The sequence below is a fragment of the Novosphingobium meiothermophilum genome, from assembly GCF_003171715.1.
Lineage (GTDB): Bacteria > Pseudomonadota > Alphaproteobacteria > Sphingomonadales > Sphingomonadaceae > Novosphingobium > Novosphingobium meiothermophilum.
Genome location: NZ_QGHL01000020.1, coordinates 111,983 through 168,562, shown reverse-complemented (window position 1 = coordinate 168,562; position 56,580 = coordinate 111,983). Strand labels below are relative to the sequence as shown.

At 63.5% G+C, this 56,580-nt stretch carries 51 protein-coding genes and 2 tRNA genes (2 of these 53 only partly in view); 27 read left to right on the top strand and 26 right to left on the bottom strand.

The genetic code is table 11. From position 1 onward, the window contains the following. A protein-coding gene (locus DKM43_RS15570) for an MFS transporter (protein WP_109799412.1) crosses the window boundary here: on the bottom strand, positions 1-1,275 show its 5' portion. 33 nt of this gene lie to the left of the window's left edge; only the first 1,275 of its 1,308 coding nucleotides appear in the window; its start codon is at positions 1,273-1,275; the stop codon falls past the left edge of the window. Between the two features lie 139 nt (positions 1,276-1,414). Here DKM43_RS15570 and pgsA point away from each other — a divergent pair, with 139 nt between their 5' ends. Then, positions 1,415-2,008, top strand: a complete 594-nt coding sequence (pgsA, locus tag DKM43_RS15565; protein ID WP_109799411.1) for a CDP-diacylglycerol--glycerol-3-phosphate 3-phosphatidyltransferase — start codon at positions 1,415-1,417, stop codon at positions 2,006-2,008. A gap of 60 nt (positions 2,009-2,068) precedes the next feature. On the opposite strand, the gene DKM43_RS15560 is transcribed toward pgsA, so the two are convergent. Together DKM43_RS15560 and rnd are read right to left on the bottom strand one after the other, a co-directional pair. Beyond that, positions 2,069-2,965, bottom strand: coding sequence for a hydrogen peroxide-inducible genes activator (locus DKM43_RS15560; RefSeq protein ID WP_109799410.1), 897 nt, complete (start codon positions 2,963-2,965; stop codon positions 2,069-2,071). Between the two features lie 4 nt (positions 2,966-2,969). Next, positions 2,970-4,187, bottom strand: a complete 1,218-nt coding sequence (gene rnd, locus DKM43_RS15555; protein WP_109799409.1) for a ribonuclease D — start codon at positions 4,185-4,187, stop codon at positions 2,970-2,972. A 174-nt stretch (positions 4,188-4,361) separates the two neighbouring features. On the opposite strand from rnd, the gene aspS reads away from it, so the two are divergent. The 8 genes from aspS to DKM43_RS16795 all read left to right on the top strand — a co-directional run bounded on the left by aspS (position 4,362) and on the right by DKM43_RS16795 (position 16,530). Beyond that, positions 4,362-6,155 carry an aspartate--tRNA ligase gene (gene aspS / locus DKM43_RS15550; RefSeq protein ID WP_109799408.1) on the top strand — a complete coding sequence of 598 codons (1,794 nt, stop codon included), beginning with the start codon at positions 4,362-4,364 and terminating at the stop codon, positions 6,153-6,155. Between the two features lie 117 nt (positions 6,156-6,272). Then, on the top strand, positions 6,273-6,509 hold the full coding sequence (locus DKM43_RS15545; RefSeq protein ID WP_011444997.1) for an acyl carrier protein: 237 nt from the start codon (positions 6,273-6,275) through the stop codon (positions 6,507-6,509). A gap of 129 nt (positions 6,510-6,638) precedes the next feature. Beyond that, positions 6,639-7,901 (top strand): beta-ketoacyl-ACP synthase II, encoded by a 1,263-nt coding sequence (gene fabF / locus DKM43_RS15540; RefSeq protein WP_109799407.1) that lies wholly within the window; start codon positions 6,639-6,641, stop codon positions 7,899-7,901. A gap of 10 nt (positions 7,902-7,911) precedes the next feature. Further along, positions 7,912-8,889, top strand: coding sequence for an endolytic transglycosylase MltG (gene mltG / locus DKM43_RS15535; RefSeq protein ID WP_109799406.1), 978 nt, complete (start codon positions 7,912-7,914; stop codon positions 8,887-8,889). Positions 8,890-9,211: 322 nt separating this feature from the next. Continuing rightward, positions 9,212-9,688, top strand: a complete 477-nt coding sequence (locus DKM43_RS15530; RefSeq protein WP_236632625.1) for a 2'-5' RNA ligase family protein — start codon at positions 9,212-9,214, stop codon at positions 9,686-9,688. A gap of 31 nt (positions 9,689-9,719) precedes the next feature. After that, positions 9,720-11,039: an adenosylmethionine--8-amino-7-oxononanoate transaminase gene (locus DKM43_RS15525; protein WP_109799404.1), complete on the top strand. Its 1,320-nt coding sequence runs from the start codon at positions 9,720-9,722 to the stop codon at positions 11,037-11,039. Positions 11,040-11,110: 71 nt separating this feature from the next. Further along, positions 11,111-11,186: transfer RNA gene (locus DKM43_RS15520), tRNA-Thr, on the top strand. 961 nt (positions 11,187-12,147) lie between these two features. Next, positions 12,148-16,530: an autotransporter domain-containing protein gene (locus DKM43_RS16795; protein ID WP_407938512.1), complete on the top strand. Its 4,383-nt coding sequence runs from the start codon at positions 12,148-12,150 to the stop codon at positions 16,528-16,530. Between the two features lie 195 nt (positions 16,531-16,725). On the opposite strand, the gene purC is transcribed toward DKM43_RS16795, so the two are convergent. After that, positions 16,726-17,511 (bottom strand): phosphoribosylaminoimidazolesuccinocarboxamide synthase, encoded by a 786-nt coding sequence (gene purC, locus DKM43_RS15510; protein ID WP_109799403.1) that lies wholly within the window; start codon positions 17,509-17,511, stop codon positions 16,726-16,728. A 233-nt stretch (positions 17,512-17,744) separates the two neighbouring features. On the opposite strand from purC, the gene DKM43_RS15505 reads away from it, so the two are divergent. From DKM43_RS15505 to DKM43_RS15485, 5 genes are all read left to right on the top strand, one after another. Continuing rightward, positions 17,745-18,167: a ketosteroid isomerase-related protein gene (locus tag DKM43_RS15505; RefSeq protein WP_109799402.1), complete on the top strand. Its 423-nt coding sequence runs from the start codon at positions 17,745-17,747 to the stop codon at positions 18,165-18,167. Positions 18,168-18,186: 19 nt separating this feature from the next. Continuing rightward, entirely contained in the window at positions 18,187-18,774 is a 588-nt protein-coding gene (locus tag DKM43_RS15500; RefSeq protein WP_109799401.1) for a GNAT family N-acetyltransferase, read from the top strand. Further along, positions 18,768-19,664: a carbon-nitrogen hydrolase family protein gene (locus DKM43_RS15495; protein ID WP_109799400.1), complete on the top strand. Its 897-nt coding sequence runs from the start codon at positions 18,768-18,770 to the stop codon at positions 19,662-19,664. Before DKM43_RS15500 ends, DKM43_RS15495 begins: the two co-directional genes overlap by 7 nt. A 45-nt stretch (positions 19,665-19,709) precedes the next feature. Then, a complete protein-coding gene (locus DKM43_RS15490; RefSeq protein WP_201739891.1) occupies positions 19,710-21,911 on the top strand; it encodes a dehydrogenase E1 component subunit alpha/beta in 2,202 nt (733 codons plus the stop codon). Positions 21,912-22,011: 100 nt separating this feature from the next. Next, a complete protein-coding gene (locus DKM43_RS15485) occupies positions 22,012-22,476 on the top strand; it encodes a low molecular weight protein-tyrosine-phosphatase (protein WP_109799399.1) in 465 nt (154 codons plus the stop codon). A 42-nt stretch (positions 22,477-22,518) separates the two neighbouring features. Here the strand turns inward: DKM43_RS15485 and DKM43_RS15480 are convergent, their stop codons facing one another. The 6 genes from DKM43_RS15480 to infA form a co-directional block, all read right to left on the bottom strand. Further along, positions 22,519-23,508 carry an NAD(P)H-binding protein gene (locus DKM43_RS15480; RefSeq protein WP_109799398.1) on the bottom strand — a complete coding sequence of 330 codons (990 nt, stop codon included), beginning with the start codon at positions 23,506-23,508 and terminating at the stop codon, positions 22,519-22,521. A 99-nt stretch (positions 23,509-23,607) separates the two neighbouring features. After that, positions 23,608-23,683 (bottom strand) — tRNA-Phe (locus DKM43_RS15475). A 111-nt stretch (positions 23,684-23,794) separates the two neighbouring features. Further along, positions 23,795-23,965: a DNA gyrase inhibitor YacG gene (yacG, locus tag DKM43_RS15470; protein WP_109799397.1), complete on the bottom strand. Its 171-nt coding sequence runs from the start codon at positions 23,963-23,965 to the stop codon at positions 23,795-23,797. Continuing rightward, on the bottom strand, positions 23,962-24,954 hold the full coding sequence (locus DKM43_RS15465; RefSeq protein ID WP_109799396.1) for a ribonuclease E/G: 993 nt from the start codon (positions 24,952-24,954) through the stop codon (positions 23,962-23,964). The genes yacG and DKM43_RS15465 overlap by 4 nt, the downstream gene beginning before the upstream one ends. Positions 24,955-24,970: 16 nt before the next feature. Continuing rightward, a complete protein-coding gene (locus DKM43_RS15460) occupies positions 24,971-25,609 on the bottom strand; it encodes a Maf family protein (protein WP_109799395.1) in 639 nt (212 codons plus the stop codon). Then, entirely contained in the window at positions 25,609-25,854 is a 246-nt protein-coding gene (gene infA, locus DKM43_RS15455) for a translation initiation factor IF-1 (protein WP_039338683.1), read from the bottom strand. The genes DKM43_RS15460 and infA overlap by 1 nt, the downstream gene beginning before the upstream one ends. A gap of 305 nt (positions 25,855-26,159) precedes the next feature. On the opposite strand from infA, the gene DKM43_RS15450 reads away from it, so the two are divergent. Next, positions 26,160-28,721, top strand: coding sequence for a TonB-dependent receptor domain-containing protein (locus tag DKM43_RS15450; protein WP_236632624.1), 2,562 nt, complete (start codon positions 26,160-26,162; stop codon positions 28,719-28,721). A gap of 33 nt (positions 28,722-28,754) precedes the next feature. On the opposite strand, the gene DKM43_RS15445 is transcribed toward DKM43_RS15450, so the two are convergent. Then, positions 28,755-29,114, bottom strand: a complete 360-nt coding sequence (locus tag DKM43_RS15445; protein WP_109799552.1) for a PilZ domain-containing protein — start codon at positions 29,112-29,114, stop codon at positions 28,755-28,757. A 226-nt stretch (positions 29,115-29,340) separates the two neighbouring features. Here DKM43_RS15445 and uvrC point away from each other — a divergent pair, with 226 nt between their 5' ends. Further along, positions 29,341-31,278, top strand: a complete 1,938-nt coding sequence (uvrC, locus tag DKM43_RS15440; protein WP_109799551.1) for an excinuclease ABC subunit UvrC — start codon at positions 29,341-29,343, stop codon at positions 31,276-31,278. A 32-nt stretch (positions 31,279-31,310) separates the two neighbouring features. Continuing rightward, a complete protein-coding gene (locus DKM43_RS15435) occupies positions 31,311-32,369 on the top strand; it encodes a PLP-dependent cysteine synthase family protein (RefSeq protein ID WP_109799394.1) in 1,059 nt (352 codons plus the stop codon). 13 nt (positions 32,370-32,382) lie between these two features. On the opposite strand, the gene DKM43_RS15430 is transcribed toward DKM43_RS15435, so the two are convergent. The 5 genes from DKM43_RS15430 to thiL all read right to left on the bottom strand — a co-directional run bounded on the left by DKM43_RS15430 (position 32,383) and on the right by thiL (position 38,690). Then, a complete protein-coding gene (locus tag DKM43_RS15430) occupies positions 32,383-33,285 on the bottom strand; it encodes an acyl-CoA thioesterase (protein WP_109799393.1) in 903 nt (300 codons plus the stop codon). Between the two features lie 58 nt (positions 33,286-33,343). Continuing rightward, a complete protein-coding gene (locus tag DKM43_RS15425) occupies positions 33,344-34,225 on the bottom strand; it encodes a cupin domain-containing protein (protein ID WP_201739890.1) in 882 nt (293 codons plus the stop codon). Continuing rightward, positions 34,222-35,403, bottom strand: coding sequence for a GNAT family N-acetyltransferase (locus DKM43_RS15420; protein ID WP_236632623.1), 1,182 nt, complete (start codon positions 35,401-35,403; stop codon positions 34,222-34,224). Before DKM43_RS15420 ends, DKM43_RS15425 begins: the two co-directional genes overlap by 4 nt. A 165-nt stretch (positions 35,404-35,568) precedes the next feature. After that, positions 35,569-37,692 (bottom strand): sodium-translocating pyrophosphatase, encoded by a 2,124-nt coding sequence (locus DKM43_RS15415; protein WP_109799548.1) that lies wholly within the window; start codon positions 37,690-37,692, stop codon positions 35,569-35,571. Positions 37,693-37,814: 122 nt separating this feature from the next. After that, entirely contained in the window at positions 37,815-38,690 is an 876-nt protein-coding gene (thiL, locus tag DKM43_RS15410) for a thiamine-phosphate kinase (RefSeq protein ID WP_109799392.1), read from the bottom strand. 123 nt (positions 38,691-38,813) lie between these two features. On the opposite strand from thiL, the gene DKM43_RS15405 reads away from it, so the two are divergent. The 6 genes from DKM43_RS15405 (at position 38,814) to DKM43_RS15380 (ending at position 44,005) form a co-directional block, all read left to right on the top strand. Next, positions 38,814-39,986, top strand: coding sequence for an acetyl-CoA C-acetyltransferase (locus DKM43_RS15405; RefSeq protein WP_109799391.1), 1,173 nt, complete (start codon positions 38,814-38,816; stop codon positions 39,984-39,986). A 30-nt stretch (positions 39,987-40,016) separates the two neighbouring features. Further along, positions 40,017-40,802 carry an SDR family NAD(P)-dependent oxidoreductase gene (locus tag DKM43_RS15400; protein WP_109799390.1) on the top strand — a complete coding sequence of 262 codons (786 nt, stop codon included), beginning with the start codon at positions 40,017-40,019 and terminating at the stop codon, positions 40,800-40,802. Positions 40,803-40,866: 64 nt separating this feature from the next. Continuing rightward, positions 40,867-41,739: a crotonase/enoyl-CoA hydratase family protein gene (locus DKM43_RS15395; protein ID WP_109799389.1), complete on the top strand. Its 873-nt coding sequence runs from the start codon at positions 40,867-40,869 to the stop codon at positions 41,737-41,739. Next, complete coding sequence (locus tag DKM43_RS15390) at positions 41,736-42,374, top strand: TetR family transcriptional regulator (RefSeq protein ID WP_109799388.1); 639 nt, start codon at positions 41,736-41,738, stop codon at positions 42,372-42,374. The genes DKM43_RS15395 and DKM43_RS15390 overlap by 4 nt, the downstream gene beginning before the upstream one ends. Before the next feature lie 168 nt (positions 42,375-42,542). Next, positions 42,543-43,001 (top strand): MarR family winged helix-turn-helix transcriptional regulator, encoded by a 459-nt coding sequence (locus DKM43_RS15385; protein ID WP_109799387.1) that lies wholly within the window; start codon positions 42,543-42,545, stop codon positions 42,999-43,001. Next, positions 42,998-44,005 (top strand): fumarylacetoacetate hydrolase family protein, encoded by a 1,008-nt coding sequence (locus DKM43_RS15380; RefSeq protein ID WP_109799386.1) that lies wholly within the window; start codon positions 42,998-43,000, stop codon positions 44,003-44,005. The genes DKM43_RS15385 and DKM43_RS15380 overlap by 4 nt, the downstream gene beginning before the upstream one ends. Before the next feature lie 87 nt (positions 44,006-44,092). Here the strand turns inward: DKM43_RS15380 and DKM43_RS15375 are convergent, their stop codons facing one another. From DKM43_RS15375 to DKM43_RS15345, 7 genes are all read right to left on the bottom strand, one after another. Then, positions 44,093-45,112 (bottom strand): type II secretion system F family protein, encoded by a 1,020-nt coding sequence (locus tag DKM43_RS15375; protein ID WP_109799385.1) that lies wholly within the window; start codon positions 45,110-45,112, stop codon positions 44,093-44,095. Between the two features lie 15 nt (positions 45,113-45,127). Next, on the bottom strand, positions 45,128-46,102 hold the full coding sequence (locus DKM43_RS15370) for a type II secretion system F family protein (RefSeq protein ID WP_109799384.1): 975 nt from the start codon (positions 46,100-46,102) through the stop codon (positions 45,128-45,130). 50 nt (positions 46,103-46,152) lie between these two features. Further along, positions 46,153-47,424: an AAA family ATPase gene (locus DKM43_RS15365; protein WP_109799383.1), complete on the bottom strand. Its 1,272-nt coding sequence runs from the start codon at positions 47,422-47,424 to the stop codon at positions 46,153-46,155. 3 nt (positions 47,425-47,427) lie between these two features. Continuing rightward, entirely contained in the window at positions 47,428-48,108 is a 681-nt protein-coding gene (locus DKM43_RS15360) for a CpaD family pilus assembly protein (protein WP_109799382.1), read from the bottom strand. Positions 48,109-48,122: 14 nt separating this feature from the next. Next, entirely contained in the window at positions 48,123-49,760 is a 1,638-nt protein-coding gene (locus DKM43_RS15355; protein ID WP_109799381.1) for a type II and III secretion system protein family protein, read from the bottom strand. A gap of 2 nt (positions 49,761-49,762) precedes the next feature. Beyond that, entirely contained in the window at positions 49,763-50,788 is a 1,026-nt protein-coding gene (gene cpaB, locus DKM43_RS15350; protein WP_109799380.1) for a Flp pilus assembly protein CpaB, read from the bottom strand. 99 nt (positions 50,789-50,887) lie between these two features. Continuing rightward, complete coding sequence (locus DKM43_RS15345; protein WP_236632622.1) at positions 50,888-51,376, bottom strand: A24 family peptidase; 489 nt, start codon at positions 51,374-51,376, stop codon at positions 50,888-50,890. Positions 51,377-51,458: 82 nt separating this feature from the next. Here DKM43_RS15345 and DKM43_RS15340 point away from each other — a divergent pair, with 82 nt between their 5' ends. The 3 genes from DKM43_RS15340 (at position 51,459) to DKM43_RS15330 (ending at position 53,839) form a co-directional block, all read left to right on the top strand. Continuing rightward, the gene (locus tag DKM43_RS15340; protein WP_109799378.1) at positions 51,459-52,460 is read left to right on the top strand and encodes an alpha/beta hydrolase; all 1,002 of its coding nucleotides are present in this window, start codon (positions 51,459-51,461) and stop codon (positions 52,458-52,460) included. Further along, complete coding sequence (locus tag DKM43_RS15335) at positions 52,457-53,575, top strand: NAD(P)/FAD-dependent oxidoreductase (RefSeq protein WP_109799377.1); 1,119 nt, start codon at positions 52,457-52,459, stop codon at positions 53,573-53,575. The genes DKM43_RS15340 and DKM43_RS15335 overlap by 4 nt, the downstream gene beginning before the upstream one ends. Before the next feature lie 81 nt (positions 53,576-53,656). Beyond that, positions 53,657-53,839 carry a YegP family protein gene (locus DKM43_RS15330; RefSeq protein WP_109799376.1) on the top strand — a complete coding sequence of 61 codons (183 nt, stop codon included), beginning with the start codon at positions 53,657-53,659 and terminating at the stop codon, positions 53,837-53,839. Positions 53,840-53,941: 102 nt separating this feature from the next. Here DKM43_RS15330 and rnhA read toward each other — a convergent pair whose 3' ends face one another. From rnhA to ispH, 3 genes are read right to left on the bottom strand one after another with little or no spacing between them, the layout of a single operon-like run. Beyond that, positions 53,942-54,403 carry a ribonuclease HI gene (rnhA, locus tag DKM43_RS15325; protein ID WP_109799375.1) on the bottom strand — a complete coding sequence of 154 codons (462 nt, stop codon included), beginning with the start codon at positions 54,401-54,403 and terminating at the stop codon, positions 53,942-53,944. Continuing rightward, complete coding sequence (gene thrB / locus DKM43_RS15320) at positions 54,400-55,386, bottom strand: homoserine kinase (RefSeq protein WP_109799374.1); 987 nt, start codon at positions 55,384-55,386, stop codon at positions 54,400-54,402. Before thrB ends, rnhA begins: the two co-directional genes overlap by 4 nt. A 12-nt stretch (positions 55,387-55,398) precedes the next feature. Beyond that, complete coding sequence (gene ispH / locus DKM43_RS15315; protein ID WP_109799373.1) at positions 55,399-56,382, bottom strand: 4-hydroxy-3-methylbut-2-enyl diphosphate reductase; 984 nt, start codon at positions 56,380-56,382, stop codon at positions 55,399-55,401. Positions 56,383-56,502: 120 nt separating this feature from the next. Here ispH and DKM43_RS15310 point away from each other — a divergent pair, with 120 nt between their 5' ends. Next, on the top strand, positions 56,503-56,580 hold the 5' portion of the coding sequence (locus DKM43_RS15310; protein ID WP_109799372.1) for a hypothetical protein. It continues 612 nt past the right edge of the window; only the first 78 of its 690 coding nucleotides appear in the window; it begins with the start codon at positions 56,503-56,505; the stop codon falls past the right edge of the window.

Sequence of the window (56,580 nt, the reverse complement as noted above, 5' to 3'; positions counted from 1 at the left end):
CAGCCAGCCCAGCCAGGCTGAAACGACGCACATGGCCGCTCCCAGCAGAAGCTGTTCGGCCAGAGCTACCCCAAGCCCGCTGAGACTGGCAGCGATCAGCGCGCCCATGACCATCGCGCCGGAGTTCACGATGTTGTTTGCCGCGATGGTCCGTGCGGTTTCAGACTTATCGACCACCGTGGTCAGAAACGCATAGAGCGGCACCACGAACATGCCGCCCGCCACCGCAATGCCGAGCAGCGTGAGCAGCAGGGGGATGGCCAGTGGCTGCGCGATGAAGGTGGCCACGTTCATCAGCGCGCGGCCATCCATGTCTGGCCAGGCGCGGCATACCAGATAGAACGCGACGACGAACAGCCCCATGACGATCACGGAAGCGGGCGAGTAGCGCGCCGAAACCGTGCCTTTCAGCAGTGCGTTGATCGACATCGAGCCGATCGCGATGCCGACCGAGAACATGACGAGGAAAAGGCTGGCCACTTCCTTGCTGGCGTGGAGCACGTTCTTGGCCAGGGGTGGAAACTGGATGAACAGAACGGTTCCCACGGTCCAGAAGAAGCTGATGGCCACGATGGCCATGAAGACCTGCCGATGGCGCATCGTATTGCGAATCAGCGCCAGCGAGGAGGTCAGCACGTTGTAGTCGATCTTCTGGCGCTCGATCAGTGGCGGTGCAGGGGGCACCTGTCGGCCAGCGATGTATCCGGCCACGGCAGTCATAACGACAGCCACTGCCGCCAGTTCGACCGGGATCCAGCCTGCAAGAATCGTCCCGGCGAGAATCGCGATATAGGTTCCGGCCTCGACCAGACCGGTGCCAGCCAGCACTTCGTGCTCGTGCAGGTGCTGCGGCAGGATGGCGTATTTGATGGGGCCGAAAAAGGTGGAGTGCACGCCCATTGCCAGAAGGGCCGCCAGCATCAGCGGGATGGCGATGGCCTGCACTTCCAGCCCCATCCATGCCATCAGCAGACCTCCGCCGCCAACTAGCATGATGCCGATTTCGCACGCCTTGACAATGCGGATGATCCGGGCCTTGTCGCGCATGTCGGCAAGCTGGCCTGCCAACGCGGAAAGCAGGAAGAAGGGCAGAATGAACAGGGCCGAGGCGATGGCCGAGAAGCGCGCCTCCTCGGCTTCGGAGCTGTAAACGCTGTAAACCGCGAAGAGCACCATCGCGTTCTTGTAGAGATTGTCGTTGAAGGCCCCCATTAGCTGGGTGACGAACAGCGGCAGGAAGCGGCGCGTGCGCACCAGATGCGTCGATGTTGTCATGTATCCTTGGCCAGCATCGTCTTGTCGGGAGCACCCTTAGCCCGGTGCCGGGCTTGGGCAAGAGGTTTCGGCGGGCATGGCACTATGGCGCCAATGTTGCGATTCCGTTTGCCGCATTTGCGCGCTATGCCTTGGGCCGATGCTGACCCTGCCCAATCTGCTCACGCTTTCCCGCATCCTTGCTGTGCCCCTGCTGGCTGCTCTCCTGTGGTGGCCGCAATGGCGTATGGGTTATGGGCTGGCCTTCGCGGTCTATTGCCTGATGGGCATCACAGATTATTTCGACGGTTATCTGGCCCGCGCACAGGGGACTGTCAGCAAGCTCGGCATCTTTCTCGATCCCATTGCCGACAAGATCATGGTTGTGGCCGTTATCCTTGTTCTTACGGCGCAAGGCGTGCTCCACGGCCCTTATGTGGGCGACATGCACGTGATTGCAGGTCTCATCATCATGCTTCGGGAGATCGCCGTTTCCGGACTGCGCGAGTTTCTTGGCGGCATCCGGGTTTCCGTGCCGGTCAGCCGCCTCGCCAAATGGAAGACCACCTTCCAGATGATCGCGCTGGGTGCCCTGATTCTCGGCAAGGCTCTGCCTGGCTGGCTCATGCCGGTGGCGGGGATCGAGGTGAACGTGCCCCATACCGTTGGCCTGACAACGCTATGGGCAGCGGCCGCGCTGACGGTCATCACCGGTTGGGATTACCTGAGGGTCGGCCTGAAGCATATGGACTGACCGCGGGCAGGCTGACCGATCATCGCGCTTTGTCGTCCGTCTTCGGCAATTGAACCGCTATCAGCCCGCGCGCAGTTCTTCCGCCAGCATCCTGAACTCTGCCGAACGGGGGCTGTTGCGGCGCCAGACCAGCGCAATATCGCGCCAGGCATGGTCTGCCTTGAGCGGGCGGGCCACGATCTGGGTATCGTGCAGAATGCCCGCATCGATCGCCATCTTGGGCAGCATCGTCAGCCCCAGTCCATTGTCGACCATCTGGACAAGCGTATGCAGCGAGGTGCCTATCATCGTGGCGCTTGCCCGCAGTTCAGGGCGGTTGCAGGCAGCAAGCGCGTGCTCTTTCAGGCAGTGGCCATCTTCCAGCAGAAGCAGGCGGTTCTCGTCGATCAGGTTTGCGGTGATCGTGGCGGGAGGATCGCGCGGATCGTCCTTGGGAAACGCCACGAACAGATCGTCCTGGAACAGCACCTCTGTCTCCACGTCGCCGGTGGCGAAGGGCAGGGCGAGCAGGACGCAGTCCGCGCGCCCGTGGTGGAGCGATTCGATGGCTGCGGCGCTTGGCTCCTCGCGCAGGAAAAGCTTGAGCTGCGGCCGCTCCTTGCGCAGGCGCGGCAGAATGCGCGGCAGCAGGAACGGCGCGATCGTGGGGATCACGCTCATGCGCAGTTCGCCCGCCAGTGGCGCGCCATGGCTCTGCACCAGTTCGGACAGTTCCTCTGCCTCGCGCAGCAGGCGGTGGGCTTTGGCAACAACCTGATTGCCCAGCGGCGTGAAGCGCACGACGCGCCGCGTGCGTTCCACCAGCGTGACGCCCAGCAGCGATTCCAGTTCGCGCAGACCCGCCGAAAGCGTGGATTGCGAGACGTAGCAGGCATCGGCCGCGCGGCCGAAGTGCCCATGTTCATGCAGCGCGACTAGATACTGCAACTGCTTGAGCGTGGGCAGATAGGTGGTCATGGGTTCACTCGTCGACGTGCACGACGACGGCGGGGGCACTTTCGCTGCCGCCGATATCGTCGATATGGGCCATCTTGAGTTTGCCGTTCACGACCGCGAAGGCAAGCTTGCCTTCCACCAGTTCGAGCGCATCACGGCCGAACTGCTCGAAGCGCCAGCCTTCGAGGATGGGCAGGTTCTTGCGCTGCCCCGCGGCCAGCAGTTCCAGATCATCCGAGCGCGCCAGAAGGCGCGCGGCGATGTCGATCTCGCGGCTACGTATCTTGAGCAGCAGCTTGAGCAGATCGGCCACCAGCGCGCCTTCCTTGCCAAGAGGCGCGCCGCGCGGTGTCTTGGGCGGCATTTCCGCCTCTGAAAGAGGCGTGGCATCGGCCAGCGTCTGCATGAGGCGGCGGCCTATGTCGTTGTCCTTCCATCCGGCGGAAAGGCCGCGCACCTTGGCAAGATCGGCCTGATCGCGCGGAGGGTGGCTCGCGATGTCGGCCAGTGTTTCGTCGCGCATGATGCGCCCGCGCGGGATGTTCTTGTCCATAGCTTCGCGTTCGCGCCAGGCGGCCAGCGCTTTCAGCCGACCGAGCACAGCGGGATTGCGGCTTGGGGCGCGGATTTTCTGCCACACCGTGTCCATGTCGGTGCGGTAGTTTTCCGGATCGGCGAGCTTTTCCATCTCGATGTCGAGCCATTCGCCACGCCCGGTCTTGATGAGGCGCTTGAGCAGCTTGGGAAAGATCTTCGCGAGGTGAGTGACATCGCCGATGGCATATTCGATCTGGCGTTCGGTGAGCGGGCGGCGTGACCAGTCGGTAAAGCGCGCGCCTTTGTCGATCGTCAGGCCAAGCCAGCTTTCGACGAGGTTGGAATAACCGATCTGTTCCGACTGGCTGATGGCCATCATGGCAATCTGCGTGTCGAAGATCGGGTGCGGCGTCTTGCCGGTGAGGTTGTAGATGATCTCCACGTCCTGCCCGCCAGCATGAAAGACCTTGAGCACGTCCTCGTTGTCGACGAGCAGGTCGAGCAGGGGCGACATGTCGAGACCGGGAGCCAGCGGATCGATCGCGGCGGCCTCCTTGTCGTCTGCGATCTGCACCAGGCACAGTTCGGGCCAGTAGGTGTTCTCGCGCATGAACTCGGTATCGACCGTTATGAAATCGGCCTTGGCCAGACGTTCGCACAGGTCAGCCAGAGCATCGGTCGTGGTGATGAGGGGATGTATCTTCATCGGTCTTTTCTGTATGGCGCGCTGTGGAAAGCGGCCCGGTGGTGCCCCCTGCCGGAGGCTTCGGCTTGACCGCTTCCCTCCAGCGTGGGGGCGCGGCTTGACAAATGCGCGGCCATCGCCTGTTAGCCGCGCATTCCCCCCTGCCCGATTGCAGACCGATTGGAAAGAGTTTCGATGCACCTTTACCGTTCCCATACCTGCGGCGCCCTTTCGCGCGGTGATGTCGGGCAGGCCGTCCGCCTTTCAGGCTGGGTGCACCGCAAGCGCGACCATGGCGGCGTGCTGTTCGTTGACCTGCGCGATCACTACGGCATGACCCAGATCGTGGCTGATGCCGACAGCCCGGCCCTGCCGATCCTGGAATCGCTGCGCGTGGAATCGGTCGTGACCATCGATGGCGAGGTGAAGGCCCGCTCCGAAGGGACCGTGAACCCCAATCTGGCAACCGGCGAGATCGAGGTTTTTGCCCGCGCCGCCACCGTGCTTTCGGCAGCAGAAGAACTGCCGATGCCGGTTGCAGGCGAGCAGGACTATCCGGAAGACATCCGCCTGCGCTACCGGTTCCTCGATCTGCGGCGCGAGACGCTGCACGCCAACATCGTCACGCGCACCAAGGTCATTTCGGACATGCGCCGACGCATGGAAGCGGCTGGCTTTACCGAATATTCCACCCCGATCCTGACGGCCTCCTCGCCCGAAGGCGCGCGCGACTTCCTCGTTCCCAGTCGCATCCATCCGGGCAAGTTCTATGCGTTGCCGCAGGCGCCCCAGCAATACAAGCAGCTGCTGATGGTGGCGGGCTTTGATCGCTACTTCCAGATCGCCCCGTGCTTCCGCGACGAAGACCCGCGTGCCGACCGTCTGCCGGGCGAGTTCTACCAGCTTGACCTCGAAATGAGCTTCGTCACGCAGGAAGAGGTCTGGGAGACGATGGAGCCGGTCATCGGCGGTGTGTTCGAAGCCTTTGCCGCCAGAGATGGCAAGACCCGCAAGGTCACGCCTATCGGCAGCTTTCCGCGCATTCCCTATGCCGAGGCCATGCTCAAGTATGGCTCGGACAAGCCGGACCTGCGTAACCCGATCATCATTTCGGATGTCTCGGAAGAGTTTGCCCAGTCCGGTTTCGGCCTGTTCGAGAAGATCGTAGGCACGGGCGGCGTCGTGCGCCTGATCCCGGCGCCGGGCACAGCCGACAAGAGCCGCAAGTTCTTCGACGACATGAACGACTGGGCGCGTTCGGAAGGTCATGCCGGGCTTGGCTATGTCACGCGCAAGGGGGGCGAGTTCGGCGGCCCCATTGCCAAGAACCATGGCGCAGACCGGATGGCCGCGCTGTTCGACCGGCTCGGCCTTGGCCCTGATGACGGCTGCTTCTTTGCCGCGGGCAAGGAAGAGCAGGCGGCGAAGCTGGCGGGCGCTGCGCGCACCCGCGTGGCCGACCAGCTCGGTCTGATCGATCAGGACCGCTTCGAGCTTTGCTGGATCGTCGATTTCCCGTTCTATGAATGGGATGAGGAGAACAAGAAGGTCGAGTTCAGCCACAACCCGTTCTCGATGCCGCAAGGCGGGATCGAGGCGCTGAACAATCAGGATCCGCTGACGATCAAGGCGTTCCAGTACGACCTTGTGTGCAACGGCTACGAGATCGCGAGCGGATCAATCCGCAACCAGTCGCCTGAAACCATGGTCAGGGCGTTTGAGATCGTCGGTCTTTCGAAGGCTGACGTGGAAGAACGCTTCGGCGGTCTTTACCGTGCCTTCCAGTATGGCGCGCCGCCGCACGGGGGCATGGCGGCGGGCGTGGACCGCATCGTCATGCTGATCTGCGGGGCCCAGAACCTGCGCGAGGTGACGCTGTTCCCGATGAACCAGCGCGCCGAGGATCTGCTGATGGGGGCGCCATCTCCGGCATCTCTCAAGCAGCTGCGCGAATTGAACATCCGCGTGGTGGAGCAGGCAAAGGGCTGAGCGGCGGCCGGGCGGCGATTGGGATGAAGCATACCGCACCCCTTGCCAGCCCGCTTTCCGTTCATTAGGGCGAAAGCCGAACAGATAACCAACCGCTTTCCTTCGAAGGGGCATTTCATGAGCGATACCGCCGACCGCGTTAAGAAGATCGTTGTCGAGCACCTCGGCGTCGAGGCTGACAAGGTCACCGAAGAGGCCAGCTTCATTGACGATCTGGGCGCTGACTCGCTCGATATCGTCGAGCTGGTCATGGCGTTCGAAGAAGAGTTCGGCGTCGAGATTCCCGACGATGCGGCCGAGAAGATCTCGACCGTCTCGGACGCGATCAAGTACATCGACGAAAACAAGGGCTGATCGCCCATATCCCCGCTGCCCTGAGCTTGTCGAAGGGCTGCTGCCCGTCGCGGGCGGCAGGGGAGGACTTCGGCAGGCTCAGCCCTCGATCAGGGGCTGGGCCTGTTTGCATATTTCCCGGAGATTTCAATGCGTCGTGTCGTTGTTACCGGACTTGGCCTTGTCACCCCGCTCGGTGCGGACGTGGAAACCGTTTGGAAGAACCTGCTGGCGGGCAAGAGCGGCGCAGGCCCGATCACGCGCTTCGACGTTACCGACCAGAAGTGCAAGATCGCCTGCGAGGTGAAGCCCGCTGACCACGAATACGGATTTGATCCGGGCAAGCGCGTGGATCACAAGATCCAACGCCAGGTCGATCCTTTTATCATCTATGGTATCGATGCTGCCGGGCAGGCTCTGGAAGATGCCGGGCTTGCCGATATGGACGACGATCTCAAGCTGCGGACCGGTTGTTCGATCGGTTCGGGGATCGGCGGTCTGCCGGGGATAGAGAGCGAATCGATTGTCCTGCACGAGAAGGGGCCGGGCCGCGTCAGCCCGCACTTCGTGCACGGGCGGCTCATCAACCTGATCTCCGGGCAGGTTTCGATCAAGTATGGCCTGATGGGACCGAACCATGCGGTCGTGACGGCTTGTTCCACCGGTGCGCACTCGATTGGCGATGCGGCGCGCATGATCAAGGACGGCGATGCCGACGTGATGCTGGCGGGCGGTGCGGAAAGCACGATCAACCCGCTGGGCGTTGCCGGCTTTGCACAGGCCCGTGCGCTCAATTGCAGCTACAACGACCGCCCCACCGAGGCGAGCCGCCCCTATGACAGGGATCGCGATGGTTTTGTCATGGGGGAAGGCGCGGGCGTTGTCGTGCTAGAGGAATATGAACACGCCAAGGCGCGCGGCGCGAAAATCTATGCCGAAGTGGTCGGCTATGGCCTTTCGGGCGACGCCTATCACGTCACCGCACCGCACCCCGAAGGCAAGGGCGCGGAACTGGCCATGCGCATGGCCTTGCGCAAGGCCGGACTGGCTGCGGGCGATATCGATTACGTGAATGCGCATGGAACTTCGACCATGGCAGACACCATCGAACTGGCGGCAGTGAAGCGGGTTCTGGGCGATGATCTTGGTGGCGCCTCGATGAGCAGCACCAAGTCCGCCATCGGCCATCTTCTGGGAGGGGCCGGGGCAGTGGAAACCATCTTCTGCATCCTCGCCATCCGCGATCAGATTGTCCCGCCAACACTCAACCTGCACAATCCCGATGAAGGCACCGAAGGCGTCGATCTGGTGCCGCTCACGGCCAAGCCCCGCCGGGTGCGGGCGGCGCTGAACAATTCCTTCGGGTTCGGCGGAACCAATGCCAGCGTGATCGTCAAGGCCCTCGAAGACTGAGGGCACCCCGATGGTTCGCCGCCGCTCCTTCCGCGCGCCGCTGATCGCAGCGGCAGCGCTGGTTTTCGGTGTGCTCTGCTGGTTTGTTGCAGGGTGGTATCTTTCAGGCCCGCTCGACGAGCAGATCGAGTTCGACGTAGGCAAAGGCGAAGGCCTTGCCGCACTGGCTGATGATCTTGAGGCACAAGGCGCGATTACCTCGGCAGGCATGTTCCGGCTTCGTGCGCGGCTGCTGGGCGGCAGCGGCGAGGTCAAGGCAGGCTCCTTCCTCATCCCCAAACGCGCGAGCGAGGCGACGATCCTTGAGATTCTCAAGGGCGACAAGGTTATCCGGCGTCTTCTGACCATTCCGGAAGGGATGCCTTCGATCATGGTTGCCGAACGGCTGTTGGCCAATGCCGATCTTGTCGGCCCCGTGGACGTGCCGGAAGAAGGCAGTGTCCTGCCCGACAGCTATGATTGGCAGAAAGGCGAGACCCGCGCCGCGGTGCTGAAGCGGATGCAGGCAGCCATGGACCGGACGCTCGCCGAACTGTGGGCAAAGCGGTCTTCCAGAACGGTCGCCAAGACGCCGCAGGAAGCCATCATCCTTGCCTCGATCGTCGAAAAGGAAACAGGCAAGCCGGAAGAACGGCGGATGGTGGCCGGGCTTTATTCAAACCGGGTGCGCAAGGGCATGCTGTTGCAGGCCGATCCCACGATCATCTACCCGATCACCAAAGGAAAACCGCTTGGTCGGCGCATTCGCCAGTCCGAAATTCAGGCGGTGAACGGCTACAACACTTATACGATGGTAGGATTGCCGAAGGGGCCGATCACCAATCCGGGCCGGGATTCCATCGCTGCCGTGCTTGATCCCGCCGAAACGGATGCTCTTTTCATGGTGGCCGACGGCACCGGAGGGCATGTCTTTGCCAGCACGCTGCAGGAACATAATGCCAATGTTGCCAAGTGGTTCGCCTTGCGCAAGGCGCGCGGTGAGCTGTGATTTCGGTGCACTGCACAAACTGTCCGAAACGGTAAGAACTTTCTTTCAATTTAGGCATAATTACGTAAGTTAGACGGAGGAAGGCACTGGGGTGGGTTTGTCTCACCCCTGATTTCCTGGGAACATTGCGGCTGTGCCGGGTTGGCTGGAAATGCAGGTCTGCTGCGTTGCTGGCTGAGCAAGGCTTTGCCGAGTGTTCCCACCCTTCCTTCGCTCAAAGTCTGCGCTGGTCGCACGCTTTGCTCGGCCTGTTGAAGGTTGACGGTCAGCGATGGATGCAGCCCTATACCCACTTATCGTAACGGCAGAGTTGCCCGGTGACATGCAGCGCTGGGCAGATGCCTTGCGTGTCGCGCACTATCCGCCTGAGCGGAACCGGGTGCAGGCCCACGTCACGCTGTTTCACGCCTTGAGACCGACGATGCGCGATGAAGTGTGCGCCATGCTTGCCGGGATGGGAGGCTCTTATGCGCCAGTCGCCGCCTATCTGGATGGCATCATGGACCTTGGCACCGGAACTGCGCTTGCCATCACCAGTCCCGGCATGATGGCGCTGCGCGCCCGGATGGCAGAACACCTTCACGGGATGCTGACCGCACAGGACATGGCCGAACCGCGCCTGCACATCACTGTGCAGAACAAGGTCTCTCGCAATGCAGCGCGTGCCTTGCAGAAGTATCTGTCTGGCTGGCTGGAACCGCGCCGCTTCGTCTTCACCGGTCTGGCGGTTCATCGCTATCGGGGCAGTTCGTGGGAGAATGCAGGCCAGTGGTCCTTTCGCGGATGCGAGAAGGCTTGATTGCCGGCAGAAGGAAGGTCAGGGCATTGCCATGAGCGAACTTCCCGAATGGTTCAGCGCAGGGCGCGGACATGTCTGGCTGCCCTATACCCAGATGAAGACAGCGCGTGCGCCGCTGCCAGTGGTGTCCGCGCAAGGCGCACGGCTGCGTCTGGCCGACGGGCGCGAGCTTGTCGATGGGATCTCAAGCTGGTGGGCCTGCGTGCATGGCTATCGTCACCCGCACATTGAACAGGCGGTGCAGCGCCAGCTTGAAACGCTGCCGCATGTGATGCTCGGCGGGCTTGCCCACGAACAGGCCTACGTGCTCGCCCGGCGCCTGGCAGACCTTCTTCCGGGTGATCTTGACCACGTGTTCTTCAGTGATTCGGGATCGGTCGCGGTGGAAGTGGCGATGAAAATGGCCGCGCAGTTCTGGCTCAACCGGGGGCAACGCCGGGTCAAGTTCCTGTGCTTTCGCGGCGGCTATCACGGGGACACGTTTGCCACGATGAGTGTCTGCGATCCGGATGAGGGGATGCACAGCCTGTTCAGCGGCGCGCTGCTGGAACAGGTTGTGGTCGATCTGCCGCGCGATGCCGAAGGCGAAGCCCGGCTGGGCGAAATGCTTGAACGGTGCGGGCGTGATCTTGCCGGGATCGTGGTCGAGCCGCTTGTGCAGGGGGCTGGCGGGATGGTGTTCCACGATGCTTTCACCCTGCAAGCCCTGCGCAGACTGGCCGATGCGCATGACCTGCTGCTGATTTTCGATGAGATATTCGTCGGGCTGGGGCGGCTGGGCGATGCGATGTTCGCCTGCGAGATCGCCGGGGTGCAGCCAGACATCGTCACGCTGTCCAAGGCGCTTACCGGGGGCACGCTGCCCCTTGCTGCAACCATTGCCAGCGCGCGCATCCACCAAGGATTTCTGTCGGATGATCCCCTGCACGCGTTGATGCACGGGCCAACATACATGGGCAATGCCCTGGGGTGTGCGGCGGCCAATGCCTCGCTTGATCTGTTCGAGCGCGAGCCACGGCTTGCACAGGCGCGGCATATCGGTGAGCGACTGGGACAGCTTCTGGCCCCAGCCAGAGAGATGGCAGGCGTGAAGGACGTGCGCGTGCGCGGTGCGATCGGCGTAATCCAGCTTGATCGAACCGCTCCCGCCGACCAGCTTTCGGCCGCCTGCATCAATCGGGGCGTTTGGCTGCGCCCCTTCAGGGATATTCTCTACACCACGCCCCCCCTGAGCATCTGCGACGCCGATCTTGAGCTTGTGGCAGGGGCCATGGTGCAAGCCGTGCGCGAATGGAGCGAGGGGATGGCGGCCGGATACGGTGCTGGGACAGTGGGCCCAGAACCAGCGTGAACAGATCAGGACGAAAAACCCTTGCGTAGCCCCCCTGCGCTGGCTAAACGCCGCCCCTGCCCACAGGGCGTGCCGCTTTAGCTCAGTCGGTAGAGCACATCATTCGTAATGATGGGGTCACGTGTTCGAGTCACGTAAGCGGCACCACCTTCTTTAAGGTGCTTTCCCAAGGAAAATCATCGGCTTCCTGCCAAAGGACGTGACTTCGGGAGGGCTGATTTTGCCCACTGATATGGCCAAGCCTGTTCCTGATCCAGATAACGGCATTGGCGGCGAACGCTCCGTGTTTGCCTCGCGCAATGTCCGGTGACGCATGGCGTATCACGAGCACATTGATTCCCAGTTTGCCGGATGGGCATTTTGGCCAACGTAAAATGCACGGGATCAGTTTGTGACAGAGAATGTGACGAGGCGCACGTAGTCATGCCCCGGTCAAGGAATTGCGCCGTGTCATTTGCCGCTGTGCGATTCGAGATTGTGCGAGCTCTGCCGGTGCACGCTTAACCTTTGGCAATCTTTTGATCGGGTCGCGCAATACAAGGATTTCACGGGAGCAACGATCCGATCTCGCCATTCTGGATGGCGGGTGGCCGACTGCGCTATCTTCATTATCTTAATATATTGAAATTATTAAATATAATTATCCGAGTTCAACCCCGGTCAGAAATGCGGGCAGCCGCAGACTTTTTTGATCAAATTTGATTGCTGTCAAACCGGACCGAGAATATGTTAGTAAAAACAAACCAACACAAACGGTCGCCTGGATGGGAGGGTTGACGTTGGCGATTTCTCGCAAGCGCAGCGGAGCAAGCTGCTTTGCCTATCGAAAGTTCCTGAGCTGCGCTGTCTCGGAGAGGCGCGCGTAAGATGGCTCGCACCGGTCGGCCAATGTCATCCAAGGCATCGGACACCGTGCACAGCCCGATATTTGGCGAGCCGGTCCATCCCGGCAACTGTTCTGTCGGACTGAGGTCCGACGCCCCGTTCAATCGCAGAGGAATGGCAGGTCAGCGTGAGCCGCAAGGTTTCGCGGTCGCTTCGGCACGTCCGGCTGGGCCGGGCGCATGGTGAGTTTGGTGGCTTTGAAGGTTGTAACAGGAGGAAAGCGATGAGAAAAAGGCAATACCGCAAGCAGATCGTGATGGGGGCTTCGCTTACTGCTCTGTGTGTCGCGATGCCGGCAGTGGCGCAGATGACCACTGTGACGGTTCCCGGTCTCAGCCTCCCGGCTTCTGCCACCATCCCCGGCGAAGCGCCGCTGGCAACTGGCGTGACCAGCACCGGATCGCCTGCCGCGAGCGCCACCGTAGCTGACGTTCCTACGGGAACGATCGAGCAGCTGGTGCAAGGTGAAGAAGGTGGTGCGACAACAGGTAGCGCCTCGTTGCTCAATAATGGCAGCACGACCATCCGTGCGAGTGCAACGGCAACCAACGCCGACGCGCAAGCCATCGCGAATGCCTCGCTGACGGACGGCATCAACCAGAACATCGCGGGGCCTTACACTGCGGTTTCGGGCACTTATTCCAACTCTGGCGCAGTGTCGACTCAAGCTGTTGCCAGCGCAGTCGGCGCCACCGGGCCGGGTGAGGGCAATGCACTTGGTGCGCGGGCCACGTCCTCTGCGATCGGCGGGGTGCATCAGGAAGCGGTGATTGAAGGCAACAAGACGGGAACCACGACCGTCAGCCACACCAACAGCGGAACCTTCGTTTTCACGTCTGGCGCTTCGGCCCGCGCCACCGATTCAGCCAGTGCAACTGCCGAGTTGGAAGAGGCCGTGTTCATTCGTGCGCAGGGTAATGGGAGCGGCAATGTCACTGCCAATTCCAGCCTGACCAACAGTGGCACGATCACCGCTTCATCTTCTGCCAACAGCACATCGACCGCGCTGGATGCAGAAGCCACTGCAAGTGCAGGTGGAGGCGAGCACGGTCTGTTCCACATCCGCAGCGCCGTTAATGGCACAGGTGTGGACGTTGGCAACGCTTCGCTGACCAACAATGCGGGTGCAAGCATTTCTGTCGGATCGAGCGCCTCTTCTCTGGCTCTTGGCAATGCCAGCGCCACCGCGCTGGGCGGCGATGGTTTCTCCACCGCCGAGGACAGCAAGGGGTCGGTGTTCCTGATCCAGGCGCAGGCGAGCGGCGCCGACGCGGGCACGGCCAATGCCACCCTTTCCAACGCCGGCACGATCAGCGCCTCCTTCACATCGCGGGCGACGTCGACCGGTGCGGAAGGCAGCGCCGGCGCGAGCACGATCTCGAACGGGACCATTCGTCAGATCGTGGAAGCAGGTGGCCCCGAATCGTTCGTAGGCCGGGTGGGCACTGCGACGATCTCAAATGCAGCTACTGGCACGATCACCGTTTCGACGGCGGCCACCAGCACTGCGGTGGGCGCCAGCAGTGCTTCGTCGCAACTGGGCGCAGCGGTTCTGCAGAACGGCGAGATCATTGGCGTTTCGAATGTGGCCTTCAGCAATGCAGGCACATTCACTGCCGGTTCCACGGCTTCTGCCACCGGCGGCTCGGCCAGTGCCGCAGCCGCAGCCGAGGGCGTCCGTCAGACGGGCGTTTCCATCGGCGGCTTCAACGCCAGTTTTGCCAATGGCGGCAGCTTCACCACGTCGGCAACGTCAACTGCTTCAGGCGGAACGGGCGCTTCTTCTTCGGCCAATGCCTTGGGGTATCAGGTAGTTAGCGAGCCTCTGGCGCTCAACGTAACCAACGGTGGCACATTTACCGTCAACGCCACTGCGGGAAGCAGCGGCTCTGCCAGCGCCGCGGCAAAGGGTATGGCGCTGTTTGCCAATATCGATCCGACCACCTTGCCGGCAGAGGAAGAAGGCGGCGGTGGCCATGGCGGCGGCGGCGGTGGCCATGGCGGCGGCGGTGGTGGCCATGGCGGCGGCGAAGAGCCGACGCTGTTCGAGGCAACAGCAGAAGAGCCGGATGACCCTTGGGCGACATGGACCAATCGCATCAGCGGCACCGTGGCGAACAGCGGAACGCTGGCAGTGACCGCAACGGCAACCGGCGCGCCTCCTGCCGAAGGTCCGAATGCCGAAGCCAATGCAGTTGGCGTGCACTTTGAATCGGCCGTGAACACGACCACGTTCACCAATACCGGAACGATCCGCGCCACAGCGGTGACGAACGGCGGCACTTCGCGCGCAACCGGCATTCTCGTGACCGATTTCGCAATCTCGCCGATCGTGCCCGGTGCAAATGATCGCATGACCATCGTGAACAACGGCGGCACGATCATTGCCCGGCAGAGCGTGAATGGCGGAACCACCTTCCGGCGCGGCACGGCCATCGATACTTCGGCGGCCCCCAATCCCGTGGACATCCGCTTCCAGGGTGCAAGTTCGGTCTATGGCAACATCAAGCTTGCCGCTGCCGACACGATCACGATTGCCAGCGGCACGACGACGCTGGACGGCATCGTCAATCCGTTTGTCGAGGAAGAGGTCATCAGCAGCGGCATCGGCACTCTGGCGGCCGGGCCGGTCGGGCCGCTCGTCGGCACCATGACGGTTGCCAATGGCGCAACGCTGTTGCTGGTCAACCAGCCCAACAACAACCCGAACTACGAAGGACCGGCAGCGGTCAACGTGAACACCTTCACCATGGCTTCCGGCAGCACGCTGTCGATGCAACTGGTGACGAGCAACAGCGCCACGGCAGCACAGGCAGCATATCCCTATATCAACGCCAATACTGCGAACCTCGCCGGAACGCTGGTTGTTGGCCTGTCGCCGCCCAACGGGCTCTACGCCAACAGCTACGTGTTCAACGACATCATCGATGCCGCCACCCGCAACGGCACGTTCTCCAGCGTGGTGACGAGCACGGGTTCGGCGCTGCTGACGCCGGTTGTCACCTATGATGCGCTGAACAATGTGGACCTGCGGGTCAACCGGGTGGCCTTCGATGCCGTGCCCGGCCTGACCTTCAACCAGGCCGCAACCGGCGGCGGGATCGAGGCTGTTTACAGCCCGAACCAGACTGGCCCGTTCGGAACGCTTCTGGCCAACCTGTTCCTGCAAACCCCGGCAACCTATGCGGGGGCACTGACGCAGCTTTCGGGCGATCAGTATGCCGGATACATGCACGGCCTGCGCAACAATGCGCTGCAGGTGTCCACCCTGGTGTCCGATCAGCTTGACTGCGCGATCAGCCGCGAAGGGGTCGATGGTTGCCGGAACCGGGAAGGCGGTTTCCGTCTCTGGGCGCTGGGTGGCTACAACGATGCGAGGATCGATACCGACGTGAACGCGCCGGGCTTCGAAGGCGACGGCACCTTTGCTCTGATGGGGCTGGACTACACGACCGGCGGCTTCACCATCGGTGCGTTCGGGGGCTACCGCAAATATTCGGCGGACTTCGACCGCAATCAGGGCCGGATTTCGGCCGACGGCTATCAGATCGGTGCGTTGGCCGGATTTGACAATGGCAACTTCTATCTGCGCGCAAACGGCAGCTATTCCGATCTCGGCGGCAACAGCCGTCGGTCGGTTGCGGTGCTGTCCACCGCCGGCCTGATCACTGGCAAGTCCGACTTCGCCGTCACCTCGTTCTATGGCGAGGCCGGTGTGCGGGTGCCGCTGGGCCAGACTTGGCTGACCCCGTTTGCCGCGGCCGAACACACCAGCGTGAAGCTGAAGGGCTTTACCGAAACGGGTGTGCCGGGGGCCAATCTCCAGTTCGCCGATCAGACCGAAAGCAATACCGCGCTGATGGCGGGTCTGAAGTGGGCCGGAAACTTCGGGGGCATCATTCCCGAAGCGAAGGTGGCCTATCGCAACGACAGTGGCGACGGGTTCTTCACCACGACCCAGCGGTTTGCCGATGGTCCGGCGGGCGGTCTGTTCACCACGCGCTCGCCCGTTACCAAGCGCGACTCGGTAATGGCCGGGTTCAGCCTGGCCGGGGCCTTCTCCGACCGGGTAACCGGGCGGATCGGGTATCAGGGCCGCTTTGCCAGCGATCTGAAGGACAATGCGTTCTTCGGCAGTCTGGTGGTCCGGTTTGGCGGCTCGGCAGCGGTGCCTCCGCCGCCTCCGCCTCCGCCGCCTCCGCCGCCGGCTGAAACGCCTCCGCCGCCCCCGCCGCCGCCTGCTCCGGCACCGGTTTGCAACAAGGGTCCGTATATCGTGTTCTTCGATTGGGACAGCACGGCCATTACGCCTGAGGCTGCGACGGTTCTGGACAATGCGGTGACCGCCTATGGCAACTGCGCCAAGGTGCCGGTGATGGTGGTTGGCCATGCCGACAAGTCGGGCGGGGCCAAGTACAATCAGGGCCTCTCGGAACGCCGCGCCGTGACGGTGCGCGGATACCTTGAAAGCAAGGGTGTGGACGGATCGGCGATTTCGGCTTCGGGTGTTGGTGAAACCAATCCGCGCGTGCCCACCGCCGATGGCGTGCGCGAACCTCAGAACCGCCGGGTGGAAATCACCTACGGGCCCGGCTCCGGCTTCTGACCGGAACCGGCACGTTCAAACCTGAAGGGAAAGGGCCGGCGCGATCCGGCCCTTTTTCGTGCTGTTGGACACCGCAGGATTTCGGCGTCTCGCATGGCCGCAGAAAGGCTGCGGTCATGAGAAAGCCCCCTTCCGGCGGGGAAGGAGGCTTGTTCAGGCTCGGCCAAAAGCGGCTGAAGTCTGCGTTCGGGCTGGCTACTTCTTGCCGCGCAGTTTGCGGTGGGCACCAAGGTCGAAGACTTCGCTGGGACCGCCGTCGTTCTCAAGCAGGCCGAGACGGCGCGCGACTTCCTGATAGGCTTCCTCTTCACCGCCCAGATCGCGGCGGAAGCGGTCCTTGTCGAGCTTCTCGCCCGTGGTCATGTCCCAGAGGCGGCAGCCATCGGGGCTGATCTCGTCGGCCAGGATCACGCGGCTGTAATCGCCGTCCCAGATGCGGCCGAACTCAAGCTTGAAATCGACAAGGCTGATGTTGATCGCCGCGAACATGCCGCACAGGAAATCGTTCACGCGGATAGCCATCGAGGAGATGTCCTGCATTTCCTCGTTCGAAGCCCATCCGAAGCATGCGATGTGCTCTTCTGCAATCATCGGATCGCCCAGCGCATCGTCCTTGTAATAGTATTCGATCAGCGTGTGGGGCAAGGGTTCGCCTTCGGGAATGCCAAGGCGCTTGGAAATGGACCCTGCGGCGATATTGCGCACCACCACTTCGATCGGGATGATCTCGGCCTGTCGCACGAGCTGTTCGCGCATGTTCAGGCGGCGGATGAAGTGCGTGGGGATGCCGATATGGGCAAGGCGCGTGAACACGTATTCGCTGATGCGATTGTTGATGACGCCCTTGCCGTTGATCGTGCCGCGCTTCTGCGCGTTAAACGCGGTGGCGTCATCCTTGAAATACTGGATCAGGGTGCCCGGTTCGGGGCCCTCGTAAAGGATCTTGGCCTTGCCTTCGTAGATCTGGCGGCGACGGGACATCTTCGGGCAATCCTTCGGAGTGGGCGCACCCACGGGAAATCAAAAACCCCGGCATAACGTTGGAGGCGACTCCATCGCTTCGGCCGGGGCGTTGCCTTGGCCCATAGGCGAACCGGCACGAAAGTGCAATTGGATGCAGGAATGCAATGCAGCCTTGTCCGTCCTGGCCCGGCATCGCTCTGGAACGGAGGCTGGCCAGAGGCTAGACCAGAACACGAGAGGAGATCGCCCCAATGACCAGCCCTGCCGCCCGCACCGATGCCATTGCCCTGATGGCCCGCTATTACGCCGCCTTCAATGCGGGCGATTGGCAGGGAATGCTCGATTGCCTGAGCGAGGACGTCGCCCACGATATCAATCAGGGCGAAAGGGTGATCGGCAAGGCCGCCTTCGCCGATTTCCTGAAGCACATGGAACGTTGCTACAAGGAAAGGCTGGAAAACATCGTCCTCATGGCAAGCGAGGATGGGATGCGCGCTGCGGCGGAGTTCGTGGTTCACGGCCAGTATCTTGCAACCGATGATGGTCTGCCCGAAGCACGCGGGCAGACCTATGTCCTGCCCGCCGGTGCCTTTCTGGAGATTGCGAATGGCAGGATCGCGCGCCTGACCATGCACTACAATCTGGCGGACTGGATGAGGCAGGTGGCCGCATGAAGCGCAGGAATGAGGGCAAATGAGCATCACTGTCCGGCCTCTGACGGGCGCCGAGATCGCGGCCGCGCTGGATGATCTGGCAGAACTGCGGATCACCGTCTTTGCGGCATATCCATATCTTTATGACGGCGACGCGGCATACGAAGCGACGTATCTGGCCGAATATGCTGCTGCGCCCGATGCGGTGCTGGTGGCCGCCTTCGATGGCGGGCAGATCGTCGGCGCGGCCACGGCGGCGTCGATGATGCACCAGAAGGCGGTGTTTCGCGCCCCTTTCGAAGCGCGGGGACTGGATACGACGCGGCTGTTCTATTTCGGCGAAAGCGTGCTGCTGCCGCAATATCGCGGGGCAGGCATTGGTCATGCCTTTTTCGATCAGCGTGAAGCGCATGCTACCCGCTGCGGGGCGAATGCCGCGTGTTTTGCGGCGGTTGTCCGTCCGACCGACCATCCCGCAAGGCCAGCGGATTACCGCCCGCTTGATGCCTTCTGGACACGGCGCGGCTATGCCGTGGTGCCGGGGCTGACTACCAGTCTGGCGTGGAAGGAACACGGCCATGAGGCAGAGCAGGTGAACACCATGCAATACTGGTTGCGCCAATGGTGAGCTTCACCATCGCGGCGGCGCAATACCCGATCGACCGACTTGCGGACTGGGATGCCTATGAGGCCAAGCTCACACGCTGGGTTGACCAGGCGGCAGAAGCGGGCGCATCGCTTGCGGTCTTTCCCGAATACGGGGCGATGGAACTGGCCAGCCTTGATCCGGCGACCATGGGGGATCTGGCACTTTCGATCGAGACGGTCTCGGCTCTGTTACCGCGGGTCGATAAGCTTCATGCTGCTTTGGCCGCGCGCACCGGAATGCACCTTCTTGCGGCTTCTGCACCGCGCAAGGATGCCGACGGGCGCTTTCGCAATGCGGCCAGGCTGTTTGCTCCCAACGGCCGCAGCGGGGTTCAGGAAAAGCTCGTGATGACCCGGTTCGAGCGGGAGGAATGGAACGTTGCGCCGGGCACGGCGCTACGCGTGTTCGATACCGCGCTTGGCCGGCTGGCGGTGACGATCTGCTATGATAGCGAGTTTCCGCTTCTTGCGCGCGCCTGCGTGGAGGCGGGGGCTGAGGTGCTGCTGGTGCCATCATGCACCGATACCCTGCATGGCTACTGGCGGGTGCGCATCGGATCGCAAGCCCGCGCGCTTGAGGGACAATGCTTTGCAGTGCAGTCCCCGACCGTGGGTGAGGCCGGCTGGTCTCCTGCGGTGGATGTCAATCGCGGGGCCGCTGCCATCTATGGCCCGCCCGACCGTGCAATGCCGGAGGATGGCGTTCTTGCGAAAGGCACCGAAGGCGTGGCGCAGTGGGTGTTTGCAGCAGTCGATACGACCAGAGTGACAGAACTGCGGGCTGATGGCGGCGTCCTCAACGTTCGGCACTGGGCCGAACAGCCCGGCGCAGCCCCCTTGCCGCCGGTGGAGATCGTGGACTTGCGCTGAAGGCATGGCTATCACCGAGTTTCGTTGCAAGGGAAACCGGTTTCCATGTCGATCGATGCCGCCGAGCAGGTTCACCTGCAATTCCTGACTGCGCTGGAAAACCGCACGGCCACGCGGCGGTCGGCCCTTCGGCTTCAGGACGTGAACCTGACGGCGGAGCGTGCCGAGGCCCTGTTCCGTTCGCAGGCACTGTCGCGCCAGCTTGACCGAATGAGCCGCAAGCTCCAAGCGCGCGGAGAAGGCTTCTATACCATCGGGTCATCCGGGCACGAAGGCAACGCAGCGCTGGCCGAGGTGCTGCGTGTGGATGACATGGCATTCCTGCACTACCGCGATGCAGCCTTCCAGATTCACCGCGCCGGAAAGCTGCCTGGAGAGGATCCGGCATGGGACATGCTCCTGTCCTTCGTGGCAAGCGCCGAGGATCCCATTTCGGGCGGACGCCACAAAGTGCTGGGATCGAAGCGCCTGTTCATCCCGCCCCAGACATCAACGATTGCCAGCCACCTGCCCAAGGCGGTTGGGGCGGCGTTCTCCATCGGGCTGGCGCGACGCATGGGCGTTGATGGCACGGTGCTGGCGCGTGATGGCGTGATCCTGTGCAGCTTCGGCGATGCCAGCGCCAATCACTCCACCGCGCTGGGTGCGTTCAATACCGCCTGCTGGGCCGCCTTTCAGGGCACCCCCATGCCGATCATCTTCCTGTGCGAAGACAACGGTATCGGCATTTCCACGCCAACCCCGCCGGGCTGGATCGAGGCGAATTTTTCGCACCGGCCGGGGCTTGCCTATATTGCCTGCGACGGATGCGACATCGCCGATGCCTTGCGCGGCGCACGCGAGGCAGAGCGCATTGCTCGCCGCGAGCGCAAGCCTGTATTCCTGCACATGAAGACGGTGCGGCTCTACGGTCACGCCGGAAACGACATGCAGCTTGCCTACCGCCGCCGTGATGACGTGCGCGCCGAAGAAGCGCGCGATCCGCTGCTTGCCACTGCGGCCTTGCTGATCGAGGAAGGCATAATGTCTGCCGAAGGGGTGCGGGCGATCTATGACGCCATCGGCGAAGGGCTGGAGCGCCGCGCGGACGAAGCCATCGTCCGGCCCAAGCTGCGCGATGCAGGTGAAGTCATGGCCAGTATCGTGCCGCCGCAGCGCGGCCCCGGCCCCTCGCTTGCGCCATCCTCATCGCGCGCGGCTCTGTTTGCCGATGAAGCCGATGCCATGGCAAGGCCGCAGCACATGGCCAGGCTCATCAGCTGGGCCTTGGCCGACCTGCTGCTGCAATACCCGAATGCCTTCGTTTGCGGCGAGGACGTGGGGCCGAAGGGCGGGGTCTATGCCGCCACACAGAAGCTGTATTCCCGTTTTGGCGCGGCGCGGGTCATCAACACCCTGCTCGATGAACAGGCCATTCTTGGCCTTGCCATCGGGGCTGCGCACAACGGACTTCTGCCCATCCCGGAAATCCAGTTCCTTGCCTATGTCCACAATGCCGAGGACCAGATCAGGGGCGAGGCAGCAACGCTTTCGTTCTTCTCCAATGGCCAGTTCACCAATCCCATGGTCGTGCGGATCGCCGGTCTGCCTTATCAGAAGGGGTTCGGCGGCCACTTCCACAATGACAATTCGCTGGCCGTCTTCCGCGATGTGCCGGGGCTTGTCCTCGCCGTGCCGTCCAATGGCCGCGATGCCGTGGCAATGCTGCGCGAATGTGTCCGGCTGGCGCACGAGGAAGGCCGCGTGGTTGTCTTTGTGGAACCGATCGCACTTTACATGACCCGCGATCTGCACGCGCCCGGCGATGGCCTATGGGCAAGTGTCTATGCACCGCCCGGTGAAGACCCGGTCCGACTCGGCGAAATCAACGTGGCGGGAGACGGCACCGACCTTGCCATCGTGACCTATGGCAATGGCTTTTTCCTTTCGCTTCAGGCGCAGCGGCTGCTCTTGCAGGAAGGCGTGAATATCCGGGTGATCGATCTGCGCTGGCTGGCCCCGCTCAATGAAGCAGCCGTGCTGGCCGCGACTGGGCCTTGCGGGCGGGTGCTGGTAGTCGACGAATGCCGCATCACCGGCGGGCAGAGCGAGGCTCTGATGACGCTGTTTGCCGAACGGGCATCCGGCAAGGCCATTGCGCGCATGGCAGCTACCGACAGCTTCATCCCGCTTGGCAGGGCTGCCACGCATACCCTGCCAAGCCGCGACGGCATTGCCGCCAAGGTTCTGGAGATGATGGCCGGATAGGCAAGGGGCTGGACAAGGCGTGACGTAACATGTTCTTCTGTCAGCGGGAGAGGATCCGGTCCTGATTGGTTGTGTCAAACCAGCGAGGCAGCGTGATCCCGTGAGTCAGCCATCCATACTGTTCGTCTGCCTTGGCAACATCTGCCGCTCGCCCATGGCCGAGGCAGCCTTGCGCGCACAGGCCGTTGCGGCAGGAGTGGCACTGACGATCGATTCTGCCGGCACCGGCAACTGGCATGTGGGCCGCCCGCCCGATCCGCGCGCGCAGCAGACGGTGCGCCGCCATGGCCTAGACATATCGGGCTACAAGGCCCGGCAGGTGGTCGAGGCCGATTTTTTCCGCTTCGGCCACATCTTCGCGCTCGATCAGCAGAACCTCAAGGACTTGCGCCGCATCGCGCCTTCACGCCACGCAGCAGAGGTGGCGCTGCTGATGGACCTTGTGCCCGGCCGCAAGGGCACGGCGGTGGTCGATCCCTATTATGGAGACGAGGAGGATTTCGAGCAGGCTTGGGCCGATGTGAGCGCAGCCGCCAATGTTCTGGTGGGGCGCTTCACCCCATGATTGGCATTTCGCGCTGATCTCAAGGGTTGTCCTTGCAGCGCATCAGAACACTGCATGATCGCCCAGATCCACCCGCGCCGCACCTGAAAGAACAGACCGGTAATGGTCTGCCAGAGTGTCCGATCCGGTCGATGGTGTTGCCGCAGCATCATAGCGTCCGGTCTGGGGATCGAACACGAGCATCGATTCGCTGGCGTAATAGCGCCCTATGCGTGCAAGTTCGGCCTTTCTCGCCAGATCAGGCACGATCCTGCCGCCAAGGCCAAGGATGCCGACAATCGCATCAAGCAGCGCCAGCGGCATCGAGCGAAAGCGCGGCCGCTTGCCGAGCATCGCGAACAGCATTTCGCCCTGCTCGCGCGGAGTGATGGCCGGGCCGGGGCCGCCGATCGGCAGAATCCGGTTCCACCGATCGGTATCATCAAGGCAATCAATGATATAGCGTGCAAGATCGCGGTCGCTGATCGGCTTGCAGGCAGTCAATTCGCCATTGCCAAAGACAAGGAACGGTCGGCCCTTGCGCACACGTTCGATCTGCCCGGAAAGCGATTTGAAAAAGGCGGTCGGGCGCACGATCGAATAGCGCATCCCGGATTGCGCAAGCGCGGCCTCGAACGCCAGCTTGGCGTGCTGAAAGGCCAGCAGGGGCTTCTGAACGCAGATCGCTGAAAGCAGCACGAATTGTGTGGCCTGATTGCTGAGAGCAGCCTGCATCAGGTTCAGGTTGGCACGATGATCGACCGCCCATGCGTCATCAGGTGTCCCGGTCCGCGAAGCAAGGCACGAGATGATCGCATCGAAAGGCGCACCTGCCAGACCGTCGCGGTCAAGGCTGGAAGAATCGGAAAAGTCCACCGGGCGCACCGTGCAGCCCGCCGGAAAATCAGGCAGTCTCTGTGCGGCTTGTTGCGCGCGGCCATGCCGCACAAGGCAGGTCACGCGGTCCCCGCGATGCAGTAGTTCGGCGACGACGGCGCGGCCGATCGTGCCGGTCCCTCCTGCAACGCAGACGCTTCTTGGCGCTCTTGTCAAGCCTGCCCCTTTTCACATTGCCAACAGCAGCGGCAAGTCTGGCAGGATTGCGCCCGCGATCAAGTGCGGGGTTCAGGGTGAGTGGCGATGCACGGGGAGTGGTGCCCGGGGACGGATTCGAACCGCCGACACGCGGATTTTCAATCCGCTGCTCTACCAACTGAGCTACCCGGGCGTTGCGGCATCCTTACCTTGTTCAGCAAGGCAGCCAGCAATCGGAAGCGCGCCTATGGCGAAGCGCGCGCGGCTTGGCAAGCCTCTTTGAGCGACATTTTTTGCCGGCGCGTCAGTCTTCCGGGTCTTCCCCTGCAGGACGGCCGGGCAGGGCATAGCCGCCCTCAAGCCACTGGACCAGATCGCGGTCGCGGCAACGTGAGGAACAGAAGGGGCTGTGCGCTTCCTGACGGGGCTTGCCGCAGATCGGGCAGCGCCTGATTCTGGTTTCGGTCGGTTTCATGGCGCAATCGCCTGTGCAAATCCGCCGCCAAGGGCAAGCCCTGCATCGGCCTGGCGCCGGATCGGGCGGCCGGTGCGGCGCGCCAGTTCGGCTTCCCATGCCGGATCAATCGCATCCAGCACGCGCGGATGCGCGGTGAGCAGGATCGCGCCCGCGCCGCCTGTCCGTTCGGCCTGACGCAGCAGGATGCGCGCGGCAGCGGCGGCGGGATGACGCGCAAAGCGTGCAAGCAGCGAGGGGCGCTCAAGCCGCGAGACAAGCTGCACGAAGCCGAAGCCGTTCATGGCGGTGCGTTCGCCCTGCCAGTCGATCAGCGCATCGGCAAGCGTCCGGTCCACCTGCTGGCGATCCTTCCGTTCCGCCAGTGTGGGAAAATCGATTCCCACCGATCCGCCGATGTCGAGCCGGTGCAGCGCATCGGCAATGGCAGGCGCCGCGCAAAGCGCGAGCTTGAGCGGGGGCAGCGCGCCATCAACGTCGATCAGTGTCATCGCCGGTGTGGGACTGATGATGATGGAGCCGCCCGCAAAGGCGATCTCGCCGCTCCGGGCCTGTTCAACCAGTTCATCCCAGCCGTGTTCGGCAAATTCGGGGCTGGTGACGGGCAAGGCCCGCAACGCCGCCCCGGATGCTTCGATCTCCTCGCGCAAAGTGGGGGCGGGGCGGGGCAATTCGCCCGGCGCAGGGCGCGCCACGGGCAGCTTTGTTCGCCCTTTCTCGGCAATGGCAGCTCGCACGATCCGCACCATCAGCCGCGCCCCTTCGGTCGCTTCGCGGGGGAGCTGGTCGATCAGCGCCTCGTGGCCATCACCAAGACGGACAAGGCCGCGTCTGCTGCCCTGATGGCGTCGCACAAGCTGCGCCTGTGCGACAAGGCCGGTACGCACCCTTTCACCCCAGCAGATGCGGGCCGAAAGGATCTGGCCGTGCGATGTAAGGATCGCTCGTTCCTCGGCAATTCCCGCCTCATAAAGCCATTCGGCCGCCATGGCGCAGCGCTCCGCCTTAGCGGACCGGCAGGCCCGCGGCACGCAGCAGGCGGCGGGTCTCGAACAGGGGAAGGCCGATCACGCCGGAATGGCTGCCGGAAAGCCAGTTGCAGAATCCCTCGGCGCTGCCCTGAATGGCATAGCCGCCAGCCTTGCCCTGCCATTCGCCGTTGGCGATGTAGTGATCGATTTCCTCTGCCGAAAGCCGCTTGAAGCGCACGATCGTTTCCGACAGCGCCTCGCGCAGCGAACCATCGGGAGTGAGGAGGGCAACAGCGGAATAGACACGGTGGCGGCGCCCCGAAAGCAGGGCAAGGCACTGGCGCGCGGTCGCCTCATCTTCGGCCTTGGGCAGAATGCGCGCGCCTGCACCCACGACGGTATCGCCCGCAAGGATCACCGCGCCGGGGGCCATGGCCGCTGCGGCGCGGGCCTTTTCTGCGGCAAGGCGCACTGCGTGCTGGCGCGGTCGCTCACCCTTGAGCGGGGATTCGTCGATGTCGGTTGCGACAATGCGGGAAGGGGCAAGGCCAAGACGGCCAAGCAGTTCAAGCCGACGGGGACTGGCGGAGGCCAGCACCAGATCGATGGCCCCATCGGTTGCGGGGATGCACGGGGTGGACGTGGATGGTTCTGGCGGGGCTTCGCCCGCCATCAGAAGCCGCCGGGACCGCCGCGACCGGGCATGAAGCGGTAGGTAATGCGCCCCTTGGTCAGGTCATACGGGGTGAGTTCGACCAGAACTTCGTCACCCACCAGAACGCGGATGCGGTTCTTGCGCATCTTGCCTGCCGTGTGGCCGAGGATTTCGTGGTCGTTTTCAAGGCGGACGCGGAACATTGCGTTGGGCAGGAGTTCCACCACCTGACCGCGCATTTCGAGGAGTTCTTCTTTCGCCATCGGCGGGTTCGGATGCCTTTTGCTGATACGCCCGGATTGATCGCATGTGCCGCCGGGCGCGGGCGCCATGCTTGAACTTCCCCGCGCCCATAGCCTTGCCGACCGAAAAAGGAAAGGGGGACGCACCATCGGGCTGCTTCGTGCGGCCCGCGCGTCGTTGGGCTTTGGTTCAGATGGCGCAATTCATGTTGCAGTGCGACAAACTGTTACCATTTGGGCGTTGCCACGGCGCGCCGGTTTGGCGAGCGGTGCGGTCGGAATGGCGGCGTTGAGGCCGCGAGTGACATTTTCAGGGAAAGTCGGACGTGCGGATCAATTCGGCTGCCTCGCTGGCAGGTATTTCGATGGCCATGGCAGCAAGCCAGCCATCTCTTGCGCAGGACGCAGGATCGGCGGCAGGCGATGCAACAGGTGCGGCCATGGTCGAGGATGAGGAAACCACCGACGACATGCCTGCACGGCCGGGGCAGATCGTGGTTGTCGCCACCCGGCTCAAGGGGCAGGTGGAAACCGCCCTGCCGCCAATCGCCGTGCTCGACGAGGAAGCGATCGCTTCCTACGGTGCCGGTTCGATCCAGGAACTTCTGGCGGCCTTGTCGCCGCAGACCTCATCAGGGCGTGGGCGTTCGGGCGGAATGCCGATCGTGCTGGTCAACGGAATGCGCGTATCAGGCTTTCGCGAGTTGCGCGGGCTTCCACCCGAAGCCATCCGCCGGGTCGAAGTCCTGCCCGAAGAGGTCGCGCTGAAATACGGCTATCGCCCCGATCAGCGGGTGGTGAACTTCATTCTCAAGGACAACTTCAGCAGCCTTGGCACCGACACGGAGTTTCGCCTTCCGGCCAGTGGCGGCTTTGCCGAGTGGGAGCAGGAGTTCACGCTGACGAAGATCGCGGGGAACAACCGCATCAACGTCGTTGCCAAACTGGAAGACGCCAGCCCCCTGACCGAGGCCGAGCGCGGCATAATCCAGCCGCCCACGGCAGGCACGCGCGTTGCCGCAGATCCCGATCCGGCGGCCTATCGCACGCTGCTTGGCGATACACGTTCGGCGCAGATCAACGCCACGCTGGCACGCGCGCTGGGCGGGGGCGCCGGGCTGACGGTCAACATGCTTGCGCAGCAGGACCATTCGCGCACACTCAACGGGCTGAACGGCGTGACCCTGACCGATGGTGAAGGGAGCTTCACGCGCACGACGCTTGATCCGCGCCCGCTGACAACGCAGCGCCGCACCACCACCTTGCAGGCGAGCGCCGCGCTCAACAAGCCGCTGGGAGCATGGCTGCTGGCGGTGACGGCAGACGGCGGCCATGTCGAGACGCGCAGCACCATCGACAACCGGGCCGATCTTTCCGGCCTGCAATCCCTTGTGAGTTCTGGCGCGCTGGCGGCAGGCGGCACCCTTCCTGCTGCCGGAATCGTAGCGGTGCCGGCGGACCGTGCGCTTGCCAAGACGGATTCGCTGACGAGCCTTGCCACGATCAGCGGCAGGCCGCTGCGCCTTCCGGGCGGCGAGGTTTCGCTCACGGTCAAGACAGGGTTCGATTACGCGGGAATCCGCAGCAATGACACCCGCACCCAGCAGGGGACCGTAAGGCTGAAGCGTGGCGATGCGCAGGCCGGTTTCAGCATCGACCTGCCGATCACCAGCCGCAAGGAAGCGTTCGGTGCGACGCTGGGCGATCTCTCGTTCAACGCCAATGCCGAGGTGCACCGTCTGTCCGATTTCGGCACGCTATATAACTGGGGCGGCGGGCTGACATGGTCGCCCACCGAAAAGCTGACACTTCAGGCGAGCTACGTGGCAGCGGACAAGGCGCCCACGCTTACTCAGCTTGGCGGGCCGACCATCGTGACACCCAATGTTGCCGTGTTCGATTTCAGCCGGGGTGAGACAGTGCTGGCAACCGTCATCACCGGCGGCAATCCGGGGTTGCTGAAAGAGCGCCAGCGCGACTGGAAGTTCGGCGCGACATGGAACCTGCCCTTCCTCGCAAACTCGACCTTCGTGGCGGAATACTTCCGCAACCGGTCGAACGATACCACCAACGCATTCCCGCTGCTGACGCCGGAAGTCGAGGCGGCATTTCCGGGGCGGGTCGTGCGCGATGCCGACGGGCGGATCATCTCCGTCGATCAGCGTGCGGTGACTTTTGCCGAAGAGAAAAGCTCACGCCTGCGCCAGGGCGTCAACCTTTCGGGCAGCTTCGGCAAGCCCGATGCTTCGGCACGGCGCGGGCCTCCGGGAGCGGGCGGCCCTGGCGGTGGGCCCGGCATGGGGGCTGGACCGGGCGGGGGGATGCGTCCCCCTTCCGCGGGCGGCGGCGCGGGAATGCCGCGCATGGGCGGGTTCAGGGGTGGACCCGGCGGGTTCAATTCGGACGGGCGCGGCCGCTGGAATCTTTCGCTCTTCCACACCATCCGCTTCGACCAGACGGTGCAGATCGGTCAAGGCACGGCCGTGCTCGACCAGCTTGGCGGGCAGGCGCTTTCCGGCGCGGTGGCCCGGCATGGCATGGAACTGGAAGGCGGCGGTTTCTACCGCGGTTTCGGCCTGCGGGTGAGCGGCACTTACACCGGCGGCGCCCGCATTGACGCGAGTGGCGCGCCGGGATCAACCGCGCTGCATTTTGCCCCGATCGCCATGTTCAACCTGCGGCTGTTTGCCGATCTGGGACGCAAGGAAAAACTGGTGGAGAAGGTGCCCTTCCTCAAGGGCTCGCGCATCTCGCTCTCGGCGGACAATCTGTTCAATGCGCAGCAGCGCGTGACCGATGACAGCGGGGCCGTGCCTCTGCGCTATCAGCCGGGGTTCCTCGATCCGCGTGGCGCGGTCTTCGAACTGGAGTTCCGCAAACAGTTCTGAGGTGCAAGCTGTCCTGAAGCGGCGGGCGCGGTTTCAGAGCACCCGCGAATGGCCCTGCACCCATGCGCGGGCGCGTTCCAGATTGCGCTGGCGTTCGCTGACCTCGAACGTATCGGCAACATGGCGCAGCGCGACGACCTTAGCCAGCGGCAGCTTGTCGTCGAACATCAGCCCGCAGCGTCCGTGTCGCGCCCAGCGCACCTGTCCGAATGCCTCGATATGCTGGCACTGGAGAATGGCCGATGCGCCGGGCGCGGGCAGCGCATCCTGCACGATCACGGCCGCACCGGTCACGGACAGGTCTTCCAGAATGCAGGCCATTGTCCCGGTCAGCAGAACAAGCCGCGCCGGCAGGTGCAGCCGCACCCGCGCATCGGCGCGACGGCCGGGCATGACGGTTTCCCGGCGCGAACCAAAGGAGCCTGATGGTTTCCCGATCATTCATCTTCTTTGGCCCGGCTCCGGCTAAAACCGCCGAAACGGACCATGCGGGATAACCCTGATGGGTGCATCGACGGGCGGCGCTGGCCGGAAGTGCATTGCATGCTGCGGTCAGGCTTGGGGAAAGCCGCCTTGCCGCCATTGCCAGCGCCTGCGCAGCGATTATCTGGAACGCACCATGGCCCGCCCTCCCGCCACCCCGCCTGACCGCGATACCGAGCGCTTTCACGAGGAGCGCGCGGCAACCACCGTGCGCGGTTCGGACCGCCCCGATCTGGAACGCGGCGTGGCGGTAATCCGCGAAACCGTGCAGACGCTGAAACCCAAACCGGGGGTTTACCGGATGCTCGATGCGCGCGGCGATGTGCTCTACGTGGGCAAGGCCCGCGCGCTCAGGAACCGGGTGGCCAACTATACGCAGGTTGACCGCCTCCCCAACCGCCTGCGCCGCATGGTCAGCCAGACGCGCGAGATGACCATTGTCACGACCAATTCCGAGGCGGAAGCGCTGCTGCTGGAAGCGCAGCTCATCAAGCGGTTCCGCCCGCCCTACAACGTGCTGCTGCGCGATGACAAATCGTTCCCGTTCATCCTTCTGCGCAGCGATCACGATTTTCCCCGCATCCAGAAGCACCGGGGCGCGCGCAAGGCGAAGGGCAACTATTATGGCCCCTTTGCCAGCGCGGGCAGCGTCAACACCACGATCAACGCCTTGCAGAAACTGTTCCTGCTGCGCAGTTGCAACGATGGCTTCATGGCCCGGCGTGACCGACCCTGTCTGCTCTACCAGATCCGTCGCTGCTCGGCCCCGTGCGTGGACCGCATTTCGCAGGACGACTATGCCGAACTTGTGCGTCAGGCCAAGGATTTCCTCGGCGGCAAGTCCAGCGCCGTCCAGCGCGAGATCGAGGCGCAGATGCACGCGGCCGCCGAAGCGCTGGATTTCGAACGGGCGGCCATGCTGCGCGACCGCCTGCGCGCGGCCACCTTCATTCAGGGCAGTCAGGCCATCAACGCCGAAGGCGTGGGCAATGCCGATGTCTTCGCCATGGCGGTTAAGGGCGGGCAGGTGGCGGTGCAGGCGTTCTTCATCCGGGGCGGGCAGAACTGGGGGCACAGGGCCTTTTTCCCCAGCCACACCGATGGTCTTGCCGAGGAAGAGGTGCTGACCAGCTTTCTGGCCCAGTTCTACGAGGAAGTGCCGCCTGCCCGCCTGATTCTGGTCGACCGGCAATTGCCGGAAGCGGACCTGCTGGCCGAGGCGCTGCACGAAAGCGCGGGCGGGAAGGTCGAGATTTCGGTGCCGCAGCGGGGCGACCGGCGGCGACTGATGGAACAGGCGCAGCGCAATGCCGCCGAAGCACTGGAGCGGCGAATGGCGGAAAGCGGCACCAGGGCCAGAGTCATGCGCGAACTGGCCGAGTTTCTGGAACTGCCCGATGTCCCGCAGCGCATCGAGGTTTATGACAACAGCCACATTCAGGGCACGAACGCACTCGGCGCGATGATCGTGGCGGGGCCGGACGGGTTCGTGAAGGGCCAGTATCGCAAGTGGAACATCAAGGCGGCGCAGACCGATGACGATTTCGGCATGATGCGCGAAGTGATGACCCGGCGCTTCGGCAAGGCGCAGGAAGAAGACCCCGACCGGGAGAGCGGCACGTGGCCTGATCTGGTGCTGATCGATGGCGGAAAGGGCCAGCTGAACGCAGTGAAGGACGCGCTCAGCGAGCTTGGCATCGAGGACGTGCCGCTGATTGCCATTGCCAAGGGACCGCATCACGGGCGCGAGGGGCGCGAGGTGTTCCATTTCCCGGACGGGCGCGAGAAGATGCTTGCGGTCAATTCGCCGGTCCTGTTCCATTTGCAGAACCTGCGCGATGAAGTGCACCGCTTTGCCATCGGTGCCCACCGGGCCAAGCGCAGCCGGGCGATCACCGCCAGCCCGCTCGACGAGATTCCCGGCATTGGCCCAGCGCGCAAGCGCGCCTTGCTCCTGCACTTCGGCACCGCAGGCAAGGTGCGCGCCGCCAGTCTCGACGATCTCCAGCGCGCTCCGGGTGTCAGCGCGGCCGTGGCGCAGACGGTCTATGACTTCTATCACCCCAACGGCTAGATGCCTTGGTGCATTTGTTGCAGGAGAACAGGATGATTGACCAGCGCAGGGTCTGGAGCGACGAGGCGGTGCGCCGGATCGAGGCAGATTTCAACCGTTCTGCCGACACGCATCTGATCCGTGTGGAACTGCCGAAGTTTCGGGGCATCACGCTCTATCTCAAGGACGAGAGCGTGCATCCGACAGGCAGCCTGAAGCACCGTCTGGCGCGGTCGCTGATCCTTTACGGGCTGTGCAACAACCGTATCGGTCCCGATACCCTGCTGGTGGATGCCACAAGCGGTTCGACTGCCGTATCGGAAGCCTACTTCGCGCGGCTCATCGGCCTGCGGTTCGTGGCGGTGATCCCGCGAAGCACCTCGCCCGCCAAGATCGCTGCCATCCGCTTCCACGGCGGCGACGTTCACATGGTCGACACGGCGGCGGAAATGTATGCTGCGGCAGAGCGGCTTGCGGCTGAAGCCGGGGGCCTGTTTCTCGATCAGTTCACATTTGCCGAGCGCGCAACCGACTGGCGCGGTAACAACAATATCGCGCAGTCGATCTTCCAGCAGATGGCGCAGGAAGATCATCCCGTTCCTGCATGGATTGTCTGCGGGGCAGGCACGGGCGGCACATCGGCCACACTGGGGCGGTTCATCCGCTATGGCCGCCATGCCACGCGGCTGTGCGTGGCCGACCCGGAAGGATCAGTGTTTCACCGCCATCACGCCGACCGAAGCGTGACCGCCCCCCCGCCAGGGGCGTGCTGCCTGATCGAGGGGATCGGCCGTCCGCGGGTGGAGCCATCCTTTCTTCCGGAAGTGATTGACCGGATGATCGCAGTCCCCGATGCAGTATCTATCGGAGCCATGCGGGCCATCGCCGCGCGGATCGGCAGGCCTGTGGGCGGATCGACTGGCACCAACATCCATGCCTGCCTTGTGCTGGCGCAGGAAATGGCGGCCACAGGTCAGGACGGATCGATCGTGACGATCCTGTGCGATTCCGGGCTGCGCTACACCGATACCTATTATGACGACAGCTGGCTCGACCACGCCGGGATTGCATGGCAGGCGGATTTTGAACGAACCCTCGCGCTGCTCTCCTGATTTCCGCCTGCGCTCAGTCCTTCTCAGGGTTGCGCGTGATCGGGCGGATCAGTCCTTCCTGCGTCACGCTGGCCACCAGCCTGCCATCGCGGGTGTAGATCCGGCCGCGATTGAACCCGCGCGCACGGCCTGCCCATGGGCTGTCGCAGGCATAGAGCAGCCATTCGTCGGCGCGGAAATCGTCGTGGAACCATATCGCGTGATCGAGGCTGGCCCCCATCATGTTGCCCTTCGCCCAGCTGATATCGTGGGGCAGAGTGGACGTGCCGAGCAGCGTCATGTCGCTGGCATAGGCCAGAACAGCACGGTGGATGCGGGGATTATCGGGCAGGGGCGCAACCGAGCGAAACCAGGTGTGCGCCTTCGGTTCCTGCGGGCCTCCGCCCATCCAGTGCCGTGATTCGAGCGGGCGCAGTTCGATCGGACGGGGCTGGAGCATCTGTGCGCGCTGGCGTTCCGGCACCTTTGCGGCAAACCTGCGGCGCAGTTCCTGTTCGCATTCCAGTCCTTCGGGGCCGGGCACGTCGGGCATTGGTTCGGCATGATAACGGCCTTCCTCGCGCCGGTGGAACGAAGCAACGAGATTGAGGATCGGCTTGCCGAGCTGGCTGGCGACCACACGCCGGTTCGAGAAGCTGCCGCCATCGAGATCGCGCTCGACCTTGAAGTCGATTTCGTGATCCTCGCTTCCGCCGCGAAGGAAATAGGCATGGAGCGAGTGGACAGGGCGATCATCCGGCACGGTGCGTTCCGCGCTGGCAAGGGCCTGACCGATCACCTGCCCGCCAAACACGCGGCCCACGCCGCCGATCTTGCGGCGTCCTTCAAAGCGGTCGCCGCCGTGGTCCTTCACGTCAAGCAGGTCGAGCAGGCGCTGGACCAGTTCCTCGTTGGTGGGTTCTTGCTGCTGGGTCATGACGGCCCGATGGACCGGCAGAGGGTTTGCGTCAACGCCGTGAAATTGGCGGATCGGGTCAGCGCAGCCCGCGTGCCTTGGCATAGAGCCGCCAGCCCATTGCCTTGGCGCGGTTGGTAGCCGGCCAGCGGCCCGGCGCGCGCGGCCTTATCCCGATCTTGCGCAGCAGGCTGTTGAAAGCCCGCGCATCGGCTTCGGCAAAGCTCCATTCCGAACGCCACGTGATTGAAAGCGAGACGGACGGCGCCGGGCCATTCTGCACGAAGTGCGGTGACATGACCGGCACGTAGAGAGCTTCACCCGGAGAAAGCGGCCAGACCTTGCCTTTGCCCAGCAGGTCGTCGCGCCAGAACAGATCGCGCGGGCCGCCGGTATGATAGCTCTCGTGCGTCTCGTCGGGAGCGAAGCGGGGATTGCCTGCTGGGAACATCGTCATCTGCTTGGAACCCGTGATCTGCAGCAGGATGTTGTGTTCCGGATCGAAATGATAGGGTGTGACGCCTCCGGGGCTGGTCACGAAGACGAAGCCCTGCGGCTTGAGCATGGCTCCGGTGCGTGCCTCGATGACCGGGCGGAGCTGTTCGAGCAAGTCCATCAGCAACTGGCCATAGGCCGGGCACTGTTCGATGTTCTTGAGCGCCGCCCAGCTTCCCGCAGAGCCGATGTTGCGGATCGTCTCACCGATCCCGATGCCGTTGGCCGGTGCCTTCGCCCCATTGAGGCCCAGCGGCAGTTCGGCACGGTTGTATTCGACCGAGGCCGGCGGAAGCGCCTCGGCCAGCGTTGCCAGCGCATCAAGCTGCATCAGCGGATGGTGCCCAAGGCGGTGCACCAGCTTGTGCGGCACTTCGGGATAGGACGCCGCGAAGGCGTGAAGCGAAGTCTCGTCAAAGGTATCGACCGGACGGATGGAGGAAGGATGGGCGGGCATCTGGTTCATTGCGCGATTCCCACAGGCGAACGGGCCAGTTCCAGCCCGGAAAGGAGGCCGAACAGGCCGCGCCGCCACGCTGTGCCTATGGCCACCGAAATGCGGCCGATGGCACGCCGCTCGGTCCACAGGCTGTCGATCATGGGGTGATCGGGCGCGGCGCAGCTGTCGCACCAGACAATGCCCTCACGCTCCAGCAGGGCGAGGTTTTCGCGTTGCAGCAGGACGCCGGGCGAGTAGCGCGCGAAATCCTCGTCGAAAGCGGTCTTGAAGGAAAAGCTTCCCGGCGGGGTCAGGAAATTTGCGAGCATGGCAATGGGCCTGCCATCGAGATTGAGCGAGAGCCGCTCCAGCCTTCCGATGCGGGCGGCCTTGCCAAGGGACTGCCGGAACAGCGCAAGCGTCTGGGGTGAACCGGCCATGGCGCTGCCGCTGCGGCCCTTCCAGCCCTTGCGTTCCAGATCGAGGAACGCCTCGATCCACTCTTCCACCCCCTGCGCATCGTCGCGCCGCTCGAACGTGAGCTTGCCCTGTTCGGAAAGGCGCGCGTGCTGGCGGCGCAGTTCCTTGCGTTTTTTGGCGGTGAGGGCCTGTTCAAGATAGGCTTCCGGCCCAAGCGCGGATCGCAGCATCGCGCGCTCCTCGCGCATGACGAGCACAGCCTTGCGTCCTTCCCCGCGCGCATGGGCGAACAGGCTTTGGACGAGTGGTTCTTCCAGCGGCATGGCCGGAAAGTGCATGAACAGTGCGCCGTCGCGGACACTGCGCGTGTCGAGACAGGCGAGCATGGCCTGCCAGAACGGCAATTCCATGCCCGCTTTGACCAGTGGCGCACCAAGAAAGGCATTGGGGTGGAGCCAGGTTGCCAGATGCGGCAAGGGCCACCGGCCATAGCGCTGTGGCGCTGCCAGCGGCATCAGGCCGATCAGTTCCTCTCCGGCTTCGACAATCAGCAGCCTGCCTGTTCCGGCAGGGTCGAAAGCGCCGAGCGCAGGCAGGAGATACCATGCTTCAAGGAACGGGTTGGAGGTTGAAGCCGTGCGGGCAAGCTCCTCCCAGCGCGCGATCTGTGCATCGTCCGTCCAATCGGTCCAGAACACGATGCGCGCCTCGACAGGGCTGCCATGCGGGTGTTGCGGCAGGCGCTGTGCGTGCGGATCAAGGGGGGCAAGCGGCGGGGCGTTCAAGGGTGGTCTCCGCGCATGGCTTAGCCCGGTGCTTGCGAAAACTCCGTTAACAGTCGAGCAAAGTTGCTCGTCGAACAACGCAAATGCACAAAAGAAAATCCCGCCCGGCCATCATTGAGCGTGGCCGGGCGGGACATCCTCTCCCCAACTTGTCTGGTGTGCTTATCAGCCCACAGCGTGCCCTGCAAGCGCTGCAAGGAGCAGAAGGGCAACGATGTTGGTGATCTTGATCATCGGGTTCACGGCAGGTCCGGCGGTATCCTTGTAGGGATCGCCCACGGTATCACCGGTGACGGCGGCCTTGTGCGCTTCGCTGCCTTTTCCGCCGTGGTTGCCGTCCTCGATATACTTCTTGGCGTTGTCCCACGCGCCGCCCCCCGATGTCATCGAGATGGCAACGAAGAGCCCGCCCACGATCACACCAAGCAGCAGGGCGCCCAGCGCGGCAAAGCCGTTGGCCGCGCCTGCAACTGCCGCGATCACGAAATAGACCACGATGGGCGCGAGCACCGGCAGCAGCGAAGGCACGATCATTTCCTTGATCGCCGCCTTGGTTACAAGGTCCACGGTGCGGGCATAGTCGGGCTTGCTGGTGCCCGCCATGATCCCGGCGTTTTCACGGAACTGGTCGCGCACGTCGATCACCACGTCACCGGCAGCGCGGCCCACGGCGGTCATGCCCATGGCCCCGAACAGGTAGGGCAGAAGCGCACCCAGCAGCAGCCCGACGATGACGTAGGGATTTTCGAGGCTGAAGCTGACCGCGAGATCGGGGAAGAACTCGCGCAGGTCGGTGGTGTAGGCGGCGAAGAGCACCAGCGCGGCAAGCCCTGCCGAGCCGATGGCGTAGCCCTTTGTCACGGCCTTGGTGGTGTTGCCCACCGCATCCAGAGCGTCGGTCTTGTCGCGCACCGAATCATCGAGACCCGCCATTTCGGCAATGCCGCCCGCGTTGTCCGTGACCGGTCCATAGGCGTCGAGCGCAACCACCATGCCCGCCAGCGCAAGCATTGCAGTTGCCGCATAGGCAATGCCGATCAGTCCCGCGAGCTGATAGGCGATCACGATGCCGGCGCAGATCACGATGGTGGGCATCGCGGTCGATTCAAGGCTGATGGCAAGGCCCTGAATCACGTTGGTGCCGTGCCCGGTTTCCGAGGACTTGGCGATCGAGCGCACCGGACGATAGTTGGTGCCTGTGTAGTATTCGGTGATCCAGATGATAACGCCCGTGATGACAAGGCCGAGCAGCGAGCAGTAGAACAGCGTGCGGCCGGTAAAGGTCACGGTATTGCCGAGAATGGTGTAGCTCATCGGTGTTTCCATGCCGCCCAGCGCATGGGAAATGGCCCACCAGATGGCGCCCACCGAAAGGACGGCGGTGACAAGGAAGCCCTTGTACATCGCGCCCATGATGTTGTTCGACGAACCGAGCTTCACGAAGTAGGTGCCGATGATCGAGGTGACGATGCAAACGCCGCCGATCAGCAGCGGCAGTGCCATCATCGGGCCAAGTGCTGCGCCAAGACCTTTGAGCAGCAGCGCGGTGAGAACCATGGTTGCACCCACGGTCACGACATAGGTTTCAAACAGGTCTGCGGCCATGCCGGCGCAGTCGCCTACATTGTCGCCCACGTTGTCGGCAATCACCGCAGGATTGCGCGGATCGTCTTCGGGGATGCCAGCCTCGACCTTGCCGACAAGGTCCGCGCCAACGTCTGCCGCCTTGGTGAATATCCCGCCGCCAAGGCGCGCAAAGATGGAGATGAGCGATGCGCCGAAGGCAAGCGCCACAAGGCCGTCGACCACGGTGCGGTCATCGCCGCCCACGGTGTAGCCCGCAATGTCAGTCAGATAGTGGTAGAATACCGCGATGGCGAGGAGAGCGAGTCCGGCCACCAGCATCCCGGTGATCGCGCCAGCGCGGAATGCCAGTGTCAGACCCGATTGCAGGCCGTTCTGCGCGGCAGCCGCCGTGCGGACATTGGAACGGACCGAGATGTTCATCCCGATGAAGCCAGCAACGCCCGAAAGCACCGCGCCGATGATGAAGCCAGTGGCCGAAATGGCACCCAGCGTTGCCGCGATGATGACGGCGACGACCACGCCGACGATCGCGATGGTGGTATATTGACGCTTGAGATAGGCTTGCGCGCCTTCCTGAATGGCGGCGGCGATTTCCTGCATTTTCGCGTTGCCCGCCGGTGCGCCCAGCACCTGGCGGCTGGTCACGAAGCCGTAGATCACGGCCAGCAACCCAAGCAGTATCGATAATACGACTAGGTTCACTTTGGCATCCCCCTTATCTTCGCAGGCCACGGATGGCCGCGCCCCCGTCGTTGCGGGTGGGCGGGAAGCTATAGCTTTATTTCTGCCTCGCAAGCCCTTCCATGCGGTGTGAGGGCAGGTTTTTAATCGTGCGTATAACCAAGCCTTCCTGAGGGTGGTGCGCCGTCGATCAGCAGTAGGGCGTCGCCGCGCGCGATTGCCGCGCCGATGCGAAAAGCGCGGACGGGCGGGGCCTTGCCGGGAGGCAGCGTGAACAGCAGTTCGTAATCCTCGCCCCAGCGCATGGCATCGCCCTGACGATGCTCCGTTAGTTCCGGCGGGAAGGGGATGCATTTGCTGTCGATGGCAAAGCTGATCCCGCTGGCTTCGGCCATGCGCGCCGCATCGATCAGCAGCCCGTCCGAGATGTCCATCATGGCAGACACGAGAGGGGCGAGCGCCCGTCCTTCGGCAAGGCGCGGCTTGGGCCTGCGAAAGGCGGCGGTCGCAGCCGTAGTGCCCGCGAGCAGCGCTTCGAAGCCGAGCATCGCCGCGCCGACAGGGCCAGTAACCCACAGGCTGTCGCCCGCCGAAGCCCCGCGCCGGTCGGGCACATGGCGCGAAGTGGCGCGTCCGATTGCCGTAAGCCCAAAGCTGCGCGCACCATTGCTGCTTACGGTATCACCGCCGAGCAAGGGGACTGCAAAAGCCTTCAGCGCCTCGCCAAGTCCCGCGATGAAGCGTGCATCGCCTTCGCCCAGCATGAAGCCGAGCAGGACGCCCACTGGTTCGGCGCCCTTGGCCGCCAGATCGGACAGGTTGCTGGCAACCAGCTTCCAAGCCACGTCGGCCAGATCCTGCTCCGGCAGCCAGTGGATGCCTTCGGCCATCATGTCGTGGGTCAGGATCAGGGTTTCGGTGCCGAAATCGATCACGGCGCAATCGTCCATCAGGCCGCGCGCCGCCGGATCGAGCGCCAGTGCGCGCAGGGCCTGAATGAGGGCGGCTTCCTTGCTCATCGCACCTGTCTATGGGGCGGCGCGCGGGCAAGCTCAAGATGGCGCGGCACAAGCCAGCTTGACCGCTGCCGCGCCGCCGCTTAATCGTTTGATTAAGTTCTTTCGAGAGGAGTCGGGAAAGCCATGGCAACTGCCTATATTGTCGATGCGGTGCGGACTGCCGGGGGGCGTCGCGGCGGACGGCTTTCGGGTGTTCACCCCGTCGATCTGGCTGCGCGCAGCCTTGATGCGATCGTGGCACGCACGGGCATTGATCCCGGCGCGATCGATGATGTGGTCATGGGCTGCGTTACCCAGGCGGGCGAACAGGCCATGCAGGTGGGGCGCAATGCCGTGCTCGCCTCGAAGCTGCTGCCGCAATCGACACCGGCCGTCACGATCGACCGGCAGTGCGGTTCCTCGCAGCAAGCCATCCAGTTTGCCGCCCAGGCGGTGATGTCGGGCGTGCAGGACGTGGTGATTGCCGCTGGCGTCGAAAGCATGAGCCGGGTGCCGATGGGGTCCAACGCCACTTTCCACATGAAGGAAGGCATGGGCCACTACAAGTCGCCGGGGCTTGAAGCAAAGTATCCGGGCATCATGTTCTCGCAGTTCATGGGCGCGGAAATGATCGTGAAGAAGCACGGCTTCACCAAGGACGAGCTTGATCGCTTCGCGCTCTCCAGTCACCAGAAGGCCATCGCGGCCACCAATGCGCAGGCCTTTGCCGCAGAAATTGTCCCGGTTGAGATCGAGACACCCGATGGCCCGGCCATGCATACCGTTGACGAGGGCATCCGCTTCGATGCCACGCTGGAAGGTATCGCTTCGGTCAAACTGCTCAACCCCGAAGGCGCGCTTACCGCAGCCAGTTCCAGCCAGATCTGCGACGGATCAAGCGCGGTCATGGTGGTTTCGGAGTCCGCGCTCAAGGCCCATGGCCTGACACCGCTGGCGCGCATCCACAACCTGACCGTGACGGCAGGTGATCCGGTCATCATGCTGGAAGAGCCGTTGTTCGCCACGGACCGCGCCTTGCAACGTGCGGGCATGACTATTGCCGATATTGACCTTTTTGAAGTGAACGAGGCATTTGCCTCGGTGCCACTGGCATGGCTGAAGCACACCGGTGCCGATCCCGAACGGCTCAATGTGAACGGCGGGGCCATTGCGCTCGGCCATCCGCTGGGCGCGTCGGGAACCAAGCTCATGGCAACCCTTGTCCATGCGCTGCGCGCGCGTGGGGGCAAGTATGGCTTGCAGACCATGTGCGAAGGCGGCGGCGTGGCCAATGTCACCATCATCGAAGCGCTCTGATTTTGCACTTTTGAGAGAGGAACTATCCGAATGAAGCTCGACAACAGCGTTGCCGCGGTCGTTACCGGCGGTGCTTCCGGCCTTGGTGCCGCCACGGCCCGTGCGCTTGCCGCCAAGGGAGTGAAGGTTGCCATCTTCGACCTGCAAAAGGAAAAGGGCGAGGCAATTGCAGCCGAGATCGGCGGCGTGTTCTGCGAAGTGAACGTGACCAGCGACGAAAGCGTCGATGCCGGCTTTGCCAAGGCGCGTGCGGCCCATGGGCAAGAGCGTGTCCTCGTCAACTGTGCAGGCACCGGCAACGCGATCAAGACGGCAAGCCGTTCGAAGGAAACCGGCGAGATCAAGCATTTCCCGCTGGATGCCTTCAACTGGATCATCCAGATCAACCTTGTCGGCACTTTCCGCTGCATTGCCAAGTCTGCCGCCGGCATGATGACGCTCGACCCGTGCGACGAGTTCGGCGAGCGCGGCGCCATCGTCAACACCGCATCGGTGGCGGCCGAGGATGGCCAGATCGGGCAGGCCGCCTATTCGGCTTCGAAGGGCGGCGTAGTAGGCATGACCCTGCCGATCGCGCGCGACCTGATGAACGAAGGCATTCGCGTCAACACCATCCTGCCCGGCATTTTCAACACCCCGCTGCTTCAGGGGGCGCCGGAAAACGTGAAGGCCGCGCTGGCCGCTTCGGTGCCGTTCCCCAAGCGGCTGGGCATGCCTGAGGAATATGCCAATCTGGCGCTCTGCATGATCGAGACGGGCTATTTCAACGGTGAGGATGTGCGCCTCGACGGCGCCATCCGCATGGCTCCGCGCTGAGCGGTCGGTGAGGTGAGGAGCGGGGCAAGTGATCCCGCTCCCGCCGCTTACGGGGAGAGGATCGTTGAGCGGTTACCAGCAGATCAGGCTTGAGATCGCCGATGGCATTGCCACGCTGACCCTGCACCGGCCGGAAAAGATGAATGCCTTTACCGGCACGATGATGCAGGAAATGATCGATGCTTTCGATCGCACTGATGCCGATGACGCGGTTCGCGCGGTCATCGTGACAGGTTCGGGCGAACGGGCCTTCTGCGCGGGCGCCGATCTTACGCCCGATGATGGCGGGCGGGTGTTCTCCAGCGCGGATGCGGTCGACGATCTTTCCGATCCGCGCGTCCGTGATGGCGGCGGCTTGCTGACCTTGCGGATATTCCAGTCGAAGAAGCCGGTGATTGGCGCAATCAATGGTGCGGCCGTGGGGGTGGGCGTGACCATGCAATTGCCCATGGACATTCGCCTTGCGTCAACCAAGGCGCGCTTCGGGCTGGTCTTTGCGCGGCGCGGGATCGTGCCCGAAGCTGCCTCAAGCTGGTTTCTGCCGCGGATCGTCGGTCTGCCGCGGGCGCTTGAATGGTGCATGACCGGCCGGGTCTTTGATGCCGAGGAAGCCTTGCGCGGCGGTCTTGTGCGTTCGCTTCACGAACCGGAGGATCTCATGCCCGCCGCCGTGGCGCTGGCACGCGAGATTGCCGACAACACAAGCGCGGTTTCGGTTTCGATGACCCGCGCAATGCTCTGGCACAACCACGTTTTGACACACCCGATGGAAGCGCACCGGATCGACAGCCGTGCGATCTACACCCTGTCGCGCGGGCCCGATGCGGCGGAAGGGATTGCCAGTTTCCTCGAAAAGCGCGCACCCCGCTACCCTGCGCGCGTTTCTTCGGATATGCCGTCGTTTTATCCGTGGTGGAATGAACCGGGTTGGGAATGAGCATCGAAGTGGAAAAAGGGGAAAACCCCGAAACGCCAGGCGCACGCGAATTGCTGCTTCAGACAGCATCGGCCATCATGCGCGAAGGCGATGTGGTGGATATATCGTTGTCGGAGCTCAGCCTGCGATCCGGGCTGAACTCTGCGCTGGTCAAGTATTACTTCGGAAACAAGGCAGGAATGTTGCGCGCCCTGCTTGACCGCGACATGCAGAACATCGTCAAGTCGGTCGATGCCCTGCTTTCCAAGGACGACATGTCGCCAGAGGCCAAGCTGCGCCTGCACATCTCGAAGTGCATCGATACCTATTACGATTATCCTTACCTCAACCGCCTGCTGATGCGGCTTGTGCGCGACAGCGACGAGGCGGAAGCACGCCGCATTGCCGATCTCTATCTCATACCCCTGCACAATGCCTACCAGCGCTTCATCGGGGATGGCGTGAAGGCAGGCGTATTCCGGCCGATCAATCCGCGGCTTTTCTATTTCACCGTCACCGGGGCCGCAGACCGCTTCTTTTCCGCGCGGCTCGTGCTGAAGCACTGCTTCGATCAGGATACACTGACCGAGGAACTGCGCGACAGCTATCGCGAACATACCGTCGATTTCATCATGGCCGGAATCCTTGCCGCCTGAATCAGAGCCGCCTGAATCGGCAAGGGGCGGCTGAAAGGCTGGAACGCAAGGGGTAAAGAAAATGTCGTGTAGCCACGTTGCACGGCATCATTTATCCCGTTTCCCCAAGGCTTGGTGTCTGGATATTTCCCTGTTGCGCATCAGGCTGGTTTCATGTGATACGAAATCATGCCGCAGACACAGACCCGTCTTTCCGATTTCATGCCCTACCGGATGGCCATCACCTCCAACGCGGTGAGCGGCCTTATTGCCGGGGAATACCGCAGCGAGTTCGGCCTCAAGATCCCCGAATGGCGCATCATGGCGGTGCTGGGCGATGCCGGCGCGCTGACCCAGCGCGATCTCGTGCGCGCAACGCTGATGGACAAGGTGGCCGTGAACCGTGCCTGCAAGGTGCTGGAAGATCGCGGCTTCGTGCAGCGCCGTCCCAATGCACTGGATGGCCGTTCCCATCATCTTGAACTGACGGTATCCGGGCGCGAGCTGCATGGGCGCATCTGGCCGCAGGCGGTGCAGACCTACGAGCGGATCTTTGCCGCCATCACCCCGCGCGAGCAGGAGAAGCTGCGCGCTATTCTCGACAAGTTGCTGAAAGCCGCCCGTGCGATCGAGGGGGACGACAAGTGAAGCTCGCCTCGCTGCCGCAGGGGCGTGACGGACGGCTCATCGTGGTTTCCGACGATCTTGCCTGGTATGCCGATGCCGATCACATCGTGCCGACCATGCAGGAGCTGCTGGATCAGTGGGATCGGCACTATCCGCTGCTTGAAGCGCTTTCCATCGAACTTGCGCATGGCGCGATCCCGCGCAAGCGCTTCCACGAGCGCGAAGCCTGCGCCCCACTGCCACGTGCCTTCCAGTGGGCCGATGGCAGCGCCTATGTCAACCATGTGGAACTGGTGCGCATGGCGCGCGGCGCGCAGCTTCCCGACAGCTTCTGGACCGATCCGCTCATGTATCAGGGCGGCAGCGATGATCTGCGCGGCGGCCGCGATCCGATCCAGCTGGCGGATGAATCATGGGGCTGTGATTTCGAGGCCGAGATTGTCGTCGTCACCGGCGATGTGCCCCAGGGCGTCACCGCGCAGGATGCGCTTGACCATATCCGGCTGGTCGGCCTTGTGAACGACGTATCGCTGCGCAACCTCATTCCGGGCGAACTGGCCAAGGGTTTCGGTTTTGTGCAGTCCAAGCCTGCCAGTCATTTCTCGCCGGTCTTTGTCACGCCGGATTCGCTGGGCGAGGCATGGCAGGGCGGCAAGCTGTCGCAGACGCTGATGGTCGATCTGAATGGCCAGCCTTTTGGACGTGTTGAGGCTGGCGAAGAGTGCACCTTCGATTTCGGCGTGCTGATCGCGCATCTGGCAAAGACACGCCGGATCGGGGCCGGATCGATCATCGGTTCGGGCACTGTTTCCAACCGCGATCCAGACGGTTCTCCCGGAAGGCCGGTTGCGCTGGGCGGGCGCGGCTATGCCTGCATCGCCGAACAGCGCATGGTCGAGACCATTGCCGACGGGCAGCCGCACACGCCCTTCCTCAAGTGGGGTGATCGCCTGCGCATCGAGATGCGTGATGGCAGAGGGCGCAGTATCTTCGGCGCGATAGAGCAGGAGGTTGTGCGCGCCTGATTTTCGCGCTTCATCACCCCGGTTGAAACGAAAGTCCCCCGCCAGCGAAGACTGGCGGGGGACTTTCGTCTGGTCGGATGGCAGGGATCAGCCGCCGCCTCCCACCGCCTTGTTGTTGATGAGTGTGTCGCTGATCGAGCAGGCCGCCGGCCCAAGGATCACGATGAACAGCACCGGCAGGATGAACAGGATCAGCGGGATCGTCATGATGGCGGGCAGGCGTGCAGCCTTTTCTTCTGCGCGCATCATGCGCTCGTTGCGGAACTCTGCCGAGAGCACGCGCAGCGCAGAAGCCAGCGGCGTGCCATAGCGTTCGGTCTGGATCATCGTGGTGACGACGCCCTTCACCGATTCGAGATCAACGCGGTAGGCAAGGTTCTCGAAAGCCTGACGCCGTTCCGTGAGAAACGAAAGCTCGATTGCCGTCAGCGCGAACTCATCGCCCAGTTCGGGATAGGCACGGCCCAGTTCGCGCGCCACTCGGTTGAACGCGGCATCGACAGTGAGACCGGCTTCAGCGCAGATGACCAGAAGATCCAGCGCATCTGGCAGGCCCTTGCGGATGGCATTGGTGCGCTTTGAAATCATGTTCTGGATGAACACGTCCGCGCCCTTGTAGCCGGCGATGAGGCACACGGCAAAGCCCATGAAGCGCTTGAGTGGACCCCATTCGGGGAAGGTATCGGACCAGTAGAACAGGACCGCCCCCAGGAGGCCCAGGACGATCGGACCAACCAGGCGGCTGAGAATGACCGCAACCGCCCATTCCTTCTTGCGGATCCCTGCCTGAGCCAGTTTCTGCTGGATCACCGAAAGCTGGCTGTCCTGAAGAACCTTGAGCTTTTCAAGGAAGCCGCGGATCTGGTCGGTCGTCTGGTTGCGGCGCACGATGCTGGTGCGCTTGCGCGCACTGGCGGTGACGATCCCGGCCTTCAGCTCTTCGCGCCGTTCGTTCAGCGCCTTGACGCGCTTGGTCATGGGATCGCGCACGGTGATTGCGGCATAGATCGCCAGCATCACGGCAGCGGCAGCTATCCCGACGAGTATCGAGCCGACGAGATAGACGTCAAAGCCGAGAAGCGTCGGTCCGGGCGGGTTCTGGATCATGGCTTCTGCTCCCGCTCAGATCTCGAAGTTGACCATCTTGGCCATGATGAAGGCACCAATTCCCAGCCATGTCAGCCCGCCAAGGCCCGCGATGATGAGACGATCATCGACGAAGAAGTTGCCAAGGTAGGCCGGATTGATCCAGTAGATCAGGGCAAAGACGATGAAGGGCAGGGCGCCGACGATGTAGGCCGATGCCTTCGATTCTGAGCTCATGGCGCTGATCTTCAGCTTCATCTGCGCGCGCTTGCGCAGCACGTCCGAGAGATTGGAAAGCGTCTCTGCGAGGTTGCCGCCGGTTTCGCGCTGGATGGCAAGCGTGATGCAGAAGAAGTTGAACTCGGGCATGTTCAGCCGGTCCGCCGTGTCCTGCAACGCATCTTCCATGGTGCGGCCCACCTTGATGCGATCCGTGACGAGCTTGAACTCCTCGCCCACGGGGCCGGGCAGTTCGCTGGCGACGACGCCCAGCGTTTCGGTGACGGGAAGGCCGGAGCGCAGACCGCGCACCAGCAGGTCAAGCGCATCGGGCAGGCGCGCGGTGAAGTTCTCGCTGCGCTTGGATATGGCGCGCCCGACGATGAAGTGCGGGATGCCGCCGCCAATCAGGACAGCCGCGCCCAGCGCCAGCACCGGCGCGCCGGTCTTGAGCACCACGCCGAGGAAGGCCGCTATTGCCAGCCCCGCGCTGACATAGAGATACTGGGTCAGCGTCCAGCCCTTGCCGGTCCGGTGCAGACGCAGTTCGAGCGCTTCCAGTTTCGATCCGGAACCGGCGATCCTGGCGGCCTTGGGTTTGCGCGAGGCTACGGTCTTGCGATACTGCGCCTCAACCTTGTCGACCGTGTTTTCCGAGTGGCGGAAGCGCACCGATTGCAGCCGCCGTCCGCCTTCCTTGGATGCGGATGGGCCGGACAACGCGGCATAGCCGAGCATCATCGCCACCAAGAGGCCCCCTGCCATCACCAGGAGCTGGATCGTGCTCGTCATCGCCGGTGCCCTTCCGTCACGTCATATTGTCCGTCAGCCATGCAGCCGCTTCAGGCCGAAGCATTTGCTTTCGGCTTGGACAGCATCTTCTTGAGGTCGAACTTGCCGAGCAGCGAGGTCTTCTTGCTGTCGGCCCCGTTGTCCACGGTGGTCGCGCCCTCCTCGTCGACCGAACCGATCACGGAATGGGCCAGATCGCGCATCATGCCGCCTGCCTTGCTTGCCCGGTTGGCCGAAACGAAGGTCTGCCCCAGTTTTGCGGCATTCGATGCTCCCTTGATGTCGTAGGGAATCATGAAATTGATCTTGCGTTCGATCGAGGCTTCGAAGTCGGCCTTGCTGATCTCGTTCGCGCCCGGCTGGATCTTGTTCGCAACGATGATCGGCCGCGCATGGGCCGCATTGCTCTTGAGCCAAGACAGGAGGCGGATCGCATCGCGCGCACCGGCCAGCGTCAGTTCGGTGACAAGCACAACCACATTCACATCGGCCAGCAGGTGCGGGAAATTGATGAGCATGTTGCGCGGCATGTCGACCACGGTCATTTCAAAGGCGTGGCGGAACTCCTCCTCCAGTGCGACGAAGGCGCTGCCATCGGTCATCAGCGGCGCGTTGATCGGTGCTTCCGCCGAAAGGATCGCCAGATTGTCGTTCGCCCGGATCATCGCACGTTCGATGAACAGGCCATCGATGCGGCTCGGATTGTCGATGGCATCGGTCAGGCCGCGCCCCGGTTCAAGATCGAGCGTGAGTGCGCCGGTGCCGAAATGGACATCCAGATCAAGCAGCGCTGTCGGCAGTTTATGATCGGTGCTGAACAGCCATGCCAGCGAGGTTGCGAGCGTGGATGCACCGACTCCGCCGCGCGTTCCCACCACAGCCATCGAGATATGACGGCGTGCGGCTGCGGGATCATGCGTTTTGGGCGCCGTGAAGATCATCTGCGCCTGAACCAGCGCATCGCGGATCTGGCCGGGGTTGAGCGGCTTGAGGATGTAGTCCTGAATGCCCGAAGCGATCAGGTCGCGGTAGAGACGCACGTCGTTGACCTGACCGACCGCGATCACCACCGTTCCCGGTTCGCAGACTTCGGCAAGGGCGTTGATGTCGTTCAGCGGATCGCCGCTTTCCGACAGGTCGACCATCAGGATATTGGGGCTGGCCGTGATCGACAGCGACTGGATGGCGTTGCGCAGGCCGCCGCGGTGGCACTTTTCGGGTGCCCAGCCCATGTCGACCGCGACGGCGCGCAGCACATCAAGCGCGGCCTCGTCGCACATGAATGCGGCAAAGGCATCCCGGTTTGCGTTCTTCATGCTCATGGCTCAGTTCCCTCCACCGCCGCCGCCGCCGCCGCTGGCGTTCGAAGTCATGTTGTTCTTGAGACCGTTTTCGCCGCTGGGGCGGGCGGCGCGATAGCTGTCGATGGCCTTGGTCCCGCTCATCACTACTGTCTCGCCGGTGCCGGTGGCGCCCTGGACGAGGTGCTCCTTGTCGGCCACCATTGCGGCAAGATTGCCGTTGATGGCGCAGCCGAAATTGGTGCTGGTGCGATTGCTCATCGAGAAATCGGACTTGGCCGTCCAGTTCGGGCAGCCGGGAACCGATGCCGTGGCGCGCGTGACCACAATCCGTGCAGAACCTGCTGCGACATAACCGGGCGTGATCGGCGCGGGGCCATCCACGAACATGCCCCAGCGTCCGGCAACGCCATCCACCGCCGCGATGGTGGCCTTCGATTGCAGCGGATCATCAAGTGCGATCCTGTCGCCATACTTGAGGCCGAGGGTTTCGAACCAGCCTGCAAGGCGCTTTTGTTCGGGCACCGAGAGGCCGCCACCGGGCAGTGTCTCGATGTCGAAGACATAGCGGTCGCGTTCGACGACCGGCTGGTTGACCGAGTTGAGCATGCGGTTCTCAGGCACGTTGACGCTGCACGCAGAAAGCGTGACGGCCATCGCAAGGGCCAGCGCAGCGGTCGTGCTTCGGGTAAGGCTGTGGCGCATTGCTTGTCCCTTTCTCACTGGATGCTGAAGCCGGGTTCGGCGCTGGCAACCTTCTTGTCGCTCTGACGACGATCGCGGGTCTGGGGTGCCGGGGCAGGGGCATCAAGCGCGCCTACCTTCGGCCCCTTCTGGACCGAACCTTCCTTTTCGGTCGGCTTGGGCCGGTCGCCGCCAGTCACACCGTCGTTCTCCATGTTGCCCAGCAGGCGCTGCAACTCGTTGGGGTTCTGGAAACCATCGGTCGGCAGCTTGATGTCGCTGGCGTTCACCGGGTTCACGAGATAGGGCGTGACAACGATGACCAGTTCGGTTTCACCCTTGCGATAGCGGGTGGACCGGAACAGCGAGCCCAGGATCGGCACATCGCCAGCGCCGGGCATCTTGGTCAGCGTGTTCTGCGAACCGTTGCTGAGCAGGCCCGCGATCATGAACGACTGGCCCGATCCGAGTTCCACCGTGGTTTCGGCGCGGCGCACGGTGAGGGCGGGGATTTCCGCGTTCTCCAGCTTGAGCGCGCCGGTGCCGGTCAGTTCCGATACTTCGGGGCGCACACGCAGCGAGATGCGGCCGTTGGACAGGACCGTTGGCGTATAGGCGAGGCTGACGCCGTAGCGACGAAACTCGATCGCTGTTGCCCCAAGACCTTGCGGCACGGGAATGGGATATTCGCCGCCTGCGAGGAAATCGGCCGTTTCGCCGGAGATGGCCGTGAGGTTCGGTTCGGACAACGTGGTGACGAGGCCAAGCGTTTCGCCAGCATCGAGCGCGCCGAGCAGATCAAGGCCGAGCAACTTGCCCATGCCCGATATGGTCGTGCCATCGGCCACCGAACTGACGGCCGTGCCGGCGCGGCTGACCAGGTTCTGGGTGGCGCCTGTGGGATCCGGAACGAACCCGTTCACCGAGATGTTGCCCGCACCCACGGCGAAGGGCAGGCGGCGGTCCGTGCTGAACGTGCCGCCAATGGCGCGGCCCTGACCGATGCCGAACTTGAAGCCACCGGTGCTGTCGATGGTCGTCATGTTGAAGCCCAGTTCGCGCACCAGCGTGCGGCTGACTTCGGCAAACTTCACGTGGAGGCTGACCTGAAGCGGCGTTGCCATCTTCAGGCGGCTGATGACGTTGGTGTTCTCGCCGACAAATGCCTTGACGAGCCGTTCGGCTTCGGCCGCATCTTCGGGCGCGGCCACGGTCCCGGTCAGCAGGACCGTGTTGTTCATCGTTGCCACGTTGATGCGCGCTTCGGGCATGGCAAGGCCAAGCAACTGGTCGATCGAGTCCAGATTGTTGCCGACGCGGACATTGGCCGACCAGACAACGTTGCCCTTGGCGTCGCTGGCATAGACGGTCGTCTCGCCGCCTGCCTTGCCGAAGACATAGAGCTGGTTGGTGGACTTCACCTGCACGTCGGCGATCTGGTCGTTCGCCACGAACACATCGGTCATGCGGCCCGGCACTGTCACCAGTTCACCCCGGCCGATCGAGATCGTGACGGTCCGCGACGGGCTGGTGACGCTCTGGGCGTGCAGCACCGAGGAGGCGGGGGCGAGCACCATCGGCAGCGCGATGAGCGCGGCACTGGCCAGCTTTGTAGAGAGACGGCGGTTCATCGGCTTGCCCTTCAGGATGGGGGTCTGTCGCGCCAGTTTCATGGTTACTTCCCTCCCAGCGCGACGTTTTCGGTTTCCTTGCCGCGGGTTACGCGGACAACCGGCCCGCGGATGATCGGCGCGCCATTCACGGCAACCTGGGGAGCTGCACCACCCATGGCGGGCGCCGGGCCTGCTCCGGGTGCGCTGACGGGCGGCACCGTTGTGCGCTGGAAGCGCGAGACATCGCCACCGGTGACAAAGCTGGCCTTGGCGCTTTCGACGGGGCGGCTCATCGCCTGCTTGAGCAGGGCTTCTTCCTGCTGCTTGGTCGCACCGGCCGGGATCTTGATGTCACCCGAAGCAATCGCCTGTTCCAGTTCCGCCGAATTGTCGGCCAGCGAGCGCAGCGAGAGGCTGATCGTGCCGATGGTCTGAGCAACGGCGATCTTCTCGGCGATCTTGGGTGTCACTTCGAGGGTGACGGTGCTGAAGGCGCGGACCTGGGTCTTTCCTTCGACCATGACCTGCTCGGTGGACTGGTCGGTCGCAAGAACCCGCAGGTTCTTCAGGATCGTTTCAGACGCCTTGAGCGACATGCTTTCGTTGCCGCTCTTGACCGTCTGCGTCAGCACGAGGTCGATGCGGTCGCCGGGGAAGACGAAGCCGGCCACTCCGGTGCGGGCCGAAACCGGGATCGTGACCGCGCGCATGCCTGGGCCAAGCGCCGCGGCGAGGAAGCCTCGGTCGCCGGGGGCCACGAGATTGCCTTTGGTCACGGGTTCGCCAGCGGTGATGGGATTGCGCACCACCGTGCCAAGGAGCTTCTGCATGTCGGCCTCGCCTTCAACGAAGTAGGCGTCCTGCACCATGTCCTTGGGCCAGGGCTGGAAGTTGATCGAATCGGCCGTGATGATCGTGCCGATCGGAAGTGCGCGCTGCGCGACAAGCACCTTCGGCCCCATCGGCACTTTGGCCGCCGCTTCGGCCTGAGGCGTGGCCGCACCGGCGAACAGGCTCCTTGCAGCAAAGGCCGTGCCGACCGCAACGATCAGCGCCCCCAGCAGCAGCATCAGCTTCCTCTTGTCCATGACTACTTGTCCCGCCCTCTGAAGTCCGGCCCGCATGTGTCGGGCAAATTGGTTAAAATATGTGCTATGCGTCCAACGAGCCGGTTGCGGCCCTTGCGATCATGCTCCCGTGACCGTGCGCCATCCCGCTTCAAGCTGCGGGAACAGCGTAATCAAACCTGCGCTGGCGATGGCCACGCCATAGGGAATCTTGGCGTCCCGGCGGCGGGTCACAGTGAAGTGCCACATGGCCATCACCACGGTGAGCGCGCCTCCGATCAGCGACATGACCAGCAGCAGCTTGAGGAACGCCATCGGGGGAATCCACAAGGCCAGCGCCGAAAGCAGCTTCACGTCGCCGCCGCCCATCAGCTTGAGCGCGAAAAGCCCCGCAAGAGCCACGAAGACCAGCGCCGCCACACCAAGCTGCATGGCCACGTCCGGCCACAGCGAAAGGTCCGATGCCCACCACCAAGCGGGCGCGCCCAGTGCGATGGCGGCATTGAGCCAGTTGTCGATCTGGCGACGACGGATATCGGTGAAGGCAGCAATCAGCAGTGCGATTGCCAATGCCCCGGCCAGTCCGTAAACGAAGACGTTTCCTTGCATGCCTCCGGGCATACGGGACAATCACTTACCAAAAAGTAACCAAACCTTGGCGCGTCAGCGCGCAGGAGCAAGACCTCTGGGCATGGATCACAGTGCAGTGCCGCCGATCGATCGCAGGGCGATTCCGGCTGAGGCGAGAGAAGGACAATGGCTTGCGCCTGATGGGCACGCGATCCGCCGGATAGACTGGCCGGGCGATGACAACGCCGGTTCCGTGGGCACTCGGCCGGCGCCGCGCGGATCGTTGCTGTTCCTTCCGGGCAGAGGGGATTTTTACGAAAAGTATCTGGAATCATTACAACATTGGCATGATGAAGGATGGCGCGTCACCGCGCTTGACTGGCGCGGGCAGGCTGGCTCTGGCAGGCTTTCCGCGCATCCCGATACGGGCCACGTCAGCGACTTTTCCGTCTGGCTGGACGACCTTGCCGCCTTCTGGAACGCATGGACGCAGGAGACTCCCGCGCCCCATGTCGTGGTCGGGCATTCCATGGGCGGGCATATCGTGCTGCGCGCCGTGGCCGAGCAACGCATTAACCCTGTGGCCGTGGTGCTGAGCGCGCCGATGCTCGGATTTCTCACTCCGGGACCGAATCGGTTGCTGCACTTGGTGGCGCAGGTGATGTGCCGAATCGGTGATCCCGAACGCATGGCATGGAAGATCAGCGAGAAGCCTGGCACCACAGCCGCCGCGCGCAATACCCTGCTGACCCACGACGAGGCGCGCTATGACGATGAGACGCACTGGAAGCGCGTGCGTCCATTTCTGGCGATGGGGCCGGGATCATGGCGCTGGGTCGAACGGGCCTATGCGTCGATGCTCGCCATGGATGCGCCGGGCGTGCTGGAGGGGGTGAAGCAGCCGGTCCTGCTGCTGGCGGCCAGATACGACGGGCTCGTTTCGGCCAAGGCGATAGAGCGCGCCGCACGGCGTCTGCCGCGCGCGCAGCTTGTCGTCTGGGGGCGCGAGGCCCGGCACGAGCTTCTGCGCGAGGCTGATCCCGTGCGCGACAAGGTCATGCGCACGATCGACGATTTCCTTGACCGGCTTGCCCCCGTAATGGAAGAGCCCGCGCCGCAATGACCAGTTTTGCCGGAGAGTTCGACGTCGCCATCATCGGTGCGGGGATGGCGGGAGCCAGCCTTGCCGCCGAATGCGCGCCGCATGTCCGCGTCCTGCTGGTCGAGGCGGAGGATACACCGGGCTACCACACCACCGGGCGCTCTGCTGCCTTCTGGGAGGAAACCTATGGCGGTCCGGGCGTTGTCCCGCTGACGATGGCATCGGGGCGGTTCCTGCGCGAGGGCGGCTTCCTCTCGCCGCGCGGCGCGCTGAACATCGGGCAGGCAGCCGACCGCGAGCGGATCGGGAACTTTATCGCCACCTATGAAGCGCTGGGAGCCACCCTTCACCTGATGGACCGGAGCGCGCTGGACGAGCGTATTCCCGGCCTCAGGCCGGAATGGGTCATCGGCATCTGGGAACCGGAATGCGCCGATATCGATGTGGCGGGGCTGCACCAGCATTATCTGGCGGCATCCAGGCGCACGGGATCAGTGCTGCGCGTGCGGGCGCGGGTTGAGCAGGTCGAGCGCGAGGGGGCAGGCTGGCGGATTGCATGGGGGGCGGGCGAAACCGGTGGCGAGGCGCGCGCCGCCATCCTTGCGAATGCTGCGGGTGCCTGGGCCGACGCGCTCGCCGCCAAGGCGGGAGCCGAGCCGCTGGGCATCCAGCCCCTGCGCAGAACGATCGTGCAGGCGCGCACCGATCCTGCTCCTGCCGATGATCTTCCGCTTGTGCTGGGCATCAACGAGGACTTCTATTTCAAGCCGCAGGGCGGGCGGCTGTGGCTTTCTCCGCACGACGAGATACCGGATGTGGCGGGCGATGCCGCGCCTGAGGAACTGGACGTGGCCATCGCCATCGACCGGTTCGAGCATGTCGTCGACTGGAAGATCGAGGCGGTGGAAAGGCGCTGGGCGGGGCTGCGCTCGTTCGCGCCGGATCGGCTGCCGGTCTATGGTTTCGATCCGGCGGTGCCCGGCCTGTTCTGGTTTGCAGGGCAGGGCGGCTTCGGCATCCAGACCGCGCCCGCCGCTGCTCGCCTCGGAGCGCAGCTTCTGCTGGGCTTGCCGCGCGACGGTTTGACCGAAGCGATCGATGCCTCCAACTATTGCCCGTCGCGCTTTTCAGCCTGAACGGTGCAAGTTTGCACGAGACGCGGCCGTTTGCGGTGTTAGATTGCTGTCAGGGAATCGTTAACCCTGAAGGAGGATGCCGTGGCGCACCGTTTTGAAATCCGCAAGAACAAGGCGGGCGAGTTTGTCGCCTATTTCGTTTACAACAGCGAAACGATGTTCTGGACCGAAGGCTATTCGAGCAAGGCCAGCGCAAAGAACGCGATCGAATCCATCAAGAAGAACGGTCCGGCGGCGGAAGTGGTCGATACCACGGTCGAATAGGCATTCCCGGCGGCGCCCGCCTGTGGCTGATGCACAGCGGGCGCTGCTCGTGCGGAGTGCGTTGAGCGGGGCTTGCGGCTCTGCTGCTTGCCACCCCGCATTTCAGCTTTGGAACGGGCTGCTGGTCCTGCATTCGGCCGCAATTGCTGCATCGCTGGCCAGTTTGTCCACCCGCTCGTTTTCGGGGTGGCCATCATGGCCCTTCACCCAGACCCACTCGATCCGGTGTGGCCGCGCCGCATCGACCAGCGCCCGCCAGAGGTCTTCATTCTTCACCGGTTTGTTGTCAGCGGTTTTCCAGCCCTTCTTCTGCCAGCCGAAAACCCACTTGGTGATCCCGTCGAGCACGTATTTGCTGTCGGTGTGAAGCGTCACGCGGCAGGGTTGCTTCAGCGCTTCGAGCGCGCGGATCGCCGCCATCAGTTCCATGCGATTGTTGGTCGTCTCCCGTTCGGACCCGGCCATCTCCTTTTCGTGTTCGCCCATGCGCAGCAGGGCACCCCAGCCTCCCTTGCCGGGATTGCCCTTGCAGGCGCCATCGGTGAAGATTTCCACATGCTTCACGCCGCAGCGTCCGCATCGAAAACGCCGGGGTTGGCTGCGTAGAACTCGATCCTGCGGGCAAAGGCCATGGGATCCTTGCGCGTGACCAGCGCATCGGCGGGCGTGTTCAGCCAGTCGAATGCGCGGCTTGAGGTGAAGCGCAGAGCCGCTCCCTGCGCCAGCAGCGGCAGCGCTGCACGTTCGGCCTGCGAAAGCGACCGCACCGCTTCATAACCCTGAAGCAGCGCCCGCGAGAGTGCCCCGTTGAAATGCTGCCCCGTGGCATCGAAGCACCAGGCCGCGTGCGTCACGGCCACGTCATAGGCCATGAGATCGTTGCAGGCGAAGTAGAAGTCGATCAGCCCCGTGACCGTGTCGCCCAGCATGAGCACGTTGTCTGGAAACAGATCGGCATGGATCACCGACTGCGGCAGATCGGCGGGCCATGCCGCCACGACTTTCGGCAAGTGTCTCGCCACAAGTCCAGGCAATTGCGGGTCGATCGAGGCAAGGCCATCTTGGCCGCAGGCGCGGAACAGCCGCTGCCATTCATCAAGACCCATGCCATTTGCGCGCCTGCCCGAAAAATCAGCGGCCGCCATGTGCATTTGCGCCAGCGCTGCCCCCACTGCACGCGCCTGCGATACCGTTGGCTCGCTCACCGAAACGCCGGGCAGATACTCGATCAGGGCCAGCGCCTTGTCACCGCGCATCCGGTAAAGCGCGCCCTCGCGATCATGGATCGTGCGTGGCACCGGACAGCCTCTGGCCGCCAGATGATCAAGCAGCGAGAGGAAATAGGGCAGATCCGCAATCTCGATGCGGAACTCGTACATCGTCAGGATGAAGCGCGCGCCCGCTCCATCCTTGCCGGTTGTTTCCAACAGCCAGTTCGAGTTTGAAACGCCCTCGGCGATGCCCTTGGCCGAAACCAGCGTGCCGACATCGAACTGCGCGATGAGCGCGGCCATTTCTTCCGCGCCGATCTGGGTATAGACCGCCATTTTCCGCCGCCTTCAGTCCATCAGCTGGCGCGGCAGCTTGAATACCATCTTTTCCTCGGCGGTCGTCACCGTTTCCTCGGTGATGCGGCGCATTTCCCCAATCTTCTGGACCACTTCGCGCACCAGAAGTTCAGGCGCCGAGGCACCTGCCGTAAGCCCCAGAGTGCCTACACCATCGAGCCATGCCGGATCGATCTCGTTCGCACGCTGGATCAGGCGGGCGCGGGTGCCCATGCGTTCGGCCACTTCGACCAGACGCAGCGAATTGGAACTGTTCGGCGCACCGATCACCAGCAGCAGATCGCATTCCCCCGCAATTGCCTTGACCGCGGCCTGCCGGTTCGAGGTGGCATAGCAGATGTCTTCCGCCCTTGGGCCTACGATGTGCGGGAACTTTGCCCGCAGCGCAGCAACGATGTCTGCGGTGTCATCGACCGAGAGCGTCGTCTGGGTGAGGAACGAGAGCGGCTGTTCCGGTCCGAACGACAGCTTCGCAACGTCCTCGATCGTTTCGACAAGCGTGATGCTGCCTTCTGGCACCTGACCCATCGTGCCGATCACTTCGGGGTGCCCCTTGTGGCCGACGAACAGGATGTGCCGCCCGGCTTCGACCTGCCGCTCGGCCTGACGATGAACCTTGCTGACCAGAGGGCAGGTGGCATCCAGCCAGTCAAGCCCGCGCTCGCTTGCTTCCTGGGGAACGACCTTGGGCACGCCGTGCGCGGAAAAGACCACCGGCGCGCCGTCCGGCACCTGATCCAGTTCCTCGACGAAAATGGCGCCCTTGGCCTTCAGCCCATCGACCACGAAGCGGTTGTGAACGATTTCGTGACGAACATAGACCGGCGCGCCATAGCGCTGGAGTGCGCGCTCGACGATCTCGATCGCGCGGTCCACCCCGGCACAAAAACCGCGCGGTGCGGCAATGAGCAGGCGCAGGGCAGGGGCATCGGCTCCGGCCCCGCTGGCGAGGGTGTCTGGCAAGCTGGCGTTCATGGCGCTGCACTTAGCAGCAAGCGCGCGCCACTGCCATTGCCGAAAGCGGTTGCGCCGATTAGAGGTTGCCCGCAAGGCGGCCCTTCCCGTGCCGCGTCGAAGATCAAGGATTGAGTGCCCATGAACGCATCCGCCCGCCATCCCGCCCTGCGCCGGGCCTTGCGGGGCGCGCCGCTGCTGGCCGTGCCATTGCTGGCA

What these genes read in the sequence shown, in the direction of transcription:
- pgsA (WP_109799411.1), top strand. Translation starts at nt 1,415, where the DNA reads ATGCTGACCCTGCCCAATCTGCTCACGCTTTCCCGCATCCTTGCTGTG.
- DKM43_RS15560 (WP_109799410.1), bottom strand. Translation starts at nt 2,965, where the DNA reads ATGACCACCTATCTGCCCACGCTCAAGCAGTTGCAGTATCTAGTCGCG.
- rnd (WP_109799409.1), bottom strand. Translation starts at nt 4,187, where the DNA reads ATGAAGATACATCCCCTCATCACCACGACCGATGCTCTGGCTGACCTG.
- aspS (WP_109799408.1), top strand. Translation starts at nt 4,362, where the DNA reads ATGCACCTTTACCGTTCCCATACCTGCGGCGCCCTTTCGCGCGGTGAT.
- DKM43_RS15545 (WP_011444997.1), top strand. Translation starts at nt 6,273, where the DNA reads ATGAGCGATACCGCCGACCGCGTTAAGAAGATCGTTGTCGAGCACCTC.
- fabF (WP_109799407.1), top strand. Translation starts at nt 6,639, where the DNA reads ATGCGTCGTGTCGTTGTTACCGGACTTGGCCTTGTCACCCCGCTCGGT.
- mltG (WP_109799406.1), top strand. Translation starts at nt 7,912, where the DNA reads ATGGTTCGCCGCCGCTCCTTCCGCGCGCCGCTGATCGCAGCGGCAGCG.
- DKM43_RS15530 (WP_236632625.1), top strand. Translation starts at nt 9,212, where the DNA reads ATGCAGCGCTGGGCAGATGCCTTGCGTGTCGCGCACTATCCGCCTGAG.
- DKM43_RS15525 (WP_109799404.1), top strand. Translation starts at nt 9,720, where the DNA reads ATGAGCGAACTTCCCGAATGGTTCAGCGCAGGGCGCGGACATGTCTGG.
- DKM43_RS16795 (WP_407938512.1), top strand. Translation starts at nt 12,148, where the DNA reads ATGAGAAAAAGGCAATACCGCAAGCAGATCGTGATGGGGGCTTCGCTT.
- purC (WP_109799403.1), bottom strand. Translation starts at nt 17,511, where the DNA reads ATGTCCCGTCGCCGCCAGATCTACGAAGGCAAGGCCAAGATCCTTTAC.
- DKM43_RS15505 (WP_109799402.1), top strand. Translation starts at nt 17,745, where the DNA reads ATGACCAGCCCTGCCGCCCGCACCGATGCCATTGCCCTGATGGCCCGC.
- DKM43_RS15500 (WP_109799401.1), top strand. Translation starts at nt 18,187, where the DNA reads ATGAGCATCACTGTCCGGCCTCTGACGGGCGCCGAGATCGCGGCCGCG.
- DKM43_RS15495 (WP_109799400.1), top strand. Translation starts at nt 18,768, where the DNA reads ATGGTGAGCTTCACCATCGCGGCGGCGCAATACCCGATCGACCGACTT.
- DKM43_RS15490 (WP_201739891.1), top strand. Translation starts at nt 19,710, where the DNA reads ATGTCGATCGATGCCGCCGAGCAGGTTCACCTGCAATTCCTGACTGCG.
- yacG (WP_109799397.1), bottom strand. Translation starts at nt 23,965, where the DNA reads ATGAAACCGACCGAAACCAGAATCAGGCGCTGCCCGATCTGCGGCAAG.
- DKM43_RS15465 (WP_109799396.1), bottom strand. Translation starts at nt 24,954, where the DNA reads ATGGCGGCCGAATGGCTTTATGAGGCGGGAATTGCCGAGGAACGAGCG.
- DKM43_RS15460 (WP_109799395.1), bottom strand. Translation starts at nt 25,609, where the DNA reads ATGGCGGGCGAAGCCCCGCCAGAACCATCCACGTCCACCCCGTGCATC.
- infA (WP_039338683.1), bottom strand. Translation starts at nt 25,854, where the DNA reads ATGGCGAAAGAAGAACTCCTCGAAATGCGCGGTCAGGTGGTGGAACTC.
- DKM43_RS15445 (WP_109799552.1), bottom strand. Translation starts at nt 29,114, where the DNA reads ATGCCCGGCCGTCGCGCCGATGCGCGGGTGCGGCTGCACCTGCCGGCG.
- uvrC (WP_109799551.1), top strand. Translation starts at nt 29,341, where the DNA reads ATGGCCCGCCCTCCCGCCACCCCGCCTGACCGCGATACCGAGCGCTTT.
- DKM43_RS15435 (WP_109799394.1), top strand. Translation starts at nt 31,311, where the DNA reads ATGATTGACCAGCGCAGGGTCTGGAGCGACGAGGCGGTGCGCCGGATC.
- DKM43_RS15430 (WP_109799393.1), bottom strand. Translation starts at nt 33,285, where the DNA reads ATGACCCAGCAGCAAGAACCCACCAACGAGGAACTGGTCCAGCGCCTG.
- DKM43_RS15425 (WP_201739890.1), bottom strand. Translation starts at nt 34,225, where the DNA reads ATGAACCAGATGCCCGCCCATCCTTCCTCCATCCGTCCGGTCGATACC.
- thiL (WP_109799392.1), bottom strand. Translation starts at nt 38,690, where the DNA reads ATGAGCAAGGAAGCCGCCCTCATTCAGGCCCTGCGCGCACTGGCGCTC.
- DKM43_RS15405 (WP_109799391.1), top strand. Translation starts at nt 38,814, where the DNA reads ATGGCAACTGCCTATATTGTCGATGCGGTGCGGACTGCCGGGGGGCGT.
- DKM43_RS15400 (WP_109799390.1), top strand. Translation starts at nt 40,017, where the DNA reads ATGAAGCTCGACAACAGCGTTGCCGCGGTCGTTACCGGCGGTGCTTCC.
- DKM43_RS15390 (WP_109799388.1), top strand. Translation starts at nt 41,736, where the DNA reads ATGAGCATCGAAGTGGAAAAAGGGGAAAACCCCGAAACGCCAGGCGCA.
- DKM43_RS15385 (WP_109799387.1), top strand. Translation starts at nt 42,543, where the DNA reads ATGCCGCAGACACAGACCCGTCTTTCCGATTTCATGCCCTACCGGATG.
- DKM43_RS15375 (WP_109799385.1), bottom strand. Translation starts at nt 45,112, where the DNA reads ATGATCCAGAACCCGCCCGGACCGACGCTTCTCGGCTTTGACGTCTAT.
- DKM43_RS15370 (WP_109799384.1), bottom strand. Translation starts at nt 46,102, where the DNA reads ATGACGAGCACGATCCAGCTCCTGGTGATGGCAGGGGGCCTCTTGGTG.
- DKM43_RS15365 (WP_109799383.1), bottom strand. Translation starts at nt 47,424, where the DNA reads ATGAGCATGAAGAACGCAAACCGGGATGCCTTTGCCGCATTCATGTGC.
- DKM43_RS15360 (WP_109799382.1), bottom strand. Translation starts at nt 48,108, where the DNA reads ATGCGCCACAGCCTTACCCGAAGCACGACCGCTGCGCTGGCCCTTGCG.
- DKM43_RS15355 (WP_109799381.1), bottom strand. Translation starts at nt 49,760, where the DNA reads ATGAAACTGGCGCGACAGACCCCCATCCTGAAGGGCAAGCCGATGAAC.
- cpaB (WP_109799380.1), bottom strand. Translation starts at nt 50,788, where the DNA reads ATGGACAAGAGGAAGCTGATGCTGCTGCTGGGGGCGCTGATCGTTGCG.
- DKM43_RS15345 (WP_236632622.1), bottom strand. Translation starts at nt 51,376, where the DNA reads ATGCAAGGAAACGTCTTCGTTTACGGACTGGCCGGGGCATTGGCAATC.
- DKM43_RS15340 (WP_109799378.1), top strand. Translation starts at nt 51,459, where the DNA reads ATGGATCACAGTGCAGTGCCGCCGATCGATCGCAGGGCGATTCCGGCT.
- DKM43_RS15335 (WP_109799377.1), top strand. Translation starts at nt 52,457, where the DNA reads ATGACCAGTTTTGCCGGAGAGTTCGACGTCGCCATCATCGGTGCGGGG.
- thrB (WP_109799374.1), bottom strand. Translation starts at nt 55,386, where the DNA reads ATGGCGGTCTATACCCAGATCGGCGCGGAAGAAATGGCCGCGCTCATC.
- ispH (WP_109799373.1), bottom strand. Translation starts at nt 56,382, where the DNA reads ATGAACGCCAGCTTGCCAGACACCCTCGCCAGCGGGGCCGGAGCCGAT.